Here is a 43,513-nt window from a genome sequence, read left to right on the forward strand (position 1 = left end):
GCGAACATCTCCACCGGGAACAGCGCACCGCGATGCTCGGCCAAGAACGCGAACACACTCCCTGCCGGGATCAACTCCCGGCAGGTTTCCCACACATCCGGCCCGACCGTCTCCCCGGCCCATTCCCCCATCACCACGAGAAAGAGTCTGGCCCCACCGCGCACGCGGCGGGGCCAGAACCCAAGATCTTCACGAGCCTTCTAGGCGACGCCGACCGTCTCAAGGCTATGGCCGGCTGCCAGAGCGAGTCACCAGCAGCCCGGCGTGACGGCTCGGGGGAGCGCAGGGGGGAACTCGACCGGCAGATCAGGATCAACAGGCAGGCCCTCGCCATCGCCCTCGGTGTGGCCGCGAAGGAAGTCGCCGCGCGCGATCTGGGCCTGGAGGAATCGGAGAAGGCGGTGGAGCGCCAGATTGCGCCGCTGCAGACCGAACTCGGCGTGCTGCTCGATGCCCGGAGGGAGCTGCGAACCCGGCTGGCGGCATCGGATGCGGCACGAGAGCAGTCCGCGCAACTGGTCGAGCTTGCGGCAACGACCCGACGGATGTGGAACGACCTTCCGCTGGAGCGTCAGAAAGAGCTCATGGCCACACTCGAGGTTGAGGTGACGTTCCTTGAACCGCCGCAGCAGGGGCGCAAGGGGCAGCGGTGCGCACTGGCTGCGGCGGTTCACCGACAGACGACTGAAGGTCCCTCTGCTGACCGACGAAAGCTGGGCGATGATCGAGCCGACGATCACCCACCGACCGCGAGGAGTCAGTCCGCGCTTGGTGATGACCGGAATCCTTTATAAGGCCCGCACCGGCACATCCTGGAGCGCTCTCCCCGATCTGTTCGGCTGTCCGTCGACGTTGCAGACCTATGCGGCCCGCTGGCGCGAGTCCGGCTTCTGGGAGAACGCCATGCGATCCCTCGTGGATGCCGAGGGCACACCACTACCTGCGTTGCCTGAGCTGGAAACCCGCATCGGGTGCTCCATCGATCCACTGAAGCTGCTGAACAGCGAGCAGCGCGGGAGTCTCAGTACCTCGCCGCTTCCGGACCACGGCATGGGGAGGGCGTTCAGGTTCCGGCAGAGCTGGAGCCCTGGTCTGAGTAAACGCGCCAATCAAGGACGGCCAGGGCAGAGCACCGGCCACAACCCCTTCTCAATCGGTTGCGACTGGAGACTGCTAGATGTCCACGCGACGTTGCAACAGGAACGACGGTGCACGGCTTGTCAGGGCGACAGGCCGCCGGAGTCCGGTCAGAGAACATCAGCCAGCCGAGGTATGAGGGCTGCAGCTCGGTCGCGGGTGGCAGGTGTCAATCACGGCGTCGGAGTGCGTACAAAAAACTCCTGTGCGCTGGCTCGCACACCTCTGCGATCATCCCCGAATGGCGCACAGTCTCGAATCGCTGGTCATCCGACACACCCACCGCCTCTCCTCCCCCAAGGGCTCCGCCGGGGAAGGAGCCACCGCCGCACGGCAGTTCGACGCGACGCTGACATCCGTGGGCTTCAAGCTCTCGGCGGAGCTGCTTGAGCGGCTGTCGGGGCTGACCGAGGCGGCGGTCGTGCACATCGCCAAGCGGACGCTGCGCACCGTGAGCGAGATGGTGGGCGACCACGTCCGGCACAACTCGTACTTCATCGACTTCCCGGCGAACGTGCCGGACACGGAAGAGTTCTGGATGCGGTGCGTGGCGAAGGCACTTGGCGACGACAAGTCGCGCGAGAACGTGCTGACGCAGCTGGCGCACGGGGTGCTGGACCTGCTCAGCCTTCCCACGTACGGCCGGTACCAGCACACTTACGAGGAGATGCTCGCGGCGCAGGACGAGCTGATCGCCTCGGCGGGTGACCGGGTGACCGTCCTGCACCTCGGGCGGGACCTGGACGACGAACTCACGGACCTGTATCTGGCCTTGGCGGGCAGCACGACCCCGCTGGGCGAGGACGACCTGCGCGATCTCAAGGCGCTCGCCGAGCGGTGCGCGCTCGGCCCCCAGCCGGAGTCGATCCCGGTACGGGAGAACCGGGCGGTCGTCAACGAGGCCCGTCTCGGCGTCGGCGCGGACCTCCTCCTCGACACCGTCACCGACGTGCTGCGGCTGGCCTGCGCACTGTCGGGCGGCGACGTGACGCTCCGTGAGCCGACCCGGTTCCGGGCGCTGTCACGGCCGGTCCGCCGTGCGCTGCTCGCGGGTCTCGACGCCGTGGTCGCGCCGAACCCTGCCAAGCTCGCCGATGTGCACGCGCATCGTGAGCCCTTCAAGCGGCTCGGCGAGCGTCTCCACCCGCACGAGCACCCGCGCTGGCCGCACGCCGCCGATGTCTTCGCCGTCGCGCGGGGCGAGAAGGAGGCGCGCTCCTTCGACAGCCGTGTCGAGAAGCTGCTCGACGAGTTCGACGTCCTCGGTGCGGTGCAGGTGCTGAAGTCGGCTCCCGGCAAGCTGTTCCGCGCCCTGGACCTCCTGCTGCGCATCGCTGCGGACCAGGAGGAACGGGACGCGGTGGTGGCCGCCGCGGTGCAGGTCGCTCCCGACGTCTCGGGCCGGGTCGTGCTCTCGGTGCGCGAGCACCTCCACAACCGGGAGCGGGAGACCGACGAACCCCGCATCTTCGTCAACCGCCGGGGCCGCGCCTGGGTGACCCCCGACGTCCGGCAGCCGGTACCGGCTGCCGACCGCGACCGTCTGATCGCCGCCCTTGACGCCGAGATGCGCCGTCGGCTCCCGGCGCCGGACCGGCTGCTGATCGCCCCCGACGTCCTGGACGTGGCGCTCCCGCTCAGCGGCAGGGCGACCACGTCCGGGCTCGGCGTACTGCCGCGAGGGTCGGTCTCGGCGGTCGACGGCGAACAACTGCGCTTTTTCGTGTACTGGAAGGAGGCCGAGGACCGGACAGACTATGACCTCTCAGCGCTGCTTCTCCACTCCGACTACAGCACCGACTCCTGGCTCTCCTACACGTCCCTCAAGGCAGTCGGGGGCGAGCACTCGGGCGACATCACCGAGGCGCCCGATGGGGCGTCGGAGTTCATCAACCTGTCCCTGGACCGGGTGCGCAGCACATTCATCGTGCCGCAGGTCAACATCTACGCCGGCGAAAGCTTCGAGGAAGTCGAGGAGTCCTTCTTCGGCTTCATGCTGCGCGACGGTGAGCAGAAGGGACGGCCGTTCGAGCCGCGCATGGTGCGGATGAAGTCGGAGCTGCGCGGAGTGGGCCGGGTGGCGCTGCCGCTGGTGTTCCGGCACGGGGACGACGGCCGGTGGCGTGCGAAGTGGCTGCACCTGTATCTGAAGGGCATCTCGTCGGCCAACCGGGTCGAGGAGAACCAGGTATCGGTGTCGAAGGTGGTGCGCGCCCTCGTGGAGCGCGAGCAGCTGACCGTGGGGTACCTGATCGACCTGATGTCCCGCGACACCACGGTCGTGGACCTGTGGGACGGCGAGCCGGTCCCAGGCGGGCCCGTGATGTACATCGGCCTCGAACGTCCCGAGGGGCTGCACCCGGACTCCCGGGTCATCACCCTCGCAAATCTACGCGACTTGATCCCGGGCTGAGTGCTAGCGTTGCCCACGGCGAGGCCATGAAGGGGCTTCCTTCTCAATTCCTTTTCTGAAAACAAGTTCTTTCGCTTTCCTCGCCCTCGACGTCGCTCCGGGGCGGTGCCCGCGCTCACCGCGCGAGCGCCGCCCGAGCCGTTTTCAGGGCCTGTTCCGCGTAGCCACGGCCGAAGAACACGGCGTGCACCAGCAGCTGGTGTCCGCCCTATCGAGGGCTCCGCCCTCGACGTGCTCCGGCCTCCCCTCCGCGCCCCTCTCCAGGGCGAGGCACTCCTTGGCCTGCGTCCCTCTCGGCGGGCGGGGCGGCGGGCGGCCGACCTGTGCGCCACGCCGAGTACAGGCCCGCCAGGGCGATGCTCACAGCGGCGAGAGACTCCGGTGACAACCCCATGGCCACCAGCGTGATCCCTGTCACGAGCACCATGACAAACGCGATGAGATCCAGTACGGGGGAGCGGCGGAGCGGTGACGGACGGCGCATGGGTACGAAATCCTCTCGGTGCGGGCTGTGGCGATCAGCTTCCCTCCTGACGTCCCCACGACCTAGCTTCTCTCAGTTCTATCTGAGAAAATGAGCTCCCTATCGAGAGAAATGAGAGAGGAATGGCTTCCCCACCTCAAGGTGGCGGACGGCCCGCCGCACCTCCGTCGTCGGGTTCGGAAGCCGTGGACGCACTGGTGTTGCTCCTGCGGGACGTACGCAGACAGGCGCGGCTCTCCGTTGAGGACGTCCACGAACTACTCAAGACCAGCAGACAGTTGGAAGGCCGACTGCCCGCAAGGTCCACGCTTTACCGCAAACTGAATGGCGTCGGGCTGAAGAACGAGCGCCGTCTGGTCGAGGCCATCGTCAGGATCTGCGTCCCCGACGAGCGGCGTGCCGACGCACTTAGGGAACGGGCCGTCGCCCTGCTGCACCAAGCCTGGTCGAAGGATGCCGAGCCGGTGCCGCCGCGGCTTGTGACGGCCTCGGACGACGGCGACTCCATGGCAGAAGTGGTCCGGGTCCAGCGGGAGTTGATTGACGTCCAGGTCCAGCTTGCCGCCGCGCTCCAGACTGCTGCCGAGGCGGAGAGGGAAGCCGCCCGTTCACGCGCGCTGGTGACCATGTTGCTGGCGCTCAGATCTGTGGGGACCACTGCGGCCGGAGGCACACCGGCCCCCGTCCCCGGGACCCCGGCCGACGTCGACTCCGGGACCGATCCCTCCGGGCTGCGGGCCCGCCTCGCGGCCGCCGAGGTCGAACGGGACCAGACCCGGCAAGCCGCACGTACCGCGCAACGGCGCCCGGCCGAGGATCCGCTCGCCGCCCATGCTGGCTCCGCAGGCCCTCACTCCGCTCGACCTCGTGAGTGGCCGACGACCCGTACCGACTCTGTCGACCATGCCACCCTGGCCGACACCCGCGCCCGCGGGACCGGTCGGGCGGTGCCGGACGCAACCGTTTCACCCGGCGAGCGGGGTGAGCAGCCGGGGGCGGTGGCCTTGTCGGATCGGCCGGCGCGGGATCCCGTCCGGGCTGTGGAGGAGGATCCCGAACTGGCTGAGGTCCTCGCTGAGATGCTGCGCCTGGACCGGGACGGCAGCCGCATGGGGTCCGTGATCGATGGCGCGGGCCGGCACCTGCTCGACCCTGCGCACACCGGCCGCTACCTCTGGTCTCAGCTCACCAAGGCCGAGAAGACCGTCTTCGGCACCGCCGTGTGCCAGCGCATGCAGCGTGAGTTGGGCCTCGCCGATGGGCTGCACCTTGACTTCATGGTGGCCGGGCACGAAGTCGACATGAAGTTCACCTTGGGCAGCAACTGGATGTTCCCGCCCGAACTTCAGGACGGCCTGTGCCTTGTCGTGAGCGCCGACGACGCAAACGGCCTGTGGAGCCTCGGCCTGTTGCGAGTGCGGCCCGAACTGATGCGCACGGGTGCCAACCGAGACGGGAAGCGCGGGCTGAGCGCGCGGGGCCGGGAGGCGATCCACTGGATCTACCGCCACCTTCAGCTGCCCGAACATGCCTTGCGCCGGTTGCCTGCTGACACCGTGGACGCGATCTTTGCCAAGCGCTCAGCGCAGGCACGCACCGAGGAGCTGTTTCTGCGGGCCCAACTGACCGCGATTACCACGGCGGACCTCTCCGCCGTGACCATGCAGACCGACGGCATCAAGCGAGCACGGGAAGCACGGCGCAGGCTCGCCGACCAGGGCGTGCTCATTCTGAACGGCATCCACCCCCGCGACGCCGAGTGGGCCTCGGGCCTCGGCCTACCCGTCCCTGGGCCGAGCATGTGGATGAGCGTCCGACTCTCCCCCGCACCACCCCAGAGCGACGGCAGACCTACGATCACGCTCGATGGCGCCCCGTGGTGCGTGGCCAGCCCGGACGATCCAGAGACCCCTCTGCCCTTGTCCGCCCTCGCCTGACCGGCGCTGCTGCGCCAGAACTGCCAAGAATCAGGGTCTGGGAGCCGGGTAAATGACGCTCGGCCGACCCGCGACCCTGCGGCACGGCAGAGACAGCGAAGCTGACCGGCCTGGCAGCAGCAAGCCAGAACGCCCCGGCTGAAGGTGGGCTTGATTCGCTTTGGCGGGCACCCGAGGTCAGGGGTTCTGCCCCGGGAGGATGTCCATCTTCGTGGCAGGCTGCTGGATAGCCTCGTCGTCGAACTGATCCAACTCGACTCGAAGACGCTCTGCCTCGGCCTCGGCTTTTCGCAACCGCCGCTGCTCCAAGGTGGACCGCTATGGCGTAGGTGCGATGCTCACCGACTTCTCCGGCTTTCGCTGCCGGGGAATGAGCCATCCGGTTCGTTCGTAGGCCAAGATCAGTCGGGCTTGAGTACAGGTGTAACAGAGTGTCTCCGGCCGCGGTGTCGGCCAGCCGTCTGCAAGCATTCGTCTGGTGTGCTCCTGATCCCGCTCGCTCTGCAGTTCCGGGTTCTCGAGCCATACGTGCTCGAATTCGGCGGACATTTGCTGCATCCTCTTCGGAGCTGCTCGATGAGGCCCAGAAGCGGGCACCCAGTCCAGTTCCGGGGCGATGGCCTCGGTGACGTGACCACAGGCCAGTGTCACCGTCCAGAATGCAGACGTATGTGGCTCGTCGTGACGGATCACCGACCACACGTGGGGTTCCATATATTCCGGTGGCTCAAAAGGGTCGGCGGGAAAGTTCACCTCCTTGCGCTCTCCCCACTCGATGATGTCGCGATACGGCTCGGGCGGCGAATCGTCGTGCCAGCAGATCATCTGCCCCGGAGGAAGCCGCGAGTTGTGAACGGGTTCGTCCCACTGCATCTCGTTCGGCGGAACACCGTCTTCGCGAGTGATGACCTCAGTGATGCAGCCGCAGTCAAGCTGGACACGCCAGCGGAAGGCGCGTGTCAAGTCCGGTACCGAGAACACCCAAAGCACTCGTGGGATGCGCTTGCGCATTTCGGCGGTCTCCGCCTCGCACTCCTGCAGCACCTCATCGCGCGGTCTGGCCTTGCCAGGGAGCTGCTGCAACGAAGGAGCGCTCGTCGTCCTGTCCGGTAAGAGGAGCCGTCGATTGTTGGTAGAAGAGTCAACCATGGCTTCTCCTCGGTACCCAGTCGGTGCTGCCGTTCAGTGCTCGAGAGAGCAGGCCGTGAGCGACCGGTGGTGAGGCTACAGATCCAGGCAGTGCGCCGCCGGCGGCGTATCGCCGGTTCGCCCACAGGAGTGATGTCTCGCGGTGGATTGTCTTCTTGCGGAGCCTACGAACACCTCCAGCCGTAGTTGTGTTCCTACGGACCAGGGCTTTAGCGCCCCAGATCGGGCTTCAGTTCCTCGGTCTGATCAGGGCTACGTACAACACGTGGCGGCGAGGGAACCGCTGCCCACATGGGGCGTGCCTGCGTGTGAGAGAGCGAAGAGCGACCCGGGACTTCGGCGATTGTGTTACGCGCGCTCGTTCATTGCATAGGTTCCAGGCCCAGGCCACGGGTGACTTCGCCCCGTGAGTCGGAGTGTCACGTGATGGGCTTCAGTTCACCTGTGCGATAGGCGCCCATGACGAGGTCTATGTTTCGGCACGGAAGGCGACTTCGGTGGCCGCGTTCACCGACAGGCCCACTGCGCCGAGCAAGGTCATGGCCTCATCGAACAACGGATCGCCCGGAGCTGTGCACGCTGGTCGTCGGTGAGCGGTAGCGCTTGGTCGACGACGTGGAAGGCCCGCGCCCAGTAGCCGTAGGCGGGCTGGGCCCCCGGGCAGCCGAGGGTATCCTCGGCTGCCGAAGCGCTCGTTATGGCGGTCATGACTTGGCCTTGCAGCGCTCGCGGGCGATGATCTGCAAGATCCAGTCGAAGACGGCGTCGGGGTCGCCGGACTCCTTGATTCGGTCGCCGACGGCGTCGAGGCATTCGCCGACGGCCGGATCGCAGTTCTGCTTGGCGTACTCGATGTCGGCGAGTGCGCGGGCCACGGCCGCGCTCTGGGTGGCGGTCGTCATGCTGGCCCCTCCGCCCGCGGAGCGGTCATCTCGGCGCGCATGGCTCGGAGTCCGTCCAGGAAGTCGGCGAGATTGTCGATCACGGAGTCAAACTCGGCCGCGTTCAGGAGGACGCCGTCCCCGCCGGAGTTGAAGGACACGCTCGGCCTCTCGTCGACGAGGTTCTCGTCCGATCCGAGTTGTGCGGACAGCAGCTCGTCACGGTGCACGCGCATGCCTGCGGGGATGGACAGGCGGAGCTCGGCGCCGATGTGCTCGGTGAGGATCACGCCGTCGTCGTAGCGGTGGCTGATGCAGGCGGATGGGACGCACCACGGGTAATGACGGGGCTCGGCAGGCGGGGGCTCGTCTCCCTCCAGGTGGGTGATGAGGCCGCGGACTACGTTCACGCGCATGTCAGGGTCTTGGTCGGCCGGGACGACGACGAGGTGGCGACCATCCCGCAGGGCCAGATAATGGGCGTGGGACTTGTCGCGGAGGCACTGGTCGAGACTGGTGGTGTCCTCCACGAGTTGCAGGTTGTACTCGGCGGCCAGGGCATGGAGGGCGCAGCCTGGGGTGGGGACGAGATCGGTCATCGTGGCGGGGGTCATGCCGGTACCTCGCCCTCGCCGCACTTCGCCAGGACGCGGCGGACGGCGGCCGTAGGGATGAAACTGGACTGGTCGCCGTTGGCGAGCCGGATTCGGCCGCCCGTCTCCTCCCGGCGGGTGGGCAGGCTGCCGATGGCAGCCACCATGCGCAGGGGCTTGACGGAGACGAGTGAGCAGTAGTCAGCGGGCACGGCTGGGAGGCGCTGATCGCTCGGGTGCGGCGTAGCCGTTGACACTTTGGTCTGTACTTTGGGGTTCACGAATGCGTCCGATCTGTCTATCTAGCGATGGGTGTGCTGGGGTACCTGATGGGAGCGGTCGGCTGAACTCCTGCTCAGCGCGGTGCGCGAACACCGGATCCGGTGATGGCTTCTGTCTTGTCCGCGTAGTCGCCCTAGTAAGGGCGATAGAGGGGTATACCCCTCTATCGAGGGATTCTGTGTCAACGTGAGCAAGGCGAGCTTCGCCTCGAAGGAGACAGATCAGTAGCTTCATGGCTGTTAGGAGGGGATGCCGTGATGTCGGTTTCCATACTTGAGCCCCGGCCTTCGTCCTCGCCTTCACTCCGGCGGTGACGAAGCCGCCAGGGTCTCGTCCAGTTCCGGGTGCCTTCAGCCCCAGGCGAGTTGCCCGGTGGGTGTCTGGCCGCGTGGGGTCGGCATGGTGGACGTGGCGTGGGTGATGCGGTGGGAAGGACCTGGCTGGCTCCTCCGGCCCCGTCCTGCTCGTCGACGACTACACCGATTCCGGCTGGACCGTCGCAGTCTCCGCCCGCCTGCTCCGCAAGGCAGGCAGCGAACAGGTCCTTCCGATGGTCCTCGCTGTGGCGGGCTGAGCTTCCCCACTCTGTGAGTGCGACGCCGGCGTTGACGTGGTCGAGCGCCGCGGCGGCTGTCGTCTCGCGCTCGAACCGGAGCTTGAGCCGCGCGGCCGGCGGGATCGTCGAGCACCCGAGGCGGAGGTCTTCGCGGGCACCCGGCGCAGCAGATGCTGGCCGAGACCGCGCCAGACCTGCCCATGGGGTCATGGGCCAGAGGCTTCTCAAAGGCGTAGCGCTCGCCGAGGACGGTTCCGTGCTCGATGCCTCCCCTGATCGGCGCTTCTGGCCGCCCGTGTAGGGGCGGCGGGAGCAGAAGAACGCTGAATCGACGAAATGCCTGTGAACTCAGTCAATGATTGACTTGGTGTAGAGTGGCTGAGATACGGTGATGGCGTCCCGTGCCGATCCGTCTGAAAATCGCCCCCCGCTCGGAGAAGCACATGCCAGACTCCATCGTCGCGCCCGTCACCCTGGCGGGAATCGCACGCATCGCGGGTGTTGGCCGAGCCGCGGTAAGTAACTGGCGGCGCCGCCACGACTCGTTCCCAACGCCGGTCGGCGGAACGGACACCAGCCCGCAGTTCTCCCTAGCCGATGTCGAACGATGGCTGTACGCCCATGGGAAGATCGAGGGGATCAGGCTGCGTGAGCGGCTGTGGCCGCACTACGAGGCGCTGGGGGAGCGTGCGGTCATGGGTGCGGCACTCGCGGAAGCCGGCCGCCGCCTTCTCGCCGCGGAAGGCGCGGACCCGGCACTGCCCGAACAGTCCTTCCTGCCAGAAGAGGCCGCCCGTGTGGTGGACGAGACGGTCGATGCCGCACGCCACGAAGGAGGCCGCGAGACCTTCGACTTCCTGCTTTCACGTTGGCTCGATGCCCATGTGCGGCAGGTCAGCACCACTCCGGCCCCACTCGCTCGGCTGATGGCAGACATTGCTCTGGCCGTCGGGGCCGGAGGCTCGGGGGGCATGGATGCGCGGACGACCGTCCTCGACCCCGCATGTGGCGTTGGTGGGCTGCTCCTGGCTGCCGGTGAGGGCATGGAGGGGCGGGGGGCCAAGGCCAACTCCACGGCTCCGGCGCTCCTCGGGACCGAACTCGACCCGGTGCTTGCCGCGCTGGCAGCCGTCCGGCTGGGCTTTGCCCGCGCAGGCGTGGGAGGGGTGGGCACGGAGATCAGAGCGGGAGACTCGCTCCGCGCAGACCCGCACGGTGTCGTGCGGGCCGACGTCGTCCTGTGCAATCCCCCATTCAACGCGCGCGACTGGGGTCATGAGGAACTGGCCACCGACCCCCGCTGGGTCTACGGCCTGCCGCCGAGGACAGAGCCCGAACTGGCTTGGATCGAGCATGCACTGGCTCGCCTGGCACCTGGGGGTGTGGCCGTACTCCTGTTGCCGCCGGCGGTGGCCTCCCGGCGTGCGGGCAGGCGCATCCGCGGGGCGTTGCTGCGCACGGGCGCGCTGCGGGGAGTCGTCGCGCTGCCAGCTGGAGCCGCGCAACCGCATAGCGTTTCACTCCAGTTGTGGATTCTCCGGGCGCCCGCCTCCGACGGCGGGACGGCTCCGAGTGAGCGGCTGTTCCTGCTCGACGCGGCGACCTCGCAGGGCACGGTCCGGGGAGCTCAGGGTATCGACTGGCCACGGTTGAGCGGTCAGGTCCTCGACGCTGTACAGGCCCACTCCTGGTCCGAGGGTCAGCAGGCGGGAGCGGGGGAGCGGCTACCTGAAGGGTGCGTCACCGTCCCCGTGATGGACCTGCTCGACGAGCAGACGGATCTCACGCCCGCGCGCTACGTGCCGGAGACGGCCATGGAGGCCCAGGTAAAGCTCCATGACTCCTGGGGGCGCCTGGACGGTTTGCTCGACGAGGTGCGCGGTCATTCCCGTACCCTCACCACGATCGACCTGTCGGGGGGCGGCGATGCCGCATCCACGGTTATGGTCTCGGACCTGGACCGCGCCCACGCGCTCAAGCTGCGGCAGGGGCAGACGCTTCCAGGCGAGCTCCTGCACGGCGATGCACTTCCGGACGGTGCAGTGCCAGTCCTGAGCATTCCCGACCTGGTACAGGGAAGGGGGCCGGGCGGCTGGCTTGCCGGGGCCGTGGTGGAGAAGGGTGCCAGAACCGGCGCGCTCACCGTGGCCGAGCCCGGAGACGTTGTCGTGGTGGGCGTCGAACGGGCCTATCGCGTATGGGTCCAGGTGGACACGCCCCTGGTGCTCGGGCCTCAGATGTACGCGCTGCACCCGGACCCCGAACTGCTCGACGCCTGGTTTCTCGCGGGCTGCCTGCGAGCTCCGGCCAACGCGCGGCAGGCCGGCTCACACACCTCCAGTTCGGCCCGCATCGACGTACGTAAATTGCAGGTACTCCAGCTTTCTCTCACCGAACAGCGGCCTTACGCGGCGGCCTTCAGGGAACTGCTTGCACTGGAGGAGTCACTTCGCTCCCTTGCGGCGGTGGGTGAGGGCCTTGTCCGGGGCCTCGGGGACGGGCTCGCGGCGGGAAGGCTGCACTGATCGCCCGGTGAGCCTGCCGGTCCCGCATCATCCAAGCGAGTGCGGAGGGGCACCCGCGCCAGATCGTCCGCCTACATCTCGTAGCCCAGCTCGTCGAGCTCGATACCGACGTCGTGGCATCGCTCTGCCAGCACCTGGGCGCGAGGGCCGGTGACGCGGGGCAGCTCTTCAAGCGCCATGGCCAGCGCCGATGCCGCAGGGAGCAGGTCACCGAACGGGATACGGCACTCCGCCGCGCCGAGCGTGCCTTCCAGGTAGTCGGCCAAATCGTTCGGGCTCACGCTGCCCTCCGCCCGCAGGGCCAGATCCTCGTAGAGCGCGATCGCCTCCTTGCAGCGCCCGGCAATGCGCATGCCGTTCGCGGCCACGCGGAGGGCCGCCCGGACCCCTGGGTCAAAGGCGCCCCAGTCCCGGCGGGCGGCCGGCAGCAGCTCCACCAGTTTGTCGACCGCGCTCGCTGGCTCACCGACATCGATCTCGGTCTCGGCCTCGGCCGTGAGTTCCTGAAACACCCTGCGGCTGAGGAACCCGGAAGCGCGGTGCCTCCTGTTTGGCCTGGTCACGATCGCCGGTGCCGCAGGCGCGGCGGGCAGGTCGTACTCAGCCGGCAGGCGCAACGGACGCGTAGGGTCCGGCTCCAACCGAGGGGAAGGCGCGGCGTCACCCGGGCGGGGCGCGTACTTCCGCAGCACCTCCGCGACCGCGCGGGCGTCAACCGGCCGGTCCTCCGGCTCCTTCGCCAGCAACTTCAGCACCAGAGCTTCCAGCTCCGCCGGGATGTGCCCGACGTGGCAGGTCGGCGGGATCGGAGCGTCCTTGACGTGCTGGTGCTTCAGGCCGTCCCCGGAGAATGGCGGGTGGCCGGTCAGCAGGTGGTAGAGGATGCAACCCAGCGCGTATAGGTCGGTCTTCGGGGTGATCTGGCGTTCCAGGATCTGTTCCGGGGCCTCGTACCCCCTGCTGCCCACAGTGGAACCGTGCTGGGTGTAGTCCGTGACGCCGGGCCAGAGTGGCTTGGCGATGCCGAAGTCGATGAGGACGACCACACCGCTCTCGTCGATGATCAAGTTGTACGGCTTGAGATCACGGTGCACGACCGGAACGTCATGGGCGCAGGCTAGCGCCTCGGCGATCTGGACTCCGATGGCTGCGGCGACGCCGACGGTGGGGGTGTACTGGTCCAGGAAGCGGTGCAGGGGCTTGCCGTCGACGAAGCGCATGACGAGGTAGGGCTCGGTGCCGTGGGATCCCTGGTCGTACAACTCGGGAATGCTCCTGTTGCGCATGCGTCCGAGAAGTGCGCCCTCGCGCCGGAACCGGCCACGCATCCGCCCCAGCTCCTCGTGTGCCTCGTCTTCGTCCAGTGAGTCCAGAAGATCGCTGTTCGTGCGCAGGCACTTGACGGCCACCAGCCTCTCGTCCCGCAGGTCCTCCGCCTGCCAGACCACAGCCATGCCGCCACTGCCCAGGTGCTTGCGCAGCTTGTACCGGCCGCCCAGCACGTCGTCCTTCTTCATGCCGCCCCTTGCCTCCGAAGCGTCCCTCGTCCGTCACGAAGAGAGGCGCGACGGTGATGGGTTTTCGGTTCCGCCGGACCGTTGCGTGGCGGATGCGCCCAGTGTAAAGCGATCGAGAGTGATTTCGTGCATGGACTGAGTTCACAGGTGTCATGTGTCATGCTGGAGTCACCCGGCACGCGGCAAGCCGCTCTCGATGGTGTCGCGTCGGGCCGCCCTGCCGTACCGCTTGGAGGAGCACATGAGTAACTGGCCGCGCCCCGCCGGAACCAGCGGTGACGCCAGGTTGGTACGTATGAACCTCGGCGCTGCGCGGCTCGACCCACGAGACTGCCCGACGATGCGCAGCAGCGACGCCCGCCCGATGTTGATCGCAGATCCCGAACCGCCCGAACTCGTCGAAAAATTTCAGGACTTCACTCTCAAGGTCTTTATGGATGCGCTCGACCTGATTGAACACGAGCGTAACGATCCGGAGTGGGTAATCGGAGAACTCTGGCGCACGAAGGGAACGTTCGGGCGCTACCGTCGTCGCGCGTCGCACCCTCTGCTCCTGTCCTGGTCGGCCGAAGCGGTCCGGCGTTATCTGGAGGCCAGGGCGGCGGACCAACACGCCCGCCAGGCAGCCGGCCTCACGCTCACCGTCCCGGTCCGTGACACCTGGGTGGTTGGCAAGGACCCCGGGCCGGTCGACGCCCGGGGCGCGGACACCTATGAGATGACCGCCTGGGGACGCCGCTACGCGGCCGTCGACGGCTCCACCAGGGATCTGTGGCTGCTCACCTTTGGCGCTGCCAAGGACGATCGCCCTGAGGGGGAGAAAGCTGCAGCCGCGTACGTCGCGGCCCGGGGGCGTCCGGCGGGCGGGGGCTGGCGGAAGCGACACACTCCAGTCCCCTTCGACAAGCTTCCGCCGTTCCGCACCAACCTGCCCACGCAGGTCAGGGTCATCGAATTCGGCTGTGGAGATGGAAAGCGCAAGGAGCTGCTCGACTGGAACAGGCAGCAGGCGCGGCAGCACTTTACGGCGGAGGCGTGGCCCGCGCTCCTCCAAGCCATCGACGGCACCGGGGCTCGCCCTGGATCCGGCTGCGTCGACTGCAAGGCGATGACCGGCTGCGACACCCTCCCGCGCACCCCGGAACTGCTGCGGATCACACCACCGAAACCCCGGCGGCCCCGGCGCAGCGCCTCGGTCACCGATTTGCGCGCCTACCGGGACTGCCCGGCGAAATACCACGTGACCCGACAGCTCAAACTGCGCTCCTCGAAACCCGAGAACCCGGAAGTGCGACGCGGCCGCGTAGTTGACGACATCCTGAACCAGCGGCACGGCAGCAAGCCCTACCGGAGCTGTGAGGCGCTCTCCGGTCCGGCGGACCCGGCGTCCTGGGGCGCGGGCGGCCTGCACTTGAGCGGACAGGAAGCACTCGACGGCGCCGCCATGCTCGAACAGCACGCCTTCTACTGCCCGCTGGACGGCCTTGCTGCAGAGGAAGAGGTGCGTGTGCAGTACCAGGCGGTCTGCTACGACCCCGAACTCGATCTCGTCCTGATAGCCACCCCCGATCTGCTCCACACTCGTCGCGGGGGCTGGATCTGGCGGGAGACCAAGACCGCGAGCGGGTACCTCTACGAGGGGGAGCCGCTGTTGAAGCGCTACCCCCAGCTGGCACTCGGCGTATTAATGCTGGCCGCCGGGGTCCTGGGCGGTGACGTCGTGCGCTCCAGGGTGGAGCTCGAACTGCTGCACACCGACGACGTGACCTTTGAGGAGCTGGACCCTTCGCGCCCGGCGACCGTCGATGAGGCGAGAGAGGTGATTGCGCAACTTGCCCAGCCCTGGGTCCGGGATCAGGACTACCCGACCACTCCAGGCCGGCACTGCGGCAGCTGCGAAGCCCTCGAATGGTGTCACCCGGGAATTGAACATATCGCCACGACGGAGCAGGAGACTCGATGACCACCGCCTCTGATGCCCACGCAGCTCAGCGCGGCGACTGGTTCGACTTCCCCGACGTACGGCTCGTCCGTACTCTGGCCGGCGCGGTAATCCAGCTCGCCGACCTCGGATCGCTCTCCTCCTTCAGGCTGCCCTACCCGGCCGAAGCCCAGCGCGCCCTCGACCGGACCGTCCTCGCCTGCCTCCTCAGAGGCGTCGAGGAGATCCCCCGCAGCCTCCCAGAACTGCTGTTCTGGTGCCACAGCCGCCCCCTGGAGGACTGGCCCCTCGACCTGCCGCCGGATGCCTTCGGGCCGGATGACTACCTGGTGGACCCCGAGGCACTGGTCCCCACCCAGCTGTGCCACGAGTGGTGGATCAGAGGCAAGGACGCCGGTGCCGCCCAATTCGACCGGGAGGTCATCCATACGGCGATGCGCCTGTGCCGCAAGGCGTCGTCGCCCGAGTCCTACGTAGCATTCCGGAGGCTCCTGGTGGAACGCCCGGTGCTCACCGGAGTCGAACGGTTCGAGACTGAGACCGACCTGTTCCTTGCCCCCGTGCAAGAACTCCTGGACCAGTGCTACGCGGCGGTCCCGGCCTCCTATGAAGACGAAGGAGCCTACGTCACCTGCGGTCGCTGTCTGACCCTGCTCACTCCGGTCGCGGGCGGCGCATCGTGGTGGTGCGAACGGGATCGATGCCGCCGACGGGGCGCGCCGCCGCACGGGCGGACCTTGGCCGGAGCGGACGCTGCCGGCTTGCTGCAACTCGTGCGACCGCTCAGGCAGTTCGTCACCAGCCCCGGGCGCGCCGAGGCCGAACTGGAGGCCAGGCTGAGCGCGCTCGGACTTGAAGTCCAGCTCTGGCCGGGCTTCGACGCCTACGACTTGCGCGTGACCTTCCCCGACGGGCACGTCTGGGCCATCGATGTCAAGGACTGGAAACATCCGGGTCTGCTCGGCCGTGCTGCGAAACCCGTCCGACCGGAGCCGCCCTACGACGAGTCGTGCTGGGTGGTCCCCCGAGAACAGGCCGAAGCCCATCGCGACTACCTCGGCACGTACCGGCGAAACCGGCCTGCCACGGCCGAGGGCCTGCTCCTGCTCACCGACGACCGGCTCGTCGCACTCGCCTCCGCCCGGCTCCGAGGGGAAGGCGGCCCTCACCTGATGGACTCCACACCGACGAACGGATCGCCCCGTGCGTAACAGCAGCGAGTGGTACCAGCCACTGGCTAAAGCCCTGGAGCCGGTCTGGCCCCAAGAGCATCAGGATGTGAAGCCCTCCCTGCTCTGCCAGGTGGAGCTCGGCCTCTACCTGATGGAAACCCTCGACCCGTCCCGCGACGCCCGAGGCGTCTACACCCTCTTGGGCGGCTACCCCTTCGCCGTAGCCGCGGGCCTCGTGACCACGCCGGCCCAGCGCGACCAGCTGGACGTGGCGCGCCACCTTCTGTGGAAGTTGCGCCGCCGACGCATGTGGCACCAGTGCCTGGAGACATATGCCCAGCTACCCGAACGACTCCGTGGATACCGACTGCCCGAAGGGGGAGGGCCGGCGCGGCGGGTCGAGCCGACGGTCGCAGGCGACCGCTTCGGCAAGTTCGATCGTGCGCTGTCCAGGCTTCCAGACTTCGACCAGCGCTTGCTGCCGCATGCCCCCGCGGGCCAGGCCCGGTTCACCGAGCGACACCGGCCGGCCTCCGTGACCATCCCCGAGCAGTTGTGCTTCCCTCCGGCGATCGGCCACGACCTGAGCCGGGTCCCGGGCACCGCCGGCCGGCCCCTGGACATCCCACTGGCCGAACTCGCCGAAACGGCACGCTGGATGGAGGAGGCCGAGACCGCTGGTGGTCTCCCCTCCGGGAAGTGGGTGCGACGCCTGGCGGATCTGCAGCTCGATGTCCTGTCCACCGACGGGCTGCGCTTCGAGAAGACGACAACACTGCGCCTGGACCAGCTGCTCCACCTGGTCGGCATGGTGGGTGCGGGGAAGAGCACCCTGATGAATCTCATCGCCGTCTGGGCTGCGCGCAAGGGATTGCGTACCACTCTGGTCGTCGGTGATGTCGCCGAACAGCTCACCTTGGTCGGCCAGTTCCGGGAGCTGGGGCTGAAGGCCGCCCCCGTCATTGGCGGCACCACCCGCGAGCAGCACGCGTCCCGGCTGCACCGCCGACTCGCCGCACGCGGTCAAGCCTCCCTTCTCCAGCACGACGATCCGGCCTTCGACGACCTGAGCACGGTGTGCGTCCTCGACGCACAGCGCGGACTGGAAGCCGCCGAACCCCTGCGCTATGTCGACGCCCCCTGCACGGAACTGCGCCCGGTCAAGAAGCCCGGTCCGACCGCCGCCGAGAACATCCCGATGCCCGTGTACCGGCACGACGAATCCGCGCGGCAGAGAGAGGAAGGCGCAGGGGCAACGGAGCCTGAGACCTCCCGGTCCGACCACGGCTGTCCGGTGTGGAGCGTCTGCCCCCGACACGCCACCGACCGAGAGCTGGTCGACGCCTTGATCTGGGTGGCCAACCCCGCCAGCTTGCTGCAGAGCGCCGTCCCGAACCACCTCAACGCGGAACGTCTGAGGCACCTCGAACTCGCCTGCCTACGCAGCGACATCGTCATCGTCGACGAAGCGGACCGCGTACAGATGCAGCTCGACACCGCCTTCGCCCCGTCCGCGACGCTGATCGTGCGAGGCCCGGAATCCTGGCTCGACCGGCTCGGCATTCACAAGATCGATGAATTGGCCCGGCAGGGCCGACTTCCCCTCTCGGCACGCGACGTCGAACGATGGTCGGCCTCCCTAGACCTCGTGCACATCGCCGCCAACCGCCTTTACCGCAGGCTGATCACCGAGGACGACCTCCGTGAGTGGGCCGACATCGAATACTTCAGCGCCTGGACCCTCCAGGAGAAACTGATCAATGAGTGGTACCCGCGGCCGCACGTCGATGGATCCGTCCTAGACGGGATCTCTTCCGACACTGAGGTGTACGACTCCGACGGCGACTCCGACGGTCTCGCCTCACCGCGCACCCCGGGCACGGCAGCGTGGGACGCACGCCGCAGCGAGGTGACCCAGGCCCTCGATGCCTTCCGTGACGACCCACTCGGTGATCGCGGCCCGCACGGTGAACTCACCGACAGCCTGATCCGCAGGGCCGGAGATCTCCTGCACAACCTCGACCAGGCGGCGACCAGCCAGCGTGTCCGCTCCGTCCTCGATGTCTTGCTCACAGGGTCGCCCATCATGGACGGTTCACTGCAACAAGAGGCACCGGGGCCGGGGAAGCCCGACCGGGACCCCGTGGATTCCTGGGGGACCGAGCCCTGGCTGGAACGGGCCACACGGCGCCTCGAGTTCACCCTGGTACTGGCCGCACTGCATCAGCGCCTCGAACGCGTCACTTTCCTGTGGCCGCAGGCCGAGGCGGCCCTCCACCTGGACACCGCCGACAACGAACTCTCCCGCAGACCGCCCCTGGACTACGCACCGGTCGTGCCGGAAGCCCCCATGGGTAACGTCCTCGGATTCCAGTACCTGCCCGAAGACCCGGAGCGAGGGCCGGAAGGCGACGAGCACCGCAGCGGCACCCTCCGCTTCTTCCGATGCGCCGGCGTCGGCCGGGAACTCCTGCTCAACCTTCCCGCCCTGGGGGCCGACCCCGCCGCGGGCCGACCGGGACCACACGTGGTGCTCATGTCGGGCACCAGCTGGGCCGGTACATCGACCCGCGCACACGTCATGGCTCCAGTCAAGGCGATCCTCAAACCCCACCAGGCCGCCGTCGACTCCATCCGGCAGACCCGCTTCACCACGCTGTTCCTCTACGACGGCGAAGGAACCCCGCTCACCCTCTCCGGAGCCAAACTCGACACCCGCGAACGGGTTCTGGCCCAGATGGTCACCCAACTCGGGAAGTCGGCCCCAGGCAGCACATCGCTCTTGGACCGGGAACTCCGGCAGATCGAGGACGGCGAACGCCGGCGGGCATTGCTCCTGGTCGGTAGCTACCACGACGCCAGGACGGCCGCCGACCTCCTTGAACGCATGCCCCGTTGGCGTGGCAAAGTCCGCGTCCTGGCCTCCGACAAGGCAGAGCTCGACCACACCGGCCCCGGTGACTCGGCCACGGACGACTTCACCAGCGCCTCCGCCGTACGACGAGGCGACCTGGCAGCCTTCGCCAAGGACGAGGACGCCGAAGTCCTGGTTGCCCCACTGATGGCGATCGAGCGCGGTCACAACATCCTCAACCAGAGCCACAAGGCCGCCTTCGGGACGGTGCTCTTCCTCGCCCGTCCCCACCCGCGCCCCGACGACCTCTCTCTGGCCGTCTTCGCCGTCAACGACTGGGTCACCAGGTTCGTCCGCGACCAACCGGATCCCGAAGCGGGAACCTTTGGCAAGCTCGTAGCCGACGCTGCGGACCTGGACGCCGCTGGGCTCGGCTTCCGGCTCGCCGCCCGGAAGGAATGGCGCCGCCTGCTCTCCCGGCGTTACATCTACTCCCGGCTGAGCGACGCAGAGAAGACGTCCTTCGCCTGGGACCAACTCGTCACCATCTGGCAGGTCATCGGCCGTCTGGTGCGAGGCGGAGTGCCCGCACGCGTCGTGTTCGTCGACGCAGCCTTCGCCCCCGCCCTTGCCGAGGCAGGGGCACCGCCCGCCGCCGCGACCCGGAGCGGACGCAGGCGCAACGACGACGGTCTGCTCATCAAACTCCGTGACGTCCTCGCGCCCTACTTCGACTACGAGACCGCCCCCGAATCGTTTCCCGACCCCGCCGACCCCGCCCTGGTGCGCACGCTCTACCACCCCCTCTACGACGCCCTGTGCGGCCTGAGCGCCGGAAACTGACCCCCGAGAACCGAAGGAGACCGTGGAGTCCCATGGCCACCAAATATCGTGACACCAGCCGGGCCGCCTACCTCCTCAAGCCCGACGCCACCCCCTGGACCGCCCGATACCGCGCGCTGCCCTTCCCCGAACAGTGGCACTCGAGCATCCTGGAGCTCTGCAACCTCGGACGCGACCCCGAAGCCGACCCTTACCGCACCGCGCCCGTCGCCCGCTTCAACGGAGTACTACAGAGCCTCGCCCCCGAACTGATCGTCCGGGGACGCCCCCGCGACCCGCTCCAGCAGGCCGAGGACTTCTGGCTCTACGCTCCGCTTGACGTCCCCCACCCCCTGCCGGGAGACACCCTTGACCGGCTGAACGGCTCCTGGCTCCAGGACATCCGTGCCGAGCCCGAGCACTACCGCGCCGTCCTGGACACGCACACGGCACTGCGCGCCTGCCCGCCGCAGTGGCAGGACGTCACCGTCGACCTACTCGGCTGCCCCACGACCGACGGCGGAACCGCAGCCCCGCGCGACCGGCAGTACCAACTCGCGACCGATGCTCTGGCCCGGCGCATCCTCGCTCTCGGCCCCTACGAGCACAGCGCCGGCAGCCTGCACTTCCGCGCCGTGCCACGAGGACCGCGCCAACAAGGGGCGGAGCTCCTCTCGCAGCCCCTCTCGCACGTGGTCAAGGGGCGCGAGTGGTGGTTCTCCATCGTGATCAACATTTCGCTGCACTCCGTCCCCCTCGACCCTCGCCCACGTCTCCACCTGCACACCGGAGTGCGCCGCTGGGCGACTCGCCTCGATGCGAAGAAGCAGCGGCTGCGGCTGCCGTACGGCCGCGACACCTCCGTATACCTGCTGCCGGGCATCCCCTGGCTGCCCGGCACACCCACCAGCGACCGCTACGCGGTGGCGCGTCTGACTTGGGATCGTGGCACCCAGGGCTACACCTGGAAGAACAACGGACCCGCCCAGATCCTCGGCAGGCTGGCACTCAACCGCCCCTTCCCCGACCCGGACAGCCTGCTCACCGAACCCGAGGAATGGATCGGCCATGGGGACGGCACCCGAGCCTCGGTCGTCCACAGCACACACATGGGTGCCCATGGCATCGGCACCGGCCTCATGTCGCACCAGCGTTCACAGATCGTCGAATGGGCCGAACAAGCGCTGCCCGAGCAGATGCGCCGGGTCCCCTCCCTCAGCCGGGCGAGCGCCGGCTCCAGCGCCCCCGCTAACGCCCGTCCCAAGCCCAAGGCGACCGAGAAGGCCGCCGAAGCGGAACGTGAAGCCCTTGCTCGCCGGACTGCACTAGCGGTGGCAGCCAGGATCAACGAGGGCCAGGACCTCGCTGAAGCGGTTAAGGGGAGCGGAGAAGCGGCGGTCGTCGAGGCTCGACTGTTGTGGCAGAGCCCCTCCTTCCGGGATGCGGCCATCGAGGCCGTCGCCGATGTCCTCGGGCTGGACGGTGACGGCGGCCGACCGGCGCCCGCCAACGCCGAGGAGGCATACGAGCTGGCTGCGCCCGGAAGCCCGGTCGTCCTCGAATGGAAGTCCCCAGAACTGACCCTTCGCCTTCGCTGCCTGCGCACCACAGATGGCATCACCGACACCCTGGGCATCGACCCCAAAGCGCGCCCGAGGGGCAAGGCCCTGGAGACGGGCATCAACACTCGGCGGAAGGCGGCCGAGGAGTTCCTCACCAAGGATGGCGCCGACCCGCTCTGCCCTAGCTTCGCACTCGTAGAGATCGACCGCCGTCAGGACTTCGCCCACCGCCTGGACGACCCCAAGTACGCCCTCCGCCTGGGCTGCGCGGATGCGGGCGTGCTCACACAGTTCGCTCTCGTCCCCAAGAAGGCCAAGGGGCACAACACCGAGAAGAACCTCTTGCACCGGGTCCACTCAGGATGGGAGGACGCCCTGCGCCAGTACGGCGTGCGCGTCCTGCCCGAGCACACGCTCGGCGAGGCGCTTCCCGCGGACCTGCGCTACGTCGCCACATACATGGTCAAGCGACGCAAGGACGGACCCACACGGCTTCCCCGCCACACCCCGGTGGCCGTCATGGTGACACCGCTCGCACCAGGCAGCGGCCTGGCCGCGGTCGCTGGCTGGGACGAGCGGACGGGACGCTGGATTCCCTACCCACGCTTCCTCCTCGGCCTGGTCAAGACGGCCGAGATTCCTGAGGTGATCGAACCCGCTGAGGCCGACGCCACCCCGGACTCCGAGGCTGCGGCCTTCGTACCCCGACAGCGTTCGAAGTACCGTATCTGGCACCAGAACATGGACCAGCAGCGCAAGGCCACTGCCCGCTACCTTCAAAAGATGATCCGCTCTCTCCGCGGCCGACCGACGGTCCTGCTGACCCATTCCCAGAACAGTCGGCTGCACTGGCCGTGGCTTCAGGACGGCCAAACCGAACGAGACCTGATCAAGACCGGACACGCACAGCCGGTTGGGCTCGACCCCGACCTCCGGCTGGTCCGCGTACGCACCGCAGCGGGTCGGGAGACCCCCCAGTGGTGGGGTAACGCGGCTCCCGGCGAGGTTAACGGCCTGCCTCAGGGGCTGTGGACGGAAGACGAAGACGCGATCCGGTCCTCGGGGCGGATCTTCTACAGCACCACTCCCAAGGCGGGCACCTTCCGGGACTCCGCCGTCGAGGCCGACAAGATCGCTCCCCGCCCTCTGCGTCAGGGCCCCAACAAGGGCAAACCCACCATCGACACGCACATCCCCGCCTGGAACCCTGGGCTGGTGGAAATCGCGGTCCTGGGCTGCCACCCGGACGCCGGCGACTCGCCCGAAGCCCTTGCCCTTGCCGTGCACCAGCTCCGTCAGGCTCCCGACTACCTGGACGCACTCTCGCTGCCCCTACCCCTGCACCTGGCGAGCCTCGCTCAGCACTACGTTCTGCCAACGGTCGCCGAGGGAGAGGACGAGGCCGATGAGACCTCTCCGGAGGAGTCAGCTGCTGACAAGGCGGAGAGCACCGTCGATGGGCAGCGTGTAGTCGCGGCGCTGGGTTTGATCACTGAGGAGGCGGACACCGAACTGGTGGACGTGGATCCGGAATACGCGCAGGATCCCGGTCTCGCGCAAGCCCCTGAGGACGAGCAGCTCGCGCTGTTCTCATGAAGGAACGGGCAGAGTCGGAATGAGAGGACCGTGCTCTGCCCGGTGACATCGATTCAGAGTACGTCCGGCAGACTTCGGGTACCGCCACCCGCCCACGTCAGCAAACGCTGCTGCCGTTCATCCAGATTCGGCAGCAACACCGCTAAACATCCTGCGAGTTCATCGCAGACCTCCTGTGATGTGCCCAATTCACACCACGAGCGACCGAACGGAAACAGCTGGTTGATTCTCTGTGATCCCTTTGAACGGCCTGCCATCTGCTCGCCTGCCGAGGTTTTTGTGACGCACCCATCGGGGTAACGGATCTGACGTGCAAAACCCTCATGCAACGGCTGTTGTGGCGGCCCGCCTGCGTTTGGACCGGAGGGCGCTGCGGGCTGTGGACTACCTGCGCGTGTCCACTGAGGAGCAGGCCAAGGGCTTCGGCATCGCGTACTCGGGCAAGAAGACGGGCGCGTACATCGGTCAAAAGGGCTGGGAACACGTTGGAACCTTCGTAGATGAGGGCGTCTCAGGGGCGCTGGAGGCCCATGAACGTCCGGCTCTGCGGCGGCTGATGGAGGATGCGCGGAAGGCGCCGCGTCCCTTCGACATCGTCGTCGTCAACGAAGGTCGTGCTATCGGTCGTACCGGGCGCGCCTTTTGGAAGTGGGTCTGGGAACTCCAGGAGATCGGCGTCTTCGTTGCCGTGGTCAAACGGGACTACGACAACAGCACTCCCGAAGGGGAGAGCAAGATGCGCAAGGATGCCGACTACGCCGAGGACGAGCGGGACATCATCCGAGAGCGCACCCAGGGCGGGATCCAGGAGAAGGCTGAGGCCGGAGGATACGTCGGCGGCAAGGTGCCCTACGGGTACCGCGTGGTCGATGGCCGCCTGGTCCTCGACGAGTGCCCCGACAGCAGAGACTGCGGGGCGAAGCATGAGGCGTGCGCCCTGCGCCGAGGGCGGTCGTTGTTCGTTGCGCTGCGTGACTGGGGCGAGGCGGCGGTTGCGCTGAACGCTGAGGGCTCTGCGAAGCGGGACGGTCGGCCGTGGGCTGGCCAGAGTCTGCGTCAACAGGTACTCAGCCCGATTGTGTTGGAGGCGCGGCAGGCGTTCAGGGGCTCAAGCGGGGTGAAGCGGGATCACGACGGCCGGCCTGTGAACGGAGATCCTGTGGTCATTCCTCTGCCTCCTGTCTTCACCCGCGCCGAGGTCGCGGAGGTCAGGGCCGCCAGCAGGTATCCGGTCCGCACGCCGCAGAAGGCTCGTGTCTACCCCCTCACCGGCCGGATCGTCAGCCCTTGTGGCAAGCGCTACATCGGTGGCGGAACGATCGGCCGGGTTCCGGCGTACAGGTGTCAAGGGCGGAGCGAGGCATACGCCGGCGCGCCCACCTGCTCGTGCCCCTACCTGGCCGCCGACCCGGTCGAAGAACAGACATGGCGACAGGTGAGGACGTCTTTCAGCGACGCCGACAGACTCAAGGCCGCGGCGGGTGACCAGACCGGGATGCCGGCCGGTCAGCGTGACGGACTCGAGGAACGCAGGACGGAACTCGACCGACAGATCAGGACCCAGAGGCGGGCAGTCACCATTGCCATCGGCGTAGCCGCGAAGGATGTCGCCGCGCGTGACCTGTCTCTGGCGGAGTCGGAGAAGGCAGTGGAGCGGGCGATCGCACCTCTGCAGGCGGAACTCGACGTCCTGCTGGCGTCCAGGAGAAGGACGACCGCCCAGCTAGGGGAAGCAGAGACGGCACAGGTGAGATCCGCCCAGCTGATTGAGCTGGCGACCATGGCACGCCGGACTCTGCACCGTATTCCGCTAGGAGAGCAGAAGAAGTTCCTAGCCGCGATCGACGCCAAGGTGTCCCTCCTGGAGCCCCCTCGACGCGGACGTAAGGGGCAACCGTGCGCACTGGCGGCATGGTTCACCGAGAGGCAGCTACCAGTCCCGCTGCTGACCGACGAGGGATGGGCAACGGTCGAGCCAATGATCACCCACAAGCCCCGGAGCGTCAGCCCCCGGCTGGTGATGACAGGAATCCTGTACAAGGTCCGCACAGGCACGCCCTGGAGCGACCTCCCGGCGCTCTTTGGCGAACCAGCGACTCTGCGGACCTACTCGGCCCGCTGGCGCCAATCCGGCTTCTGGACGAACGCGATACAGGCCCTCGCGGCTGTCGAGAGCACAGCACTGCCTGCACTGTCCGAGCTGACCATGCGAATCGAGTGCACCATCGAGCCACAGCACCTACTGAACAACAGACAGATCGCGGGCACGGGGAAGGGAACGTCTTGGGGTGACAGCACGGCCGATCTCTTCAACTTGCTGCTGACACTCGAGTGTTGACCTGTGGAAGTGCGTTGTGCGGCTGGAGTGGAGACCAGCGGGCTGGACTCTGACCGGACCCATTGAAGAGTGCGTAGAGCCCGATTTTGGATCAGGCGGACGTAGGGCCTTGACCTGCGTAAACGCGCTGCGCGAGGGGTGTCGGGGTCGAGTACGCGGCCGTTTTCGATCCATGCGTGGTCGGTGCCCCCATCGCGGGCATCGGCTGTCGTATCTTGCAGGTTGATCACCGCGCAACGGAGCCACAGCGATGCGGTACGTCCGTTGCCCTCTTTTAAGGGCGTGACGCCGAACAGCTCGGGCCCCGCCACGCCGCCCGCGCTCCGACCGTTGAAGACCGACAGGCTGAACGAGTCGACTCTCATGCGTCTGTTCGACGTTGATTTCACGGCGGCGTCTTGGTACCTTGTGGCCGCTATGCTGGACTGGGCTCAAGTGCCGGGCCGGACGGCAAACTGCCTCAATGACCATGCGAACGAATGTGTAGTTCGGTCGATACGTCGAGTTGCGGGCGGCTTCCATTAACTTGTGACGACACTGACGCGTAAGCGCGCTCTGTTGCCGTTTCTGAGACATCCGGTGAGGCAGACAGTGGTCTATTCATTCATCGCACACACGAGCCCGGGGCGCAGCAGGGTATTTGCTATTCGTAAGGGCTACCCCGATCGCTTGGAGGCGGTCACCACGCTGGGGGCAGCTGATCTCCATCTGACGGAGGAGTTCGTTGGAGGTCTGAATAGCTTCATGGCCGACCGGGATGATGCAGTTCTGCAAGCAGTGCTGGATCGTGTTCCAGGGCCGGTGGCTATGGCGGCACGGCAGTACCTGAAGGAAAATTGTGCCCCGGAGCTCGGTGCCTTCACGGAATGTGGGCCAGTCGAGGTCGTCCGTGAGGCCGTCTACTTCAGCCGGATTGACCATGAGCTTGAGGAATACCTCGATGGCGCTTACATGATCGGGCTCGGCATCCGTATGTCGAATGAGCTCAGCAGCGATGGCGACATCGGCTGGGTGCTCCAGTTGCGCAGCGACGAGGTCTCCGTGCCGGCCAGTTCTGAGCCGCGTACGTGGGCCCTTCCCGCAGGAGTACCGCTTTTGCGGACTTGGACGAGCGAGCAGCCGCTTGCTGGCCTCGGCCCCGTTCGTGGTGCGCTCGAGGTAGCAGAGGCTGCAAGTGCAGAGGGGTGCTGGGTCAGAGTTCACACGCTGCTTCACAGCAACCGGGACGTCGACTTCGAAGGAAACGGAACCTCGGAGTTCGTTGTCGATGTCTTCGATGCGCGAATCCCCTCGTCAGAGTTGGAAGAATAGGCGGATGTCCCTGCGGCGTCGTGTGTGACGGAGCGAGGCCACCTCCTTCGTCGCCCCTTGTGCGGACGCGCCCCGAGCCGGTCCGTATAGGGGGAGGCGGTGACCTGCCGCCGAACGGTAGAAATTTGGTGGGATCGAGATGATCATTGTGACTGGCGCTCAGCCCTGGATATCCTTGATCGGGCGTGGCTGGTAACCGCTTGGGGCTGGTTGTCACGTTGGGTGAAGCGGTCTTTCGAACCGCAGGTTCCGAGGGACGTGCGCCGTCCCCGAGTCACCTTCAGTCTCTTGAGTCGAATGCATGAACTCGTCGTGCGGACGATGGGCCGACCGGGGGAGGCGCGCAGCGACACCACCCTCCCAGGCGTGGCGCTGACGAACCTGGCAAGCAGCTGCGCTATGTACGACAGCATGGCCCTCCCAGAACGCGGTACGTCCTCCCACGTCAGTCTGTTCCCCATCTTCGCGGCGGTGACGTCTGGGTGGGCCTTCCTGGTTCTGTCGCGGATTGACAGTGGCATGAAACGCGTGCATGAGCCGCGAGAAGACTCATACGGAATCAGCGACCTGTCGGGCCCGATCTTCGGGGGGCCGGCAGATCTAGAGAAGATCTTGGAGGTCTGGCGCACATCGGACCTGGCGAGGTCGACCGAGGTATGGCGGTGGTCGTACGGCCTTATCGACGTGGTGCTTGTCGCCGCATATGTGGGTTTGCTCTGGTACTTGCTGGTGAGGGGGCCAGCGAGTAGTGATCCGGCGGTTCAGGCAACCCGAAGCTGGCACCTGCCCGTAGCTCTTATCGTCATCGAAGTCCTAGAGAACATTCTTCAGCTTGTGAAGCCCTTCCCAGGAGCCCGGGAATTTCTCTGGGGGGCCACTCGTCTCAAGTGGTTGTTGCTCGCAGTTCTCGTAGTGCTCGTTATTGTCGTATCGATCACGCGGGTCGTCGAACAACCAGACCGGCGTCAAATGATTGAGCGCCGACTGCAAGCGACCCTTGCTGTGGCCGGACAGCTGAAAATTCAGCTGATTGCGCTTGCCGTCTTTGCTCTGCTGCTACTCGTCCCTACGACGGATCAGGCCCCCGACATGCTGCGCCGATCCGTGGAGGACGGGTGGGTTTTGGCAGCAGCCCTCGTTGCGGTCTTCTTCCTCTCGGCCGTCCTCTACTTCAGTGACGCAAGCAGTCGTCCCAAGCACAGGAAACGATGGACGCCGCCCTGGTCACTGCTCCTGATGGGAGTGGTGCTGGTTGGGGTGTCCTTCGCTCCGCATGTGACCCGCTTGAGGGCACCCGGTATCCTGCTGCTCGCGATCTATGTTGTTGGCGGTCTCGCAGGGACGCGGTTCCACTACAAGGCTGCTCGTGAGCCTCAGCGGCCCCCTGACGGCGAACAGGCAGAGGCGCTTACGGCGGAAGACATGGCGCGTGCTCGTCGAGAAGCAGACGAAGAGAGGCTTGCGCTGCTATATAAGGGGCAGCGGGAGCGAGTCCGACGGATGCGCTGGTGGATCGCAGCGGTTCCGTTCGTCGTCTGTGGGCTCGCTCTGGGGGCCGCTGAGACCGACCCGGCGTTCTTCGTGGCCGAATCCTGCCTTCACCGGCTCGCACTTGTCCTGAGCCTGCCCATGACACTCGCTGCGGTGGCCTTGGCCGGCCTGTTGGTAACGAAGGCCCCAGACCCGCCGCGCGGTGACCGTGAGGACCACGGTGAGGGAAGCCGCGATGGCGACGCCGTTGACTCACGCTGGTACACGAACTTGCGTCGTGGAGCTCAGGCCGTCCCAGTGTCTCTGGCGATCGGTTTGGTGTTTTCTCACGAGTGGCTTCCCCTCCGACTGGGGGGTCTGGGAGTTTTGGCGGTATCACTCGCCGCGCTTGTGGTGGTGCTCGCCTATCTGCAAAGAGCTTCGAACCTTCTTGAGCCGCCCCGTGGGCTTGAAGTGATCGGCTTTCACCGCATTCCGATGCTCACTTTGCTGGTTGTGTGGGTAGCGCTGGCTGCAGCTATTGATGATCAAGGACCGCATCTGATTCGGGCGGGCTCGAGGCCCAAACAGGAACCTGCCCGCTCGACGGTGCCAGAGGCACTGGATACATGGGCCACGCGCTGTGCCGCAAAGAGCGGGCCCACACCGCTCGTGCTCGTGAGTGCCTCGGGCGGCGGGATCAGGGCCGCCTATTGGACGGCCAGTGTGCTGGATCGGCTCGCGCCGCCCGAGCAAAGCAGCACCTGCGGCCCTGCGGACAAGTTGTTTGTGGCCAGCGGTACTTCGGGCGGCGCAGTGGGACTGGTCGGATACAGCACCAGCTTCGATGGGCTGGATGCAAGACACGCGGGCAAATCAAGGTCGCCTTGGGCGCAGTTCGGGGAAGATAATCTGGCTCCGACACTCGCGGCCCTCTTCGTACGTGACCTACCGGCCGCATTTCTCTATAACGGAGGCTACGACCGGGCTAGAGCGCTGGAGGACAGTTGGAGCCGGTCGAACAGTCGACTCGACCAACCCTTCGCTTGGAGACAGGAGCCGTCGCAGCGCCGGCCCTACCTCATTCTCAACGGCACGATGACGAACGGATGCCGACTGGTAGTCAGCCCATTCGATCTCGGTGCCGGAGCCCCCTATCAGGATGACCCTGCCCGTTGTGCTACGGGCGAGCGCCCCCCTGTGAGCCCAGGAGCTCTTGACGCCGCAGATCTCTTGTGCGGTAGGCAGATTGACAGAAAGACCGCCGCGTTGTTGTCGGCGCGGTTCACGTATGTATCACCCTCAGGAGCGCTGCCCAGCTGCGACGGTACGGCACCGGTCCGAGTTGTCGATGGCGGATACGCCGAGAACAACGGGGCCCAGTCCCTCGTCGACCTCTATACGCGCCGACTGGAGCCGGAAGTCCGCGAATACAACGCTGATCACCGCAGTACATGCATTGTGCCGATTTACGTGCATGTATCCAATGGCTACCAGACCCTGACTCCCGATATCGTCGGTCGCCGCTCGTCCGAGGTTATGACCCCCTTGCGCACCGCGGGTGCTGTTCGTGGCCAGCTTGATGATGTGGCCCTGCAGCGCGCCAAGGTGGCCATGGACGGGGACGTGGGCTGCGATCCAGCGCTCTCCAACAAGATCTCCCGGCGTTTCTTCGTCATCCACCCAAGCCAGCACCCGGGCGTGCAGGCGCCGCTCGGCTGGACCTTGTCGCGTGCCGCGCGCAATGACATGGACCGGCAGCTCTCGGCCATCGCGTGCGACAAACCGTGGCAGTCACATCTCCATGAGGACTGGACAGCACTCACAAGTGTGCTTGGTGCATCGCCGAAAGGCGGATGCGAGTCAGAGACGCAGGACGATTAAGACGGAGTCGTCGGTGTTGCCGGTGAGGGGAAGGAGGCCAGCCAGGAGGGCGTCGGCCAGGGTCTCGGTTTGACTGCCGGTGACGCGTGAGGGAGTCCGCGAGGAGGGTCAGTCCCGTGTCCTCGGTACGGCGCTCGATCAGGCCGTCGATGTACACAGGACGAGGGTGACGCACTCGGCGTTCTTGTTACCTCCCCATGCCACTACTGCGGGGCACCGAAGGCGCACGTCGAGCATGTCGTGCGCGACCTGGACGAGGAGGCTTACAAACGGCTCATGCTGTTCATCCTGAAGGTCGCCCTTGTCGTCGAGGCCGTCTGTGAGCCGGAGCGGACGTACCTCTACTCGCTCGCCAGCCAGCAGGGCAATGCGCATCTGCACTGGCATGTCGCCCTCTGCCGTCCGGCGTCCCCTACCCTCAGCAGCAGTTTCACGCTCTGATGACGGAGAATGGTGTCCTGTCGCTGCCGCCGGACCAGGCGCCCGAGATGGCTGCACGCCTGCGCGAGGCGGTCATCGCCCGATGCGCCCTCAAGGAGGGATGACCGGCGGCGTCCGCACTGTCCCCAGTCGGCCGCACCCGCACATGAGTTCGAGGATCAGCGGTGGAATCTGGCCCGAGAGCAGACGGTGGCGGTATCCGTTGGCGGCGTGGTTTGCTGAGAGGCAACTACGGGTCCCGCTGCTGACAGATGAGGGATGGGCGAAGGTCGAGCCGATGATCGCCTACAGGCCCCGAGGAGTCTGCCCCCGGCTGGTGATGACAGGAATTCTCTACAAGGCCCGCACGGGCACCCCTGGAGGGATCTCCCCGCACTGTTCGGCCAGCCAGCGACCCTGCGGATTTACTCGGCACGCTGGCGTGAGCCCGGCTTCTGGGAGGACGCGATGCAGACCCTCGCGGCTGCCGTGAGCACACACCACCCCCTGCACCGTCTGGGCTGGGCACCCGGATTGAGTGCTCCATCCAGCCGCAGAACCTGCTGAACAGCTGACTGAGCGCGAGTGTGGAGAGAACAGCGCTTCGGGGCTGACCAGCAGCACGTCCACCTCACCGGCGGCGACCTCTGCCTGGACCGTTTCCCACTCCTCGGTGTTGGAGGAGTTGATCGTACGGGCGTGGATGCCGGCGCGGGCTGCGGCTTCGACCTGGTTGCGCATGAGCGCGAGGAGCGGCGAGACGATCACAGTGGGGCCCGCGCCGCGCTCGCGCAACAGCGCGGTGGCCACGAAGTACACGGCGGACTTGCCCCAGCCGGTTCGCTGGACGACCAGCGCTCTGCGCTTGTCGGCGACGAGAGCCTCGATGGCCAGCCATTGGTCCTCGCGCAGCCGGGCGGTGCCGCTGGTGTCCCCGACGAGGCGGGCGAGTACGGAATCGGCCGAGGACCTGAGCTCTGCGTTGGTCATGCCCCCATGCAACCTGATGGTTCGGACATTGTGCGAATGCGGCCTCCAGCCTGTGGATAAAGTTATCCACAGGGTTGGCGGAGCGGGCGGTCTCTGCGGGACCGTCGAGCCATGAACAAGCACCACGAACCCACAGGCCCCTCCGCCGACGACCAGATCACCCTGCGCGGCCCCGCCGAACTCGCCGACGCCCTCCCGTACCTCATGGGTTTCCACCCGACCGACAGCGTGGTGATGGTCGCGCTGCACGGCCGCCGCGGCCGTTTCGGCGGGCGGCTCAGGCTCGGCATCCCCCGCTCGCCGAGGGAATGGCCGTTCGTTTCCGACCAGCTCGCCGAGTGCCTGGTGACCGGAAGTGAGCGCCGGGGAGGCCGCCCCGACGGCATCGTCGTCTTCCTCTGCCAGGACCCGGCCGACGGGGAGTCGGCCCGGCAGGTGATGGAGCGGCTGCGCCCCTTCGCGCAACGGCTGCGCACCGCGTGCGGCGCGCTCGATGTGCCCGTGTTCGAAGCGCTGTGCATTTCCGACGGGAGGTACTGGTCCTACTGCTGCCCCGATGAACGCTGCTGCCCGCCCGACGGCAACGTACTGGCCCTGCCGGGCACCTCGGTGATGGCTGCGGCCGCTGCCTACGCCGGTATCCAAGTGCGCGGAACCCTGCGGGACATGGAGGCGAGGCTCGCGCCGCGGCAGCCGGCCGACCAGGAGCAGGTGCGGGCTCTGGACGCCGCAGGGCTCGCGCTGGTACCCCGGATCCTCGGCGGGGCCGAGCGTGAGCAGGTCGGAGCCGAGACGCTCGGGCTGGCGCGCCGGCTCATGAAGCGCCTCGGTGAGAACAACCCGGCCTCTGCGAGCTGGCCCGAGGCGGACGCCGGGGACGACACACTCATCTCCCATGACGAGGCCGCCGCCGTCATCCTCGGCCTTCAGGACCGCGAGACCAGGGACCGGGCCGCGGAGTGGATGGAAGGCCCCGACGCCGAGCCCGCACTGCGGCTGTGGCGGGCACTGGCCCGTCGGTGCGCCGGAGCGTACGAAACCCATGCCCCGGCCCCGCTCACCCTCGCGGGATGGGTCGCCTGGTCGACCGGCGACGAGCCGGGGGCCAGAGTCGCGCTCGGCCGCGCACTGCGCTCCGACCCCGAGTACACCTTCGCGCAGCTCCTGCACCAAGCGTGCAACGAGGGCCTCGACCCCGAAGCCCTACGGCGCTGCCTGCGCCAGGAGCGCGCGGAGCGCAAGCGGCCCCACCCCCGCCCCGTACGCACGCGGCCGGTGACACGGTCCGTACGGCCGCAGGCAGCCGCCAGGCGCAGTACGCCGCCCGCCAAGGCGCGGTCCGGAGCGGCCGCCGCGCGAGGCCGCACTCGCCGACAGGACGGGCAGCGCGGGAGGAGCGAGCGGTGACGGCCGTGACCAGGGCGGCGATGCGGACGTTCACACGGGTGGCCGTACCGCGAACGCCCCGCGCCCATCCGGCCGGTGCGGCTGTCACGAGCGCAGAGGAGGCACCGTATGACCCTCACCGCCCCGCCCCCCGCCGCCGCCGCGGGAAGGCCACTCAAGGGAGGTACCCGGCCTCCCGGTGAGCTTCCCTCCGTCCATGCCCTGCTGATCTGTGCGGACCTGCCGGGACTGGTGCTCTCCCCTGAACACGGGCAGCTCACCGGTCACGGACTGGAGGGCTTCTACCAGTCGGGGCGCCGGCTGCTCTCCCGCTGCCACCTGCGCATCGCGGGGCGCGAACCGGTCGCGGTGCAGGGCAGGCTGGTCTCGGCCGGTCGTGCCCGGTTCGTGGGTGTGGTGCGTACGCCGGGCAGCGCGGGACCGGACCCCGAGATCGCCGTGGAGCGGCTGCGGCACGCCGAGGGCACGGAACGGATCATCCTGCGCAGCTCGGCACGCCACACCATGCGGCTCCGGGTGGAGATCGGGCTCGGCACCGATCTGGCGGAACTCGGCGCCGTCGCGGCGGGTCGCTCGGGACCTCAGCTGCCTGCCAGTGTGCACGCCTCTGGCATGCGCTGGTCGGCGGCCGGAGCCCAGGCCGTGGTCACCGCCGACCCGCCTCCCGAGGACGCGATTGCCTCCGCCGGCCTGCTGCGGTGGGAGATCGAGCTGCTGCCCGGCGCCTCGCGCGTCATCGAGCTGCGGATCCGTACGGACCGTGGGGCCCGGGCGCCGGTGAAGACCGGGACTGGACCGCTCTCCGAGGCGACGGCGGAGGGAGACGATCCGCGGGTACGGGAGCTGCTGCGGACCAGCATCGGCGATCTGCGGGCCTTGTTGATGCGCGACCCCCGCCATCCGGCGGATGTGTATCTGGCGGCGGGAGTGCCCTGGCGCTGCGGGCTCGCACCCGCCGAGGCGCTGTGGGCGGCGCGGATGACGCTGCCGCTCGGCACGCGGCTCGCCGCGTCGACGCTGCGTGCGCTTGCCCGCACCCAACTGCCCGGCCCGGGGCCGGACCAGGGGCGGCTGCCGGGCCCGCTCAGGGACGCGGGCCCGCATCTCCCGCCCAGCTGCACGGGCGTGGAGGCGACGCTCGCCTTCCCGGTGGTCCTCGCTGAAGCGAGGCGGTGGGGGCTGCCCGAGCAGGACCTGGAGGAGCTGCTTCCCGTGGCCGAGCGCTGTCTGCTCTGGCTGCGCAGAGCCGCGGACCACGACGGCTGTCTGCGGGAGCGGGGGCCCGACCGGCCCCGGCGCAGCGAGACCCAGGCGCACGCCCACCGCGCGGCGGTACTCGGCGCCGACCTGCTGGCCGAGTGCGGCAGGCCGGGCGCCGAAGGATGGCGCGAGTGGGCGGCGGTGCTGCGCCGTACGTTCCGGGAGACCTTCTGGATCGACGACCCCGCGGGCGGGCGGCCGGCGGCAGGCACAGCACGGGGACGGCTCGTCCCGCATCTGGGCGGCGCCGTCGCGCACCTCCTGGACACCGGCCTGCTCGGCGGGGGGCGACTCGCACCCGGTCTGCTGGACAAGGCGCAGACCGAGCAGGTGGCGAGGCTGCTCGGCGGCCCCGCGATGGACTCGGGCTGGGGGCTGCGCAGCCTGGGAGCCAAGGAGACGGGCCACAACCCCTTCGGCCACCGAGGCGGCGCTGTGCGCGTCCACGAAACGGCCGTCGCCGTCACGGGGCTCGCGGCGGCGGGGTACGAGCGGGAGGCGGCGGCGTTGCTGCGCGGGGTCCTCGACGCGGCGGGAGCGTTCGGCAACCGGCTGCCGGAGATGTACTCCGGCGAGCAGCGCACCACGGACAGTCTTCCCGTGCCGCATCCGGCCGCGTGCCGGCCCGCGGCGGTGGCCGCCGCTGCCGGTGTCCACCTGCTCACCGCGCTCGCGGGCGTCCGCCCGGACGCTCCCGCCGGCACGGTCGCGCTGTTCCCCGTACGCAGTGCGCCGCTCGGTGCCGTGCAGTTCTCCGGACTGCGCGTGGCAGGGGAGCCTTTCGCCGTACGGATCAACAGGCTCGGCCTCGGCATGATCGAGGAAGCCGCCGGCGCACTCCAGTTGGGGGTCTGAGCCGTGGACGCCGACGAGCAGCGCGAAGAGGCCGCCGCGGACGGCGGCTTCCTCGGCAAGAGGACTGTTTATCGTCAGGCAGACGACTATGATCACGGCATGTCGCCCTACGACCCATCGGCCTTTCCTCCCTTCGCCGTCACCGTGGATCTGGTCGTGCTCACCGTGCGCCGTCACGCGCTCTGCGCGCTGGTCGTACGCCGCGGCGAGCAGCCCTACCAGGGCCGGTGGGCGCTGCCTGGTGGCTTCGTGCGGGCGGAGGAGGACCTCGGGGCGGCGGCGGCGCGCGAACTCGCCGAGGAGACGGGGCTGTGCGCGCACGAGCCCGGCACACCCTCGATCGGGAACGGGGCGCACCTCGAACAGCTCGCCACGTACGGAGATCCGAAACGCGACCCCCGGATGCGCGTGGTGAGCGTGGCCTATCTGGTGCTCGCGCCGGACCTTCCCGCCCCGCGGGCCGGTGGCGACGCGCACAGCGCGCGCTGGGCGCCCGTGGAGGCCCTGCTCGGCCAGGAGGATGACTACAGCCGCGAGGACGAGCCGCCGGCGCCGCTCGCCTTCGACCATGCCCAGATCCTCGCGGACGGCGTGGAACGCGCCCGCTCCAAGATCGAGTACTCGTCGCTCGCCACCGCTTTCTGCCCGCCGGAGTTCACGGTCGGCGAGCTGCGTCGTGTGTACGAAGCCGTCTGGGGCGTCGCCCTCGACCCCCGGAACTTCCACCGCAAGGTCACCGGCACCCCAGGATTCCTGGTCCCCTCGGGCGGGACCACGACCCGGCAGGGCGGTAGGCCCGCGCAGTTGTTCCGGGCGGGCGGAGCGACGCTGCTCAATCCGCCGATGCTGCGTCCCGAGGTCTGACGCAGAGGTCCGACACGGGCTGACTCAAGCCTGGGACTCATGGCTCTGACACCCGCACGCCCTTCGATGCACGAAAAGTCGCATATGTCGCGTTATCTTGCTGCGGTACCGCCCTGCCGCCGAGCGGTCTCCCCTTTCCGCGAGAGAAGCGATGCTCCAGGCCATCGGACTCACCAGCGCCCCCCGCCGACGTCTCCCGCCCGCCGTCGACGACCTCACCTTCGAGGCGCGGCCGGGGCAGGTCACGGCCCTCCTCGGTGCGGCCGGATCCGGCAAGACCACGGCGCTCAAGCTGATGCTCGACCTCGCGCCCGGCCGCGGTGTCACGTACTTCCGGGGCCGCCCCCTATACCGGATCGCCCACCCCGCGCGTGAGGTCGGGGCACTCCTGGGTGATGTGCCGGGCCACCCCGCGCGTACCGCCCGCGGCCAGCTCCGTATGCTCTGCGCCGCGGTCGGGGTGCCCGCCGCGCGCGCGAACGACATGCTCGACCTCGTCGGCCTTGCCGCCCTCGCCGACCAGCGCCTCAGCACGCTCTCCCTCGGCATGGACCGCCGACTCGGCCTCGCCTCCGCCTTGTTGGCGGACCCGCACACACTCCTCCTCGACGAGCCCGCCAAGGGCCTGTCGCCGCGAGAGCACAGCTGGCTGTTCGGGCTGCTGCGCGGCCACGCCGCCCAGGGCGGCACCGTCCTGTACACCACGAGCGACGCCAAGGAAGCCGCCCGTACCGCCGACCGGGTCGTCACCATCGAGGGTGGCCGCCTCGTCGCGGACCAGACGGCCGCCGAGTTCGCCAGGACCAGGCTCCGCCCCCGCGTCGCCGTCAGGACGCCGCACGCCGCCCGCCTAGGCGCCCTGGTCGCCCGCGAGGCCCGCGCCGCCCGGCGCTCCGTCGAAGTCGTGGCCGAGGGCGGCACACGCCTGTCCGTCTACGGCAGCGACTGCGCGCAGATCGGCGAGACCGCCTTCCGGCACGGCATCCTGATCCACCGGCTCGCCGACGAGACCCTCGACACGGGGCCGGCCCCCGCGCAGCAGCCGCAGCCGGCCCCCACCGCCTCCGGGGGCGCCGGACGGGCCGAAGCCGGCGCCCGGACAGCGGCCCCGCCGCAGACACCCCTCCGCCCGTCCCGCGGCCCGCTCCACCCCCTGCGCTACGAACTGCACCGCCTCCTCGGTACGAGGACGACCCTCCTCATCGCCACCGCCGCCCTGGTCGCCTCCGTGGCGATCTCCGTACTGCTGGCCCGCGAGGGCAGCACCCCCCTGCCCGCCCTTCTCGCCGCCTGGCCCGACCTCCTCCCCCTGCCGCCCGCCGCGTTCGGCGCCGGACTGCTCGGCGCCATCGCGTTCGGTGAGGAGTTCCGGTACCCGGCCCTCGCGACCGCCCGCGGCACGGTCCCCCGCCGTGTCGGACTACTCCTCGCCAAGCTGGCCGTCTCGGCCACCGCCGCGCTCCTGCTGGGCTTCCTCGTGGCGGTGGCCGACGCCCAGGCGCTGAGACTGGTGTACGGCGAAGATCTGCTGCGCGTCCCGGACAAATGGGCCTCCATGGCGGTCAGTTGGTCCGGCCTGACCGTCGGCTGCGCCTGGGCCGGGCTGCTCGGCGCGGCGGTTTTCCGCGCCACGGCAGCCGGAGTGGCCGCGGTACTCGCCGTACCGGTTCTGGTGGTGCCGGTCGCGCAGCGAATCGTCGTGGGCCCGTCCGCGCGTTCGGTGGCCGGACTCCCGGGCAGACTGCGCGAGGTGGCGTGGCTGCAGTGGCCGTACGAGATCGATCCGTGGTTGGTGGCTGCGATGAGGGTCGCGGCCCAACCGGTCGGTGCGGCACTGATGTTGTCGCTGTGTGCCCTGCTTTGCGCATATCTGTTCACTGGCCTTCGCCGCAGGACCTATTGGTGATCGGCCCGGGCTGTGATGGCTGACGCGCGGTCACGGCTACCTGGGGAAAGCCCGTTTCTTTCCGATAAGTCGTCAATTGCAGGGTGGGCGGCGATCACCCTTTCGTGTGCTTTTCACCAAAGACCTCAAGGGGTGCGGGAGTCCCGCCGACAAAGGATCCGTGAGTACCCTTGCGCACACCATGATGACCGCCTCCCGCCCCGCCGATTCCGGCCTCGCCGGGCCGGGTGAACTCGACCGCTACCCCTACGCGGAGGCGCCGGGCGCCGATCGCGTCGGCGTGCCCTCCTGGGACGGGGCCGACACGGACCTGGGCCGGATGGGCCGCCGCTCGGCGGGCAGCCGGGGCCGCGGGCTCCACGGCCAACTCGTCCAGCAGCTCGGCCAGATGATCGTCTCCGGCGACCTCGGCGCCGACCGTCCGCTCGTCCCCGAGGAGATCGGCCAGCGCTTCGAGGTCTCCCGTACCGTCGTACGTGAATCCCTGCGCGTCCTCGAGGCGAAGGGCCTGGTCAGCGCCCGTCCCAACGTCGGCACCCGGGTCCGCCCCGTCAGCGACTGGAACCTGCTCGACCCCGACATCATCGAGTGGCGGGCCTTCGGTCCGCAGCGCGACGACCAGCGTCGCGAACTGAGTGAACTGCGGTGGATGATCGAGCCGCTCGCCGCCCGCCTCGCGGCTGGTCACGGCCGCGAGGACCTCCAGCAGCGGCTCGGCGACATGGTCGAGATCATGGGCCACGCCCTCACTCAGGGCGACTCCCTGACGTTCTCCCGCGCCGACTCCGAGTTCCACTCCCTGCTCATCCAGCTCGCGGGCAACCGCATGCTCGAACACCTCTCCGGCATCGTCTCCGCCGCCCTCCAGGTGTCCGGCGGTCCTGTCACCGGATGTGACCGGCCCACCGAGGCCGCTCTCGTCCACCACTCCCGCACCGTCGACGCGCTCGCCACGGGCGACGCGATGGCCGCCGAAACCGCCATGCGCCAACTGCTCACCGTTCACCCGGAAGTGGAGCGTGTGGTGCCGGCGCCGCGCGAGCACTGACCGCGGAATACGGACCACGGACCACGGCCGGGGTGTGTGCCTTGCGGCCCGACTGCACTGACGAACCTCGTGTCGCCGGATCCCATGGGGGTCCGGCGACACGATTGTGAGCCGATTGCGAGCCGATGTCCCTTCTGTTGTTCCTCATTTCGGCCGGGGTGTGACTCGGGCCACGCAGATTGGGCGTAACACTCCGCGGGACTGTGCGATGACCTAAGAGGTGACAGCCGAAGAGGGAATACAGCCGTCGAACGTGGCGCTGTAACCAGTCCGAGGTTCAACCTGCGCCGTCGGTACATCCCCAGCCGATGTCGTCGGTCGTGGCCCGTACTCAGGGCGAGGCCGGAAGCCGTTTCCATCGTTCCGAGAGGTTGTTCGTGTCGGCCAGCACATCCCGTACGCTCCCGCCGGAGATCGCCGAGTCCGAGTCTGTGATGGCGCTCATCGAGCGGGGAAAGGCTGATGGGCAGATCGCGGGCGATGACGTGCGCCAGGCATTCTTGGCCGACCAGATTCCGGCGGCCCAGTGGAAGAACGTTCTGCGCAGCCTCAACCAGATCCTCGAGGAAGAGGGTGTGACGCTGATGGTCACCGCCGCGGAGTCGCCCAAGCGCCCGCGCAAGAGCGTCGCAGCGAAGAGCCCGGCCAAGCGCACCGCCACCAAGTCCGTCGCGGCCAACGGGGCCCAGCCGGCCCCCGCCAAGACGGTCGCCGCCACTGCCGCTCCGGCACCGGAAACCGTGGACGCCCTGGCCGACGACGATGTCGTCGCCCCGGAGCCGGCGAAGAAGGCAGCCGCCAAGAAGACGGCAGCCAAGAAGACCACTGCGAAGAAGACCGCGGCCAAGAAGACGGCCGCGAAGAAGACCTCCGCCAAGAAGGACGCCGACGAGGCCGCCGACGCTGAGGACTCCACCGAGGAGACCCCGGTCAAGCCGGGCGCCGACGAAGAGGAAGAGGGCGGGGAGAAGGGCTTCGTTCTCTCCGACGAGGACGAGGACGACGCGCCCGCGCAGCAGGTCGCCGTCGCCGGCGCCACCGCCGACCCCGTCAAGGACTACCTCAAGCAGATCGGCAAGGTCCCGCTCCTCAACGCCGAGCAGGAGGTGGAGCTCGCCAAGCGCATCGAGGCGGGCCTGTTCGCCGAGGACAAGCTGGCCAACAGCGACAAGCTCGCGCCGAAGCTCAAGCGCGAGCTGGAGATCATCGCCGAGGACGGCCGCCGCGCCAAGAACCACCTGCTGGAGGCCAACCTCCGCCTGGTGGTCTCACTGGCCAAGCGCTACACCGGCCGCGGCATGCTCTTCCTGGACCTCATCCAGGAGGGCAACCTGGGTCTGATCCGGGCCGTGGAGAAGTTCGACTACACCAAGGGCTACAAGTTCTCGACGTACGCCACCTGGTGGATCCGGCAGGCGATCACCCGCGCGATGGCCGACCAGGCCCGCACCATCCGTATCCCGGTGCACATGGTCGAGGTCATCAACAAGCTGGCCCGTGTCCAGCGCCAGATGCTCCAGGACCTGGGCCGCGAGCCCACCCCGGAGGAGCTGGCCAAGGAACTCGACATGACCCCCGAGAAGGTCATCGAGGTCCAGAAGTACGGCCGCGAGCCCATCTCGCTGCACACCCCGCTCGGTGAGGACGGCGACAGCGAGTTCGGCGACCTCATCGAGGACTCCGAGGCGGTCGTCCCGGCCGACGCGGTCTCCTTCACCCTCCTGCAGGAGCAGCTGCACTCGGTGCTCGACACCCTCTCCGAGCGCGAGGCGGGTGTCGTTTCCATGCGGTTCGGTCTCACGGACGGCCAGCCGAAGACGCTGGACGAGATCGGCAAGGTCTACGGCGTGACGCGTGAGCGCATCCGTCAGATCGAGTCGAAGACCATGTCGAAGCTGCGCCATCCGTCGCGCTCGCAGGTCCTGCGCGACTACCTCGACTAGGGCGTACCCGGTCGTTCGCCGCTCGGGCCGGGGGCCCGGAGTCTCACGTACGAGGCTCCGGGCCCCCGGCCTTTCGTCGCCTTTCGCGGGTGCGGCGCGCAGGTGTCCGGCTGAGGCTGGGAGTGCCATTGCACGACCGAGCCAGGAGGCCGCATGCGTCGCTCTTTTGCCGGATCACTGACAGGGGCGCTGGCCCTGACGGCCATGGCCGTTGCGGCGCCACAGGCCTCAGGAGGGACCACCACCCCGGACGGTGTGGTCGTCGGGGGCCAGCCGGTACAGATCTCGCAGTCGCCGTGGGTGGTGGCCCTCTCGAGCCGTGACCGGTTCGGAGGTACGCGAGCGGGGCAATTCTGCGGGGGAGTGCTGGTGGCACCGGTCAAGGTGCTGACGGCGGCACACTGCGTGAGTTCCGAGGTGCTCGGCGTACCGCTCGCGCAGGTGCGCGACCTGGAGGTCATCGCGGGCCGCAGCGAACTGAAGGGCGCGGGTGGCCGGGAGATCGCGGTGAGTGAGGTCACGCTGAATCCGGCGTACGACAGCAAGACCAACGCGGGGGACTTCGCGCTGCTGACGCTGTCGAGCCCGCTCCCTGCGGCCGACACCATCAAGGCGGCGGGGAGCGGCCACGCGGCGTACACGGCCGGTACGGGCGCGGTCGTCTATGGCTGGGGCGATACCACCGGCGCAGGGTCGTACGCGGATGAGCTGCGGGCGGCGCCGGTGAAGGTGCTGCCCGACAGCGCCTGCGAGCGCGCTTATCCCGGGCACGTGGGCGGCACGTACCGCGCGGACACCATGCTGTGTGCCGGGGACGAGAACGGCGGCCACGACGCCTGCCAGGGGGACAGTGGCGGGCCGCTGGTGGCCGACGGCAGGCTGATCGGGCTCGTCTCCTGGGGGAGCGGCTGCGGTCAGGCTAGGAATCCCGGCGTGTACGCACGCCTCTCGGCGGCCCCTGAAACATGGGCCGAAAGAAGCTGATTACGCTTGCAGCGTACGAGTACGGGCGGCCTTCCCGGCCTGGCCGGGGAGACCGCCCGTCGGCCGGTCTGGGACCGGCCCTTGGCTCGTCGTGGTCGCGAGGAGGTGTCAGCGTTCCTCGTCTTCCGGGGACGGCGGCACGGGGGTCAGCCGGTCGGTCTCGTCCTGTATTTCAGCGGCGATCTTCTTGAGTTCCGGCTCGAACTTGCGTCCGTGGTGGGCGCAAAAGAGCAGTTCGCCGCCGCTGGCCAGGACAACGCGCAGGTAGGCCTGGGCGCCGCATCGGTCGCATCGGTCAGCGGCCGTCAGGGGGCTCGCGGGGGTCAGAACAGTAGTCACGTCGCCTCTTCTCTAGCTCGACGAGCTGTCGTACCAGGGTCAACATCCAACCAGGCCGAAAACGTTCCCGCTCGTGGCTTTTCCTTGAAAATTCTTCCGAGGTGGCTGTCTGCTGCCGGTTAGCGGCGAAGGAGCCGTATTGCGTCGCTCTACGGTTTCGCGTCGATTATTGGGTATTTGCCCTCCCGGCTGGCTTGCCGGTTGTTCATGAGGACGTGCCCGGAGCCTAAATGGTTCATGCCTCGAAGGGAACGTGATGTCCACGTCACTCCAACGAGGGATCGAACGTGCATACGACTCTGGACTAGCATGACTTTTCCTGAGGGTGGCGTTACATCGGCTCTACCAGGCCTCGGTACCCTCTGACCGGCGACCCACGCCGGGCCCGTACCCCATCGGGACACATTTGAAATTCAGCGAGGAGCGAACCGCGTGACCGCCGAGACGTCCGTGCCGTCCACTGCGCTTCTGACCGGTGCAGACCGTGACGGCTCCAACTACACCGCGCGGCACCTGCTCGTACTCGAGGGGCTCGAGGCCGTCCGCAAACGCCCCGGCATGTACATCGGGTCCACCGACAGCCGCGGTCTCATGCACTGCCTCTGGGAGATCATCGACAACTCCGTCGACGAAGCCCTCGGCGGTTACTGCGACCACATTGAGGTCATCCTCCACGACGACGACTCCGTCGAGGTCCGGGACAACGGCCGCGGCATCCCGGTCGACGTCGAGCCCAAGACAGGCCTGTCCGGCGTCGAGGTCGTGATGACCAAGCTGCACGCCGGCGGAAAGTTCGGCGGCGGCTCGTACGCGGCCTCCGGCGGCCTGCACGGCGTCGGCGCCTCCGTCGTCAACGCCCTCTCCGCCCGCCTGGACGTCGAGGTCGACCGCAACAGCGCGACGCACGCCATCAGCTTCCGGCGCGGCGTCCCCGGCATGTTCACCGAGTCCGGCCCCGATGCCCCCTTCGACCCGGCGAACGGGCTGCGCAAGGGCAAGCGGGTCCCCAAGACGCGCACCGGCACGCGCGTGCGCTACTGGGCCGACCACCAGATCTTCCTCAAGGACGCCA

At 68.1% G+C, this 43,513-nt stretch carries 27 protein-coding genes and 3 pseudogenes; 21 read left to right on the forward strand and 9 right to left on the reverse strand.

Annotated features, from left to right (window positions below):
* From J7E91_RS30050 to J7E91_RS30055, 3 genes are all read left to right on the forward strand, one after another.
* On the forward strand, nucleotides 1-794 hold a 794-nt coding region (locus J7E91_RS30050), incomplete at its 5' end, for a hypothetical protein (RefSeq protein ID WP_214909908.1).
* The gene (locus J7E91_RS37420; RefSeq protein WP_374224801.1) at nucleotides 721-1,527 is read left to right on the forward strand and encodes a transposase; all 807 of its coding nucleotides are present in this window, start codon (nucleotides 721-723) and stop codon (nucleotides 1,525-1,527) included. The genes J7E91_RS30050 and J7E91_RS37420, both read left to right, overlap by 74 nt.
* The gene (locus tag J7E91_RS30055; protein WP_374224802.1) at nucleotides 1,496-3,550 is read left to right on the forward strand and encodes a hypothetical protein; all 2,055 of its coding nucleotides are present in this window, start codon (nucleotides 1,496-1,498) and stop codon (nucleotides 3,548-3,550) included. The genes J7E91_RS37420 and J7E91_RS30055 overlap by 32 nt, the downstream gene beginning before the upstream one ends.
* A gap of 115 nt (nucleotides 3,551-3,665) precedes the next feature.
* Here J7E91_RS30055 and J7E91_RS36360 read toward each other — a convergent pair.
* Nucleotides 3,666-3,758, reverse strand: a pseudogene (locus J7E91_RS36360) (fructosamine kinase); the annotation flags it as partial.
* A 1,355-nt stretch (nucleotides 3,759-5,113) separates the two neighbouring features.
* Here J7E91_RS36360 and J7E91_RS37425 point away from each other — a divergent pair.
* On the forward strand, nucleotides 5,114-5,971 hold the full coding sequence (locus J7E91_RS37425) for a NaeI family type II restriction endonuclease (protein ID WP_374224803.1): 858 nt from the start codon (nucleotides 5,114-5,116) through the stop codon (nucleotides 5,969-5,971).
* 318 nt (nucleotides 5,972-6,289) lie between these two features.
* Here the strand turns inward: J7E91_RS37425 and J7E91_RS30065 are convergent, their stop codons facing one another.
* The 4 genes from J7E91_RS30065 to J7E91_RS30080 form a co-directional block, all read right to left on the reverse strand.
* Nucleotides 6,290-7,120: a hypothetical protein gene (locus tag J7E91_RS30065; protein ID WP_214909915.1), complete on the reverse strand. Its 831-nt coding sequence runs from the start codon at nucleotides 7,118-7,120 to the stop codon at nucleotides 6,290-6,292.
* A gap of 704 nt (nucleotides 7,121-7,824) precedes the next feature.
* Nucleotides 7,825-8,022 carry a hypothetical protein gene (locus tag J7E91_RS30070; protein ID WP_214909916.1) on the reverse strand — a complete coding sequence of 66 codons (198 nt, stop codon included), beginning with the start codon at nucleotides 8,020-8,022 and terminating at the stop codon, nucleotides 7,825-7,827.
* On the reverse strand, nucleotides 8,019-8,615 hold the full coding sequence (locus tag J7E91_RS30075) for a hypothetical protein (RefSeq protein WP_214909917.1): 597 nt from the start codon (nucleotides 8,613-8,615) through the stop codon (nucleotides 8,019-8,021). The genes J7E91_RS30070 and J7E91_RS30075 overlap by 4 nt, the downstream gene beginning before the upstream one ends.
* On the reverse strand, nucleotides 8,612-8,806 hold the full coding sequence (locus tag J7E91_RS30080; protein ID WP_214909918.1) for a hypothetical protein: 195 nt from the start codon (nucleotides 8,804-8,806) through the stop codon (nucleotides 8,612-8,614). The genes J7E91_RS30075 and J7E91_RS30080 overlap by 4 nt, the downstream gene beginning before the upstream one ends.
* Nucleotides 8,807-9,833: 1,027 nt before the next feature.
* On the opposite strand from J7E91_RS30080, the gene J7E91_RS30085 reads away from it, so the two are divergent.
* Nucleotides 9,834-11,957 (forward strand): N-6 DNA methylase, encoded by a 2,124-nt coding sequence (locus tag J7E91_RS30085; RefSeq protein WP_308377503.1) that lies wholly within the window; start codon nucleotides 9,834-9,836, stop codon nucleotides 11,955-11,957.
* A gap of 71 nt (nucleotides 11,958-12,028) precedes the next feature.
* Here the strand turns inward: J7E91_RS30085 and J7E91_RS30090 are convergent, their stop codons facing one another.
* Nucleotides 12,029-13,474 (reverse strand): serine/threonine-protein kinase, encoded by a 1,446-nt coding sequence (locus J7E91_RS30090; RefSeq protein WP_214909920.1) that lies wholly within the window; start codon nucleotides 13,472-13,474, stop codon nucleotides 12,029-12,031.
* A 340-nt stretch (nucleotides 13,475-13,814) separates the two neighbouring features.
* Here J7E91_RS30090 and J7E91_RS30095 point away from each other — a divergent pair, with 340 nt between their 5' ends.
* The 7 genes from J7E91_RS30095 to J7E91_RS30125 all read left to right on the forward strand — a co-directional run bounded on the left by J7E91_RS30095 (nucleotide 13,815) and on the right by J7E91_RS30125 (nucleotide 30,425).
* A complete protein-coding gene (locus tag J7E91_RS30095; protein ID WP_214909922.1) occupies nucleotides 13,815-15,437 on the forward strand; it encodes a PD-(D/E)XK nuclease family protein in 1,623 nt (540 codons plus the stop codon).
* Nucleotides 15,434-16,627 carry a hypothetical protein gene (locus J7E91_RS30100; protein WP_214909924.1) on the forward strand — a complete coding sequence of 398 codons (1,194 nt, stop codon included), beginning with the start codon at nucleotides 15,434-15,436 and terminating at the stop codon, nucleotides 16,625-16,627. The genes J7E91_RS30095 and J7E91_RS30100 overlap by 4 nt, the downstream gene beginning before the upstream one ends.
* Before the next feature lie 67 nt (nucleotides 16,628-16,694).
* A complete protein-coding gene (locus J7E91_RS30105) occupies nucleotides 16,695-20,285 on the forward strand; it encodes a hypothetical protein (RefSeq protein WP_308377504.1) in 3,591 nt (1,196 codons plus the stop codon).
* 32 nt (nucleotides 20,286-20,317) lie between these two features.
* Nucleotides 20,318-23,422 (forward strand): pPIWI_RE module domain-containing protein, encoded by a 3,105-nt coding sequence (locus J7E91_RS30110; RefSeq protein ID WP_214909928.1) that lies wholly within the window; start codon nucleotides 20,318-20,320, stop codon nucleotides 23,420-23,422.
* Between the two features lie 379 nt (nucleotides 23,423-23,801).
* A complete protein-coding gene (locus J7E91_RS30115; protein WP_214909930.1) occupies nucleotides 23,802-25,760 on the forward strand; it encodes a recombinase family protein in 1,959 nt (652 codons plus the stop codon).
* Nucleotides 25,761-26,288: 528 nt separating this feature from the next.
* Complete coding sequence (locus J7E91_RS30120; protein WP_214909932.1) at nucleotides 26,289-27,071, forward strand: hypothetical protein; 783 nt, start codon at nucleotides 26,289-26,291, stop codon at nucleotides 27,069-27,071.
* Between the two features lie 366 nt (nucleotides 27,072-27,437).
* Nucleotides 27,438-30,425, forward strand: a complete 2,988-nt coding sequence (locus tag J7E91_RS30125; protein WP_214909934.1) for a hypothetical protein — start codon at nucleotides 27,438-27,440, stop codon at nucleotides 30,423-30,425.
* Here the strand turns inward: J7E91_RS30125 and J7E91_RS36365 are convergent.
* Nucleotides 30,405-30,582 (reverse strand): annotated as a pseudogene (locus J7E91_RS36365) (SpoIIE family protein phosphatase); the annotation flags it as partial. The gene J7E91_RS30125 and the pseudogene J7E91_RS36365 sit on opposite strands and share 21 nt — an antisense overlap.
* Before the next feature lie 119 nt (nucleotides 30,583-30,701).
* Here J7E91_RS36365 and J7E91_RS30130 point away from each other — a divergent pair.
* Nucleotides 30,702-30,866: a hypothetical protein gene (locus tag J7E91_RS30130; protein ID WP_251016478.1), complete on the forward strand. Its 165-nt coding sequence runs from the start codon at nucleotides 30,702-30,704 to the stop codon at nucleotides 30,864-30,866.
* 558 nt (nucleotides 30,867-31,424) lie between these two features.
* Here the strand turns inward: J7E91_RS30130 and J7E91_RS30135 are convergent.
* Nucleotides 31,425-31,835: pseudogene (locus J7E91_RS30135) on the reverse strand (DEAD/DEAH box helicase); the annotation flags it as partial.
* A gap of 111 nt (nucleotides 31,836-31,946) precedes the next feature.
* On the opposite strand from J7E91_RS30135, the gene J7E91_RS30140 reads away from it, so the two are divergent.
* The 7 genes from J7E91_RS30140 to J7E91_RS30170 all read left to right on the forward strand — a co-directional run bounded on the left by J7E91_RS30140 (nucleotide 31,947) and on the right by J7E91_RS30170 (nucleotide 42,102).
* On the forward strand, nucleotides 31,947-33,242 hold the full coding sequence (locus J7E91_RS30140; protein ID WP_214909936.1) for a DUF4192 domain-containing protein: 1,296 nt from the start codon (nucleotides 31,947-31,949) through the stop codon (nucleotides 33,240-33,242).
* Between the two features lie 108 nt (nucleotides 33,243-33,350).
* Nucleotides 33,351-35,357 carry a glycogen debranching N-terminal domain-containing protein gene (locus J7E91_RS30145; RefSeq protein ID WP_214909938.1) on the forward strand — a complete coding sequence of 669 codons (2,007 nt, stop codon included), beginning with the start codon at nucleotides 33,351-33,353 and terminating at the stop codon, nucleotides 35,355-35,357.
* Between the two features lie 99 nt (nucleotides 35,358-35,456).
* Nucleotides 35,457-36,221 carry an NUDIX domain-containing protein gene (locus J7E91_RS30150; RefSeq protein ID WP_214909943.1) on the forward strand — a complete coding sequence of 255 codons (765 nt, stop codon included), beginning with the start codon at nucleotides 35,457-35,459 and terminating at the stop codon, nucleotides 36,219-36,221.
* Between the two features lie 151 nt (nucleotides 36,222-36,372).
* The gene (locus J7E91_RS30155) at nucleotides 36,373-38,127 is read left to right on the forward strand and encodes an ATP-binding cassette domain-containing protein (RefSeq protein WP_214909939.1); all 1,755 of its coding nucleotides are present in this window, start codon (nucleotides 36,373-36,375) and stop codon (nucleotides 38,125-38,127) included.
* A gap of 160 nt (nucleotides 38,128-38,287) precedes the next feature.
* Nucleotides 38,288-39,175, forward strand: coding sequence for a FadR/GntR family transcriptional regulator (locus J7E91_RS30160; RefSeq protein WP_078607279.1), 888 nt, complete (start codon nucleotides 38,288-38,290; stop codon nucleotides 39,173-39,175).
* A gap of 377 nt (nucleotides 39,176-39,552) precedes the next feature.
* On the forward strand, nucleotides 39,553-41,118 hold the full coding sequence (locus tag J7E91_RS30165; RefSeq protein ID WP_214909940.1) for an RNA polymerase sigma factor: 1,566 nt from the start codon (nucleotides 39,553-39,555) through the stop codon (nucleotides 41,116-41,118).
* 153 nt (nucleotides 41,119-41,271) lie between these two features.
* Complete coding sequence (locus J7E91_RS30170) at nucleotides 41,272-42,102, forward strand: serine protease (protein WP_214909941.1); 831 nt, start codon at nucleotides 41,272-41,274, stop codon at nucleotides 42,100-42,102.
* 108 nt (nucleotides 42,103-42,210) lie between these two features.
* Here the strand turns inward: J7E91_RS30170 and J7E91_RS30175 are convergent, their stop codons facing one another.
* The gene (locus J7E91_RS30175; protein WP_028814168.1) at nucleotides 42,211-42,441 is read right to left on the reverse strand and encodes a hypothetical protein; all 231 of its coding nucleotides are present in this window, start codon (nucleotides 42,439-42,441) and stop codon (nucleotides 42,211-42,213) included.
* Between the two features lie 432 nt (nucleotides 42,442-42,873).
* On the opposite strand from J7E91_RS30175, the gene J7E91_RS30180 reads away from it, so the two are divergent.
* The coding region (locus J7E91_RS30180) for an ATP-binding protein (protein WP_308377505.1) at nucleotides 42,874-43,513 on the forward strand (640 nt) is incomplete at its 3' end.

The organism is Streptomyces sp. ISL-99, from assembly GCF_018614005.1.
Taxonomy (GTDB): Bacteria; Actinomycetota; Actinomycetes; order Streptomycetales; family Streptomycetaceae; genus Streptomyces; species Streptomyces flavidovirens.

Excerpts from the sequence above, each read along its gene's own strand:
- J7E91_RS37420 (WP_374224801.1), top strand. The coding sequence starts at position 721 with ATGATCGAGCCGACGATCACCCACCGACCGCGAGGAGTCAGTCCGCGC.
- J7E91_RS37425 (WP_374224803.1), top strand. The coding sequence starts at position 5,114 with ATGCTGCGCCTGGACCGGGACGGCAGCCGCATGGGGTCCGTGATCGAT.
- J7E91_RS30065 (WP_214909915.1), bottom strand. The coding sequence starts at position 7,120 with ATGGTTGACTCTTCTACCAACAATCGACGGCTCCTCTTACCGGACAGG.
- J7E91_RS30070 (WP_214909916.1), bottom strand. The coding sequence starts at position 8,022 with ATGACGACCGCCACCCAGAGCGCGGCCGTGGCCCGCGCACTCGCCGAC.
- J7E91_RS30075 (WP_214909917.1), bottom strand. The coding sequence starts at position 8,615 with ATGACCCCCGCCACGATGACCGATCTCGTCCCCACCCCAGGCTGCGCC.
- J7E91_RS30090 (WP_214909920.1), bottom strand. The coding sequence starts at position 13,474 with ATGAAGAAGGACGACGTGCTGGGCGGCCGGTACAAGCTGCGCAAGCAC.
- J7E91_RS30095 (WP_214909922.1), top strand. The coding sequence starts at position 13,815 with ATGCGCAGCAGCGACGCCCGCCCGATGTTGATCGCAGATCCCGAACCG.
- J7E91_RS30100 (WP_214909924.1), top strand. The coding sequence starts at position 15,434 with ATGACCACCGCCTCTGATGCCCACGCAGCTCAGCGCGGCGACTGGTTC.
- J7E91_RS30110 (WP_214909928.1), top strand. The coding sequence starts at position 20,318 with ATGGCCACCAAATATCGTGACACCAGCCGGGCCGCCTACCTCCTCAAG.
- J7E91_RS30130 (WP_251016478.1), top strand. The coding sequence starts at position 30,702 with ATGCTGTTCATCCTGAAGGTCGCCCTTGTCGTCGAGGCCGTCTGTGAG.
- J7E91_RS30140 (WP_214909936.1), top strand. The coding sequence starts at position 31,947 with ATGAACAAGCACCACGAACCCACAGGCCCCTCCGCCGACGACCAGATC.
- J7E91_RS30145 (WP_214909938.1), top strand. The coding sequence starts at position 33,351 with ATGACCCTCACCGCCCCGCCCCCCGCCGCCGCCGCGGGAAGGCCACTC.
- J7E91_RS30150 (WP_214909943.1), top strand. The coding sequence starts at position 35,457 with ATGTCGCCCTACGACCCATCGGCCTTTCCTCCCTTCGCCGTCACCGTG.
- J7E91_RS30155 (WP_214909939.1), top strand. The coding sequence starts at position 36,373 with ATGCTCCAGGCCATCGGACTCACCAGCGCCCCCCGCCGACGTCTCCCG.
- J7E91_RS30170 (WP_214909941.1), top strand. The coding sequence starts at position 41,272 with ATGCGTCGCTCTTTTGCCGGATCACTGACAGGGGCGCTGGCCCTGACG.